This window comes from Krasilnikovia sp. M28-CT-15, assembly GCF_047159595.1.
Taxonomy (GTDB): Bacteria; Actinomycetota; Actinomycetes; order Mycobacteriales; family Micromonosporaceae; genus Actinoplanes.
On record NZ_BAAGAK010000001.1, the window covers coordinates 6392346 to 6449282 of the forward strand.

A 56937-nucleotide genomic window follows, 5' to 3' on the forward strand; every position below is an offset into this window, starting at 1 on the left:
TGGTGTGCCGCGCCCACGGGCGCGACCCGCAGGACGCCGGGGTGGACGATGCTCTGGAACGGTTCGGGCTGGCCGGGCACGCCGACGCGATCCCGCCGTCGATGTCGTCCGGGCAGCAGCAGCGGCTGACCCTGGCGGTGACGCTGCTGCGGCCCAGTTCCCTGCTGATCCTCGACGAGCCGGAGCAGCGCCTCGACCCGGACGCGAAGGTGATGGTGGCCGGGCTGCTGGCCGACTACCTGGCCGACGGCGGAACTCTGCTGATGGCCAGCCACGACGAGGCGTTCGCCGCCGCGGCGGGCGCGCAGCCGACCACGATGGCCGAGCTCGGCGAAGCCGGGACGGCCACCTCGTGACCGTGCAGGTCACCGACGTCGCGGCGCTGCGCCGGTGGGTGCGGCGGCGCCAGTCGTCGCACCGTGAGCGCGGCGCCACCGCCGGGAACATCTACTTCGCGGTGCTGTTCATCGCGGTCGTCGGCGGCATGCTGCACCGCCAGCTCGCGGTGGTGTTCTGGCCGCAGCGCCCGAACCTCTCGCTGCTGGCGGGCGCCGCCCTGGTCACCGTCGGGTCGGCCGTGCTGTTCCTGGCGATGCGCCGCCTCGGCCCGCTCGGGCTGACCCGCCCCGCCGCGTCGTGGCTGCTGACCGCGCCGGTCAGCCGCCGCCGCCTGTTGGCGCCCTCGCTGCGCCAGGCCGTGGTCCTGGCCGCCGTTTCCGGCGGGCTGTACGGCGTCGCCGTGCTCGGGCACGTGGCGGCGCGACCCATGCCCGGCGCGGTCGCCGGGCTGCTGGCGGCGGTGGGCGCGCTGGCCGGGGTGCTGCTGCTGCTCGTCGCGCTGGCCGCGCAGGGCGGCGACTGGGGCGGGTACGCCGACGGGCTCGCCGGCCTGCTGCTGGCCGCCGGACTGGCCGGGCTGGTGGTGGATTCCGTGGTCGACGCACCCCTGGCCGCTGCCGCCGCGCCGACGGTACCGGTCGCGGCGATCGTCGCCGGGCTGACCGCGCTGAACGCCGTGCTGCTGGCGGTGGCCGTCGCGCGCCTCGCGGCCACCCCGAACGAGCGGATCCTGGCCGCCGCGAAGACCGCCGGGACGCTGCTCGACTCGGTGTTCGGGGTGGAGCCGTCGTTCGTCGCCGACATGGTGGAGCGCCGGTACTGGGCCCGGCGGCGACTGCGGTCCGTGCGGTTGTGGGCGCGAGTGCCCGTACTGGTGGCTCAGGACCTCCTGCTGGCCCGGCGCCGACCCGCCCGCCTGGCCTGGCTGGCCGGGGCGACGGCGTTGCCGGTTCTGCTGGCGTCGGGCCCGCGGTGGCTGCCGGCCGCCGCGGTCCTGATCGGCGGCATGATCGCGGGCGGGGTCAGCACCGCCACCGTGCGCACCGACGCCGCCAACCCGGTGCTGCTGCGGATGCTCGGCCTGGACTCCCGGCGGGCGGTCGGTCAGCGGATGATCGTGCCGGGGCTGCTGTCCGGTGCCTGGTACGCGGCATCCCTCGCGCTCCTGGACGGCCTCGGCGACCTGCCGTCCGGGCCGTGGTGGGCGCTGGGTCTCGCGCTCGCTCCGGTGGGCGCGGTGGCGGCGGTCCGCCGCGCGCGGGTGGGCCTGGTCCGTAACGAACTGCTGCCGCTGGACACCCCGATGGGTACGGTCTCCCCCGGCCCGCTGGTGAACTCGGTCGTCGGGGCGGACGCCCTGCTGCTCGGGCTGCCCACGCTCGTCCAGATCGCCCAGGGGCATCCGCTGACCTGGTCGACCGTGCTGGTTCAGGCGATCGTGGCGGGCATCGGGGCACGCGCCTACCTCTCCGGCACGACAGCCCGCGACCGGGTCGAACTCACCGGCCGGTGATCCGTTCCGTTGCGGCCCGTGCCCGGCGAGGCCGATGGATCGTGCCTGGGGTCACATGCTCGCGGAACTGCTCAGCCAGGTTGCCGAGGCCCCGATAGGGCAGCGGTGGACCGGCGGCTGGGGGTGGGTTCGTTGGACGGCCGCGCGACCAGCGCCGAGGAGCTGTCGGCTGCCATGCTGGCGCTGGAGGACAAGCCTGTCGCGGATCCCGAGGCCCTGTACGTCGCCGCGGTTGAGATCGAAAAGAAGGCCGCCGCCCTGGGCGACGAGTGTCTCATCGCCCGCGCCCGCCTCATCCACGCCAACATGCTCCGACGGACCGGCGATCTCGCGGGCGCGGCCCGGGAGCTGCCGGAGATCGAACGCTGGGCCGTCGAACACGGCGACCGCCGCCTGCACGCCCGCACCCATGTGGCCTGGGCGAACATCGAACGGCTCGCCGGCGACACGGCCAAGTTCCTGGAGCACTCGCTGAGCGCGGTCGAACTGCTCGACGAGACCGCCACACCGCACATGCAGATCTGGTACCGCTCCACACTGGCCGATGCCCTGGCCGACAGCGGCCACATGGACGCGGCACGGCCGCGCTTCCGCCAGGCCGAGATCGTGGCCCGGGAACTGCGGCAGTGGGAGCAGCTCATGATGGTGCTGAACAACTGGGCCTGTTCCGAGCACGAGGCCGGCGACCTCTCGCGGGCCCGTGAGATCGCCGACCGGATGCAGGAGGTGTCCACAGCGCACGGTCTGGAGCTCAGCCCCGGGATGCTGGACACGATCAGCGCGATCCAGATCGACTGCGGCGAGTACGCCAGGGCCGAGCAGACGATGCTGGTCTGCATCGCCCGGCACGACGCCGGGCACAGCGACCACGCCGGCCAGCTGGCCGAATACCTGCTGAATCTGGCCCGCGCCCAACGCGGTCTCGGTGCCACCGATCGGGCCCAGGCGAGCCTGGACTCCGCCCGCGAGCTGTGCATCGCACGTGACCTGCACGCGTTCCTGATCCGCGTACACCAGGAGCAGGCCGAACTGCACGCCGCCCGCGGGGAGTTCGCCGAGGCGTTCGCCGCGCAGAAGGTCTTCTTCGCCGCCAGCGAGGAACTTCGGGCCCGGCAGGAGCAGGCGAAGGCGCTGACCAGGCACGCCATGTTCGAGACCGCGGAAGCCCGCGAGGAAGCCCAGCGCTTCCGGGAGCAGGCCCGCCGCGATCCGCTGACCGGGTTGCAGAACCGCCGCTACGTCGATGAGGAACTACCGGCCCTCATCGCCGCGGACCCGGATCTGAGTGTCGCGATCGCCGACATCGACCACTTCAAGCAGATCAACGACCAGCTCTCCCACGACACCGGGGACCAGGTCCTCGTGCAGGTCGCCAAGGTGCTGGCGACCGAGCTGGCCACGGTGGCCCCGGAAGGGTTCGTCGCGCGGCTCGGCGGCGAGGAGTTCCTGCTGGTGCTGCCCGCCACCCCCGTCGCCCTGGCGACCCGGCACCTCGACGGGATCCGGCGCGCAATCAGCGACCTCGACTGGCGCGACACCACGAACGGCCTGCCTGTCACGGTCAGCATCGGCGTCGCCGGAGTCAACGAGGCCACGCCACGCAGCCAGTCCGCGGCGCTCGCCACGGCCGACCGCAACCTCTACGCGGCGAAGCACGCTGGACGCAACCGGGTCGTGACCGGGACCGAGCCCGAGCGCCGCCGCCGTACGTACCGCGACCGCGGCGCTCCCTGACCTCCGAGCCTGGGCGCGGAACCACCGTGGCCCACCCGGCAAGCCGCGCCGCGCCCGTTGAGCCACGGTGTCACGATCACCCGGTGCCTGAACGCGATGACCTTGACGGCGAGTTGTCCGCCCGCAGCCGCGAGCTGTTCCTGACGAATCTGTGGAGCCTGCTGGTCGACGAGGACGAGTGGACCGATGGTTCCCCATCGTGGATCGAGCAATGGATGCGCGGCACCCCGCCCGGCTCGGTCCCGGCCTTCCCCACGGCCGCCGCCCTGCACCGGATCCTGGCCTGCGGGGTCGACCCTGACGACCTGACCGATGTGGTGCGGACGATGCAGCACGAGGTCGTCTACGACATCTGCCAATTGCTCGACGACCCGACGCTGCTGGGGCTCCCCGCAGAATCCAGCTGGGAACTGACGGCGGTGCGCACCGCGCCACCGGTGGGCCGCAGTCCGATGTACGGACTGCACTCCGGGCTCGATGAACTCGATCCGAGCGGCCGCGGCGGAGAGCCACGCCCCCGGCCCGTCCCGGCGCGGCTGCCCGGCCAGCCGCTGTACGCCCGGATCGCGGTTGCCCAGGCCCGCGCCGGAGACCGCCACACCGCGCTGAAGACCTGGCGTACGGCGACGGGAGCCACCCTCGCCGAGGCGAAGGCCGCCCTCGACGCTCTCCTCGAACAGCCGTAGTCCGTGCTACCGCCCGGCGGTTCGGGAGATCTGTTCCAGGGTCCGAATGCCGGTGGCCATCGTGTGGGTTTCGCCGGCGGTCTGGCTGACCGTACGGGTCACCTCGGCGACGGCGGCGGTCTGCTCCTCGATCGCGGCGGCCAGCGTGCTGTGGTGCGCCGACAGGGTGCTCATGCCGACGGCGATGTCGGTGACCTGGGTGACCGCGGCGTCGACCTGGGTACGCACGTCGGTCAGGGTCCGGTTGATGGAATCGGCGTTCTCACCGGACTGGCGGGCCAGTTCCTTGACCTCGTTGGCCACGACCGCGAACCCCTTGCCGCTCGCACCGGCACGGGCCGACTCGATCGTGGCATTCAGCGCCAGCAGGTTCGTCTGCTCGGCGATCGACTGGATGATGTCGCTGGCCGCCATGATCTGCGCACTCGACGCCGCCAGCGCCCTGATCACCGCGGCGGCGTCGTCCGCCTGCCGCACCACCGCGACCGTGACCTCCTCGGTGGACTGCGCCGTCCGCGACAGGTCCTGCAACGCCGTCGACATCTGCTCGGTCGCGGCCGCCGCCACCGCGGTGTTCTGACTGACCTCACCCGCCGACTGAGCCAGCACCGCCGCCTGCGCGGCGACCTGCTGCTGCAGGTCAGCCTGCGCGGCCATCTGGGCGGCGGCCAGCTCGGCCCGCTGCGCCTCGGCCCGCTGCTGCTCGGTCAGCGTACGCACCTGCAACTCACTGACCTCCGCCTGAGCCCGGGCGACCTGGGCGGCACTGTCATCGAGCAGTCGACGCAGCCAGTGCATCACGACGCAGAGCGTGGTCAGCAGCAGCCAGATCGCCACCGAGTGCCAGATCGCCCTCCACGGCGACGTCAACTGCCACTCCGTCACCACGATCAGGACGGCCGTGATGGCCGACAACGCCACCACGTCGCGGCGTTCGAGCGTGAACCCGGCCCAGACCAGAGCGAGGGCCGAGTTGAGCATGACCAGGTAATAGGCTCCGGGAGCGGTAATCGCGCCAAGACCGATCATGGTCACGGCGAGGTACGCCATGACCCGCAACGCCAGGGGCGACACCCGATCCCAGTTCACCCGCCAGGTCGCCGCCGCGATCACGCAGGCCAGCAGTCCCCGGATGAGCAGGGACCAGCGGGAGCCGTCGACATTGGCCACCCCGATGACGACTCCGGCCAGACCGGCTGGCAGGAACAGCCGCGGCAGCAACCTGCCGGAGATGGACCGGTCGTCCAGCGGGCTACGTCGCCCCGGGGTGATGGCGTGGCCAATTGTCATGCCCGATCCGTCGGCATCGCGCGACGCCGTGTTGAGACCTTCGCCGCACTGTCCCAAAGAATGGGTCGGCGCGCTGCGCAGGTGAGCCGTGGCGGGGTGGTCGATTCACGTCGGGCAGGTTCGGCGGGTAAGCATTGCCGTCAGCCGATTCCAGAATCATCTGAGTTTTAGGACCAGGCAGGAAGTGGGGCTGCTTGGTCCCCTGCCGCCGCGAACACCCCCTCTCGTGACGCGCCCTCCGTCTAGTAGGGGTCGTTGGGTTCCAGCTGGCCGCCGGGGCGTACCCACCAATTCAAGGCGTTGTGGCGGATGTGCAGACCCGGCGGGCCGGGTCGCGCACGATCGCGGATGACCGCAGCAGTAGCGTTGACTGCCATGAGTGTGGCAGGCACCGTCAGGGAATGGCATCAGAATGAAGGCTGGGGAGTTATTGATTCAGAGGAGACGCCTGGGGGATGTTGGGCACACTTCAGTGCAGCCGCCGTGCCCGGATACGTGTCCTTCAGTGCCGACCAAGCCGTCACACTAGAGTGGGAAAGTCCCGGGCAGGACGGATTTCAGTTCCGTGCTGTCCGCTTTGGCCAGTCGAATCACCACCATTCGACGAAGTTCCAGGCGAGGCTCCGACCGGAGCCTATCGAAGCACGTTATCTCTGTCGTGGGACGACTCGGACAAACAGCAGCACCAACAGTAGCTGCATCCTGTTCCAGGGTCAGAACAGCGTGAGTTCGTTGCGTTCGATGCCGCGCAGCTTGTCGTAGTCGACCACGACGCAGCGGATGCCGCGGTCCGTGGCCAGCACCCGCGCCTGCGGCTTGATCTCCTGCGCCGCGAACACCCCCTGCACCGGAGCGAGCAGCGGGTCCCGGTTCATCAGCTCCAGGTAGCGGGTGAGCTGCTCCACCCCGTCGATCTCGCCGCGGCGCTTGATCTCGACCGCCACCGCCCCGCCGTCGGCGTCGCGGCACAGCAGGTCCACCGGGCCGATCGCGGTCATGTACTCGCGGCGCACCAGGGTCCAGCCCTCGCCGAACGTCTCGGGATGGGCGGCCAGCAACTCCTGCAGGTGGGCCTCCACACCGTCCTTCACGAGGCCGGGATCCACGCCGAGTTCGTACGATGTGTCCTGGAAGATCTCCTCCAGGGTGATCCGCAGCTCCTCGCCCGCTTTGTTGACGACCTTCCACACCCCCGGCGCCTCCTGCAGCTTGCAGGGCGGGCTCATCCAGTTCAGCGGCTTGTAGGCCCGGTCGTCGGCGTGGATCGACACCGAGCCGTCCGCCTTGACCATGAGCAGCCGCACCGCCGGGGGCAGGTGGGCCGACAGGCGTCCAACGTAGTCGACAGAACACTTCGCGATGACCAGGCGCACCCGACGAGGGTAGCCGCCCGCGCCGCGGCCGCCGCACGGGCGGTGGCGCCGAAGCCGGGCACCACCGCGAGGTGCACATCGCGGCCACGGGGCACGTGCGCGGCAGTGTCATCCTGGGGCCGTGCTAGAAGCGTTGACCGGCACCGGCCTGGCCGCATCCGCCGGACTGAATGCCTACATCCCCCTGCTCACGATGGGCCTGCTGGCCCGGTTCACCGACGTGGTGGAGCTGCCCGCCGGGTGGCAGTGGCTGTCCGGCGGCTGGGCGCTGGTCATCCTGGCGGTACTGCTGGCGATCGAGGTCGTGGCGGACAAGGTGCCCGTCGTGGACCACGTCAACGACGTGGTGCAGACCGTGGTGCGGCCCGCCGCGGGCGGGCTGGCGTTCGGCGCGGGCGCGGGAGCGCAGACCGCGACGGTGTCCGATCCGGGCGCGCTGGGTTCGCGCCAGTGGATCGCGATCGCGGCGGGTGTCCTCATCGCCCTGTGCGTACACGGGGTGAAGGCCGCGTCGCGGCCCGTGGTGAACGCCACCACGGGCGGGCTGGGCGCGCCCGTGGTGAGCACGGTCGAAGACGTCGGCAGCGCCGTGATGTCGGTGCTGGCGATCCTGATGCCGATCCTGGTGCTGCTCGCGCTCGTGCTGCTGGCGGCCGGCGGGACCTGGGTCGTGCGGCGGCGCCGCAGACGTCGCCGGCAACGGCGGGCCGTGGAGGGTGTCGAGACGGTACGTCTGTTTGGTTGACTGCTCCCGTGCCCGCGATCGCCGTACCCGCCTTCGCCCTGACGTGGTGGCTGGCGTGTTATCTGCTGGGTCGCGACGCGCGGCGGCCGGTGTTGTGGCGGGCCGCGGTGGCGCTGTTGACGTACGCGTCGGCGGTCGCCGCGTGGACGGTGGCGCCGGGCGGTACCGCGGCGAAGGTGCTGCTGTGCCTGCCCGCGCTGGCGTGGGCGGGTGCGGCGCTCGGGCTGCTCCCGGACGACCTGCCGGAGCGGCGCCAGGTCGACCGGGGCTGGCTGGCGGTGTCCGCCGTGTTCGTCGTGGTGATCGTCGCGTTGCCGGGGGCCGGGCGGCTGGTGGCACTCGCCCCGCTGGTCGGGGGCCTGGTGCTGGTGTGGCGTTCCGCGGACACGGTGCGCCCGCGGGCCCTGACGCCCGCGGTGACGGCAGCCGCCGCCCTGTACGGCCTCGGCCTGCTGGTCCTGCTCCTCGGCGTCGACCTGGGCTCCCCCGATCTGGTGCTGGCCGCCGTGGGGCTGGACCTGCTGCTGCTCGGCTTCCTCGCCGCGGTGGCCGACGCGGTGGACACCGGCGAACGGCTGCTCCCTGATCTGCGCCGTTCGGTGGTCGGCGCCCTGGCCGCGACGCTGGTGGTGGCGGGCCCGGCCGCGCTGACCATGCTGGCGGCGCCGGAGCGGCCGATCGTGGCGGTGCTGCAGTACGTGCTGCTGGCCGTCGTGATGACGGTGTTCGCGCTGAGCGGGCCGGCGCGCCGGGGCCTGGACCGGGTCGCGTTCCTGCACGACGAGCGGCTGCGGCTGGACCGGGCCGCGCTGCTCATGCTGGCCGACGCCCTGCCGCGGCGGCGGGAGCGGCACACGCTGATCGCGCTGAGCCAGGACGAGTTCGTCCGGCTCACCCGGCGCGCCCTGGACGACTTCGCCGACGTGGCCCGGCTGGTGCGCAGCCCGCTCATCGACCTGCCCACGGTGGACCGCCGGTTGACCGGCCGGGTGGTGGATCAGCCGCTGGCCCGGGCGGTCGAGTTGCAGGCGGTGCTGCGCGACGGCGTGGCCCGGCTCAAGCCCCCCGGGCTGCCCGGCACGGGCGAGCAGTGGCGCCACTACAACGCCCTGTACTACGTCTGTGTGCTCGGGCTGCGGCCGTACGAGCGGCGGCTGCGGACCGAGGGGTTGGATCGGGACGCCCGGCAGGTGCTGGAGTGGATGCGCCGGTACGTGCCGCGCCGCATGCTGCGGGAATGGCAGACCGAGGGGGCCGGGCTGGTCGCGGCCGAGTTGTGGCGCGAGCTGGTGAGCACCGACCCCCGTTGGCTGACCCGCGCGACGGCAAACGCGACACGCAGCTCATAGCAGCATGATATCGGACTAAATGGTTAAAATCCCCCAACGTGAATCCCGGGGGGTGCTGTGGGTAACCACCGCAACGCGCTGGTCGCCGCGGTCCGGCAGGAGCTGGCCGAGGCGCGCGGGACCGCCCGGGCCGTACTCGCCGCGGCGGAGTCGGCGCGCGCCGAGGCACAGCGCCGTCGCCAGCTGGTCCGCGAGGCGTACGCGACGTGCCTCACCCAGCTGGCGGAGGCGCGCGATGCCGCCCGCCGCGACGTCCTCGGCCGGTTCCGGTCCGAGGCCCGGCGGCTGACCGGCAGCGTCGAGGCCGTCGCGGCGCTGTGCGCCGCGGGCGCCGCCGGGGCGCCGTGGCGCACCTGGGCCCCGAGCTGGATCAGCGCGGGCCCCGAGCGCGGCGGCCCGGCGGGACTGCTGCGGATCGGCACGATCGCGTACGACCCGGACGGCACGGATCGCACCCGGATCACGCTGCCCGCCCTGCTGCCGCTGCTGGACGGCGCCCACCTGGAACTCGACGGCGATCAGAGCACTGTGGACGGGATCGTCTCGACCGTGCTGCTGCGCGCACTGGGCACCACCCGGCCCGGCGAGGTGCACGTCACCGTGTTCGATCCGGAACAGCTCGGCGGCACTCTCGCCGCGTTCGGCCCGCTGGCCAACGCGGGCCTGCTCGCCCTGGTCGGCCCCGGCGGCCTCGGCGCGCTGCTCGACGGCCTGGTGGAGCACATCTGCCGGGTCAACGAGAGCGTGCTGGCCGGCGAGTACGCCTGCCTGGCTGCGCTCACCGCCGCCACCCCGGGGCCCCGGCCCGAGCCGTGGCGGCTGATCGTCCTGCTGGCCGACCCGGCCACCGCCGCCGAGCTGACCGCCGCGCAGCGGGCACAGCTCGACCGGATCGTGCGCACCGGTGTCGGCTGCGGCGTCCACCTTGTCGTCCGCGGGCTGGAGCTGGGCGCGCACCCGGCGGTGACCCGGGTCGCGGTCCACGACGGTACGGCCGTCAGCACCAGCATCGGCGAGCTGCCCATCCGGGTTGACGCCCCGCCCCCGGCCGAGCGGATCGCCGGGTTCTGCCGGGCCGCCGCCGAACACCTGCGCGCCGGGCCCCCCACCGCCCGCCTCAGCGACCTGGAACCCGAGAAGCTGTGGACCGAGTCCTCCGCGTACGGGCTGCTGGCCCCGATCGGCACGGGCCCGGACGGCGCCCTGGTCGAGGTGGCGCTCGACGACCACCGGCCGCATGCCCTGATCGGCGGCCCGCCCGGCTCCGGCCGGACCAACCTGGTGTACGCCTGGCTGGCCTCGCTGGCCGCCCGGTACGGCCCCGACGAACTGGCCGTCTACCTGCTCGACGGCACGAGCAGCGGGTCGTTCGCGCAGTGCGTCCCCGGCCCCGGCGCGCCGGACTGGCTGCCGCAGCTCCACCTGGCCGGGATCAACCTCACCGGCGACCCGGAGTTCGGCCTGGCCGTGCTGCGCCACCTCGCCGAGGAACTGCGGCACCGGGCACAGGCCGGGAAACGGTACGGAGTCGCCTCCCTGGCCGACCTGCGCGCCGAGGATCCGGGCGGCCGGTGGCCCCGGATCGTGGCGGTCGTCGACGAGTTCCCGGCGCTGCTGGCGCCGGGGCGACGGGCGGGCACGACCGCATCGCCGCCGTTGACCGGCCGGGCCGAGCCACCGCCGGAGCCGGCCGCCGCAGAGACCGCCGCCCTGCTGGCCGACCTCGCCCGCCGCGGCCCGGCCCAGGGTGTACATCTGGTGCTGGCCACGGCGGATCCGGCGGGGGCGGAGGTCCTGCACGACGCGGGGCTCCCCGGCTTCGGGCTGCGCATCGCGCTGCCCAAGGCCGAGGGGATCCTCGCCGACGGCAACCTCGCCGCCGCGGTCATCCCCCACTTCCACGCGGTGGTCAACACCGACGCGGGCGGCGCCAGCGCCAACCGGATCGTCCGCCTGCCGGACGCGGGCGCCCAGGTCGCGGCGGTCCGTGCCGCTGCACACCCGGGCGGGCCTGGATCGCCCCCGGCACCGGGCCCCACGCTCGGCCGCACGGCACCGGGCCCCACGCTCGGCCGCACGGCACCGGGCGCGACGCGGTCCGCGTGGCGGGCGCTGCAACAACGGCTGTGGCGGGAACGCCCGGACGGCGCCGTCCCGCCACGCTGGTTCGACGGCCACGCCGTTCCCCGGCTGCCGGATGCGTACCGGCCTGCGGGCCGGGCACCGGATGCCACCGCGCGGGTGGGCTGCTCCCCCGGCGCGGTCCTCGGCGAGCGGCTCGACGTCCTGCCCGGTCCGGCCCGCTTGCGGCTGGGCCGGATGCCGGGCCGCAACCTGGCCGTGCTGGGCGGCCGCACCGACGAGGCATGCGATGTGCTGGCGGCCGCCGCCCTCTCGCTGGCCGCGCAGGGACCGGCCCGGTTCAGCCTGGCCTGCCTCGACCCGGCCGCCGAGCGGGCGGCCACCCGGCTGGCCGCCGAGCTGCCGCAAGCCGACTGGTACGACTCCAGCACCGTGGCCGGGCTCTTCGACATCCTGGGCGCCGCGGACATCCCGCACTACGTGCTCGGGTACGGCGTCGGCGCCGACCCGGCGTACCGGGACCGGCTGCGCGCCCTGCTGACCGACGGTCCGGAACGCCGTGTCCATGTGCTGGCCTGGTGGCGATCGGTGGCGCGGCTGCGCGAGACGCTGGGCGGGGCGGGGGGCCGGCTGGACCCGGTCGGCGCGTGGGTCGCCCTGGACGTGCCCGGCCTGGAACTCAGCCCCCTGTTTCCGCAGCCGGGTGGCCCCGCCTGGAGTCCACGGCCGCGGCGGGCACTGTTCTTCGACCGTTCGGTACACCGGTTCCCCGAAGTGATCATCCCCTATGAGGTGCACAGTGACCCCACGTGAGCGCGACTACCAGCTCATGATGAGCGCCCTGGCCGAGGCGGCCCGGCGCCGCGATACCGAACTGGACGGCGCCGAACAGGCGTACCAGGACAGTGCCGCGCAGGCCGCCGGCGAGCTCGCCCGCGCCGAGGGGGAAGCCGCGGCGGCCGACCGCTGGGCCGGGGCCGCCGCCGCCCAGGTGCTGGACGTGGACCGGGAGGCCGCCCGGCTCTGGGACCAGCTGCGCCGCGCGCGGGGGATGCGGATCCGGGCACTCGGCGAGCTGCCCGACCCGGCTGCGGTCGAGGCCCTGCCCCGGGTGGCGTTGCAGCGCGCCCCGGAGCCGGACGCGGGGGCGGCGCCGCAGCCGCCCCGGCAGTCCGCCCGTACGCTGCTGGCCCGCGCCGCGGAACGGATCGACGACACCGTACGCCCGACCGCGCGCGAGCCGCTGCCACGCTGGGCGCTGGCACTGCTGCCGCTGGTGGGCGCGCTGGTCGCGGGCGCCACCGGGCTGCTGGCCGCGGGCCTGGTGACGTTCGGGGGTACGGCGGTGCCCGGGGGCGTCGTCGTGCGCGCCCTGGGCTGGCTGGCGTTCCTGCTGGCGCCGTCCGCCGGGGTGCCCGTGGCCGCGGCGTACGCCCACCGGCACGGTCACCGGCTGGATGTCGGGGGCATCGGGTTCACCCTGCTCGGCGGCATGATCGCCGCCGCTCTGCTGTCCCTGTCGTTCGCCTCCTCCCGCTGAACGGTGCGCCCGCGGTGCGGTCGGTCGTCGCTGGCTGAGCACCCGTATGGTGGGCGTCCATGGGAGACGGTGAACCGGCGATCAGCGTCCGTGGCCTGCGCAAGGTCTACGGGGCGACCGTCGCCGTGGACGGCATCGACCTGACCGTGGCGCGCGGCGAGATCTTCGCGCTGCTCGGCCCGAACGGCGCGGGCAAGACGACGACCGTGGAGATCCTGGAGGGCTTCCGGCGGCGCGACGCGGGTGAGGTCACCGTGCTCGGCGTCGACCCGGCGGTGGCGAACGGGGGCCGCGGCACCGCCGTCGGCGCGCAGGCCCGACGGTGGCGGCAGCGGGTCGGCATCGTGCTGCAGGGCACGGGCGAGTTCGACGACCTGACGGTCGGCGAGGTGGTCGGCCACTTCGCCCGCTACTACCCGAACCCGGACGACCCGGCGCAGGTGATCGCGCGGGTCGGACTGACCGACAAGACCGGCGCGCGCACCCACACCCTGTCCGGCGGCCAGAAGCGGCGCCTCGACGTGGCCCTGGGCATCATCGGCCGCCCCGAGCTGCTCTTCCTCGACGAGCCGACCACCGGTTTCGACCCGGAGGCGCGCCGCGAGTTCTGGGCGCTGATCCACGACCTCAAGGCGAGTGGCACGACGATCGTGCTGACCACGCACTACCTGGACGAGGCGGAGGAACTGGCCGACCGGGTGGGGGTGATCGCCCGGGGCAGACTGATCGCGGTGGACACTCCACGGCAGCTCGGGGACCGCGAGTCGGCCCTGGCAACCGTCTCCTGGCGTACCGCTGACGGGGCCTGGGAACGCACGCGGAGCGCGACGCCGACGGCCGTGGTGGCCGACCTGGCCGCGCGGTTCTCGGGCGAGGTGCCGGGCCTGACGGTCACCCGCCCCACCCTGGAGGACGTCTACCTGCAGATGATCGGAGCATGATGGGCGCGGCACGGCTCGGCCTCCGCCAGGGGGTCCTGGAGATCAAGCAGTTCCTGCGCAGCCGCGAGCAGGTGATGTTCACGCTGGCCTTCCCCGCCATCCTGGTCGTGATCTTCGGCTCGATCTTCAAGGGCACCATCGGTGACGGGGTGAAGTTCACCCAGTACTTCGTGACCGGGATGATCGCCTCCGGTCTGATGACGGTCGGTTTTCAGGCGCTGGCCATCCAGATCCCGATGGAGCGCGACCGCGGGGTGCTCAAGCGGTTGCTCGGCACGCCCATGCCCAAATGGGTGTACTTCGCGGGCAAGGTGGTGATGGTGGCGTTCATCGCGGTGCTGGAGACCGTCATCCTGCTGGCCGTGGCCACCCTGCTGTTCGACCTGCGGCTGCCGGACACGGCCGGGCGCTGGCTGACGTTCGGTTGGGTGGCGGTGCTCGGCATCACCGCCTGCACGCTGTCCGGTGTGGCGTTCTCGTCGCTGGCCCGGACCGGGCGCAGCGCTCCCGCCGTGGTCACCCCGGTCGCGCTGATCCTGCAGTTCACGTCCGGGGTCTTCTTCGTCTACACCCAACTGCCGGTGTGGATGCAGCAGACCGCCGCGGTGTTCCCGCTCAAATGGATGTGCCAGGGGCTGCGGGCGGTGTTCCTGCCCGCGTCGTTCGGCGCCCGGGAGCCGGCGGGCTCGTTCGAGCTGGGCCGGGTGGCGGCGGTGCTGGGGCTGTGGTGCGTGGTGGCGCTGGTGCTGTGCCTGACGACGTTCCGCTGGACGACGAAGCGCGACGGGTGAGACCCGCCGCGCTCCGCGTTGTCGTGCCGGCGGCTCCGCTCAGTACGAGTAGAAGCCCTTGCCGGTCTTCCGGCCCAGGTCGCCCGCGGTGACCATGCGCTGCAGCAGCTCCGGCGGGAAGAACTTCTCGTCGGCGGTGTCGCGGTAGATGTTGTTCGCCGCGTTCAGCATCACGTCGAGCCCGGTCAGGTCGACCGTGGCCAGTGGGCCCATCGCGTGCCCGAAGCCCAGCTTCATGACGGTGTCCAGGTCGGCGGCCGAGACCACGCCGCTCTCGACCAGCTTGATCGCCTCGACCAGCAGGGCCGAGAAGAGCCGGTTGGAAACGAATCCGGCCACGTCCCGCTTGACCTCGACGCAGGTCTTGCCGACCTCCTCGGCGAAGTTGCGGGCGTTCGCGAGCGTCTCGTCCGAGGTCTGGTAACCGCGCACCAGCTCGACCAGCTTCATCATCGGTACGGGCGAGAAGAAGTGGATGCCCACCACCGATTCGGGCCGTGACGTGACCGCGGCGATCTGGGTGATCGGGATGGCCGAGGTGTTCGTGCCCAGCACGGCACCCGGCTTGCAGATCTTGTCGAGGGTACGGAAGACGTCGTGCTTGGCCTCGATGCGCTCGAAGATGGCCTCGACCACGACGTCGGCCTCGGCCGCCGCGTCCAGGTCGGTCGTGGTGGTGATCCGGCCGACCGTGGCCTCGGCGTCCGCCTCGGAGATCTTGCCCTTCGTGGCGAAGCGCCCGAGCGACTCCCGGATCGCGTTCACACCGCGGGTCAGCGACGCGTCGTCGACGTCCCGCATGGTGACCGTCCATCCGGCCTGCGCCGCCACCTGGGCAATGCCCGAACCCATCAGGCCGGAACCGATGACCGCGAGTCGACCCGCCATGTGTGACCCTCCTTCGTGAGTGCGTTTCCGAGTCTCACCCTAGCCGCCCCGCCTTAACGGGGGCTCAGCCCGGGTCTTTGTCCCTATCGGGGCATTTCCCCGGAAAATGGCGATCGCCGGTGCCAGACTGTGCTCATGGCCACGAGCGACGGCTGGTACCTCATCGGACCGCTCGTAGCCGTCGTCCTGGTCGGCTTCCTCGGCACCGTCTTCTGGCGGATGGGCCTGCAATGGACCGGCGACGAGGAGCCCGAACGGCCGCGCGGCCGTGGCTGGGGCCGCCGCGCCGCCCTCGACAAAGGCGACGACTACGGCCTGCTCGGCCCCGCGGCGATCGCGGACGACCCGGAACTCGCCGACGACATCCGGGGACTGCTGGCCGACGCGGGCATCCGCGCCACGTACGCGCACCGCCGCGACGGCCGGGTCCTCATCCTGGTCTTCGCCGAGGAGCTGGAGGAGGCCCGCCGCCTGGTCGGCGGCAGCCCAGCCGTGTGAGGTGTCAGAAGCCGTACCGGGGCTCCGCGACCTGGGCCCGCTCCACGTCCACCCCGAGCTTCGCGAGGTCCGCCACGAAATCGGGGTAGCCCCGGTCGATGTGGTGCACCTCACCCACCTCGGTCATGCCCTCCGCGCACAGCCCGGCGATGACCAGTCCCGCACCGGCCCGGATGTCCGTGGCCCGCACCGGCGCCCCCGACAGCCGCTCCCGGCCACGCACGACCGCGTGGTGGCCATCGGTACGGATGTCGGCGCCCAGCCGCACCATCTCGTTCACGAACATGAAGCGGCCGTCGAAGATGTTCTCCGTGATCAGCGAGGAGCCCTGGCTCACCGCGCCCAGCCCGAGCGCCATGGGCAACAGGTCCGTCGCGAACCCCGGGAACGGCAGCGTCACCACGTCCACGGCCGTGGGCCGGTCGGCCATCCGTACCCGGAAGCTGTTCTCCCCCGGATCGACCACCGCGCCCGCCGAGACCAGCTTGTCCAGCGCGATGTCGAGGAACTCCGGCCGCACCCCGTGCACGGTCACGTCGCCGCGGGTCATCGCGGCCCCGAACGCCCAGGTGCCGCCCACGATCCGGTCGCCGATGGTGGTGTGCCGCACCGGGCGCAGCGCGTCCACCCCCTCGATCTGCAGGGTCGAGGTGCCCGCGCCCGTGATGTGCGCGCCCATCGCGGTGAGCATCTCGCAGATGTCGACGATCTCCGGCTCCCGGGCCGCGTTGTCGATCTCCGTGCCGCCCCGGGCCAGCACCGCGGCCATGAGCAGGTTCTCGGTCGCACCCACGCTGGGGAAGTCGAGCCAGATCTTCGCGCCGCGCAGCCCGCCGGGGGCCGACGCGATGACGAAGCCGTGCTCGCCGGAGATCTCCGCACCCATCCGGGCCAGCCCCGAGAAGTGCATGTCCAGCCCGCGGGACCCGATCATGTCGCCGCCGGGCAGCGCGACACGGACGTCGCCGCGGCGGGCCAGCAGCGGTCCGAGTACGCAGATCGACGCGCGCAGCCGGCGCACCAGGTCGTAGTCCGCCTCGCAGCCCGGCACGGCCGGTACGTCGATCGTGGCGACCCCGCCCTCCAGCTCCACCTGGCAGCCCAGCCGGCGCAGCACCTCACCCATGATCGCGATGTCGGTGATGCGCGGCACGTTCTCCACCACGCTGCGGCCCTCGGCCAGCAGGGTGACCGCCATGAGCTTGAGCGCGGAGTTCTTCGCGCCGTCGACCGTGACGTCCCCGGCGAGGCGCGCCCCGCCCTTGACCCTGATCACATCCACGCGGGCCATGGTAGGGCTTGCGAGCCCGCCGATACCTACAGCGGGGCCTTCGGCGTGACCTGGGCGGCGGCCCGTAGGGTGGGCGCATGGCCGTCCACCTGACCCGCATCTATACCCGCACCGGCGACGCCGGGCAGACCCGCCTGGGCAACAACGAGGTCGCCGCGAAGACCGATCCGCGGATCTCGGCGTACGCGGACGCCGACGAGTGCAACGCCGCGCTCGGTGTCGCGCTCGCGCTCGGCGGGCTGGCCGAGGACGTCCGCGAGGTGCTCACCGCGGTGCAGAACGACCTGTTCGACGTCGGCGCCGACCTGTGCAACCCGATGACCGAGGACCCGCCGTACCCGCCGCTGCGGATCACCGAGGCGTACGTGACCCGCCTCGAGGGCTGGTGCGACGAGTACAACGAGCGGCTGACCGCGCTCGACTCCTTCATCCTGCCCGGCGGCACTCCCGGCGCCGCCCTGCTGCACGTGGCCCGCACCGTGGCCCGCCGCGCGGAGCGCTCGGCGTGGGCCCTGATCGCCACGGACCCGCAACGGACCGGCGAGCTGCCCGCCAAGTACCTGAACCGCCTGTCGGACCTGCTGTTCATCCTCGCGCGCATCGCGAACCCCGAGGGCGACGTGAAGTGGGTCCCGGGCGGCGCCCGGGCCTGACCCTCAGTACTCGGCCTGACCCTCAGTACTCGGCGGGGCGCGGGGCGGCCACCGGGCGGCGTGCGGCGCTGCCGGGAGGGCCGGCCTCGAGCCACGACAGGAAGCCCGTCACGGTGGAATCCGCCATGGCGATCTCCACGCGTGAGTCCGGGGTGGCGCAGCTCAGGACGACCCAGTGGTCCGGAATCGGACGGCACTCCGGGCCCTCGGGGAGCCGGGGGCGATCCACGATGAGCTCGCGGCGGTTGAGGACGCGCTTCGGCCGGACCGCGAAGCTGAACATGCGGTGGAAGCGCAGTTCGTCGCCGACGAACTGGCCGATCCCGGCGGACCAGCCGCGACCCGGGACAAGCTTGTGAACGCGGACCTGAAGCGCGATCGTGCCGCCGCCGCGAATCAACAGGCGACGGCGCAGGAACAGGGCCAGGAGCAGGACGAGCAGCGCGACGACGCAGATTCCGAGGAATTCCAGAATCCGCATCCCGGGCTCAGCGCGCGTCGGGGAGGGCGGCGGTCGCGCTTTCGGCGAGTACGGTCACGCCGTCCTCGCGTACGGACAGAAAGCCGCCGGCCACGTCGTACGTCAGCTGCTCACCGCCCGCGAGCTTCACGCGGACCTGGGAGGGCTCCTTCAGCTGGCCCAGCAGCGGGATGTGACCAGGCATGACCCCGAGCTCGCCCTCGGTGGTGCGGGCGACGAGCATTTCCGCCTCGCCGGACCAGATCTTCTCCTCGACGGCGACGACCTGGACGTGCAGCTGGTTGGCCACGCTGTCTCCTCGTTGGGCCCGGTGGAACCGATGGGGTGAATTCTAAACACGGCGTTGACGCGAAAGAACTCCGGGTGGCGACCGCCACGTTCGCAGCTCAGGAGTTGCGGTTGATGAATTCGGGATGGCTGACCATGAACGACGTGATCGTGTCGTCCCTGACCGAGGCGAAGAACTCCTGTGCGGTCGGATCCAGGGCCTCGCCCTGGTAATCCCGGTCCTTGCCGCTGCCACTGAAGACCGAGTGCCCCGGCAGCTTGACCAGCGTCATGTTCTCGGAATTGATGCCGTGCAGCGCGAGGCCCCAGTCGACGACGTTGTGCCCCTGGCCATCGAAGATCAGCGACTGACCGGCAGCGCGCAGGATGGCGTCCAGCTTGCCCGGGTTCGTGACGACGTTCTTGCTGAGCGCCTGCTTCGCCATCGCCTTGATGAACTGCTGCTGGTGCCGCTGGCGGTCGTAGTCGCTGTTCTTCAGGCCGTACCGCTGGCGGACGTAGTCGAGGGCCTGCCAGCCCTCCAGGTGGTACGTGCCCTTCTTGTACTCCGCCTGCGGGCCGTAGTACGGGTGGGCGCACTGGTTGTCGGCACACCTGGCCAGCCGCGGCCGGGGCTTGCCGTCGGGCTGCAGGTGCTCGGACTTCACGTCCTGGTCGATCGTCATGGTGACGCCGCCCATCGCCTCCACGATCTTCTTGAAGCCGCCGAAGTTGATGATCGCCCCGGCGTCGAACTCCTGGATGCCGGTGAGCCGGCTGACCGTCTTGGCCAGCAGGTCGAACCCCTGTGCGACGTCGTGCCTGCCGTTGCCCACGGAGCTGCCGTACGACATCGCGGCGTTGATCTTGGCGGTGCCGCCGTTGAACCCGGTCTTGGCGAACGGGGGGATCTCCACCAGCAGATCCCGCGGGATGGAGAAGAGGTAGGCCTCCTTGAGGCCCGGCGGGACGTGCACCACGATGATCGAGTCGGAGAGCGGGGCGGTGTTGGCGTCACGCGGGTCGATGCCCACGAGCAGAATGTTCAGCGGGCCCTTGATGTCGCTGACCTTCTTCGGCGCCGCACCGGGCGGCCGGTTACCGAACAGCGACTGCTGGTTCACCGCCCCCGCGTACCGGGCGTAGAGCACCTGACCGCTCACCAGCAGGCCACCGCTGACCACCATCAGGACAGCCCCGACGATCGCGCACAGACGCGCCCACAACGGAGTGCGTCGCCCACGCTTCGGCGATCCACCGAGGTTGCCGCTCTTCGCCACTCGATCCCCAACCATGCCGATCGATCCCCGCGACCCCGACATGGTCGCAGGCCCGCGCAAGACTGACATCCAGAGTACCGATCACCAGGGCCGGCATCGGCCTCCGGATTCCCGCCCAGCCCCTGATCAAACGCGCCACAGGCGGCGGGAGAAACGCGTGAGCCGCGCCGAAACCTCGGCGCGGCTCACGGAGAATACCGGACTGATCAGCCCTTCATCAGTTCGTGCGCGTTGCGCTCGAGGTCCTCGAGGCCACCGCACATGAAGAACGCCTGCTCGGGGAAGGTGTCGTACTCCCCCTCGCTGATCTTCTTGAAGGCCTCGATGGTCTCCTTCAGCGGGACCGTCGAGCCCGCGACGCCGGTGAACTGCTCGGCCGCGTACGTGTTCTGCGACAGGAAGCGCTCGATGCGGCGGGCCCGCTGCACCGTGACCTTGTCCTCTTCGCTGAGCTCGTCCATACCGAGGATGGCGATGATGTCCTGCAGGTCCTTGTACTTCTGCAGGATCCGCTGCACCTCACGGGCGACCGCGTAGTGCTCGGCACCGACGTACTCCGGCGCCAGGATCCGCGAGCTGGAGGCCAGCGGGTCCACGGCCGGGTAGATGCCCTTGTCGGAGATGGACCGCTCCAGGTTGGTGGTCGCGTCCAGGTGGGCGAACGTGGTGGCCGGCGCCGGGTCGGTGTAGTCGTCGGCGGGCACGTAGATCGCCTGCAGCGAGGTGATCGCCTTTCCCCGGACCGAGGTGATGCGCTCCTGCAGCTCGCCCATCTCGTCGGCCAGGGTGGGCTGGTAACCCACCGCGGACGGCATACGGCCGAGCAGCGTGGACACCTCGGAACCGGCCTGGGTGAACCGGAAGATGTTGTCGATGAAGAGCAGCACCTCCTGGTTCTGGACGTCCCGGAAGTACTCCGCCATGGTCAGGGCGGAGAGGGCGACCCGCAGGCGGGTGCCCGGCGGCTCGTCCATCTGCCCGAAGACCAGCGAGGTCTTGTCGAGCACGTTGCTCTCGCCCATCTCCAGGATGAGGTCGTTGCCCTCACGGGTGCGCTCACCGACGCCCGCGAACACCGAGGTACCGCCGAAGTTGCGGGCCACCCGGATGATCATCTCCTGGATGAGCACCGTCTTGCCCACGCCCGCGCCGCCGAACAGGCCGATCTTGCCACCGCGCACGTACGGCGCCAGCAGGTCGAGCACCTTGATGCCGGTCTCCAGCATCTCGGTCTTCGGCTCCAGCTCGGCGAACGCCGGGGGCTTGCGGTGGATCGGCCAGCGCTCGGTGATCTTCAGCGTCTTCGGGTCGGCGTTGAGCACCTCGCCGAGGGCGTTGAAGACGTGGCCCTTGGTCACGTCGCCGACCGGCACCGAGATCGGGGCGCCGGTGTCGGACACCTCGGCGCCACGGACCAGGCCGTCGGTCGGCTGCATCGAGATCGCGCGGACCAGGTTGTCGCCCAGGTGCTGGGCGACCTCCAGGGTCAGCTTCTTCGTGCCCTCGGAGAGGGTCACCTCGACGTGCAGGGCGTTGAAGATGGCCGGCATGGCGTCGCGGGGGAATTCGGCGTCGACGACCGGGCCGATGACCCGGACGACGCGGCCGACGCCCGTCTCTGCCTTGGTGGGCTCAGCTACAGCAGTCATCACACATCACTTCCCGCCGCGGCCAGCGCGTTGGCGCCGCCGACAATCTCACTGATTTCCTGGGTGATCGCGGCCTGCCGCGCGGAGTTCATCTCGCGCGTGTACCGCTTGAGCAGGTCGTCCGCGTTGTCGGACGCGCTTTTCATCGCCCGGCGCCGCGAGGCCGACTCGCTGGCCGCCGAGTCCAGCAACGCCGCGTAGATCCGCGTGTTGAGGTACTTCGGCAGCAGCGCGTCGAGCAGTTCCTCGGCCTCGGGCTCGAACTCGTACGCCGCCCGGTGCCCGGGCTCGCGATCGCGGTCCTCGACCTGCATCGGCGCGAGGAAATGCGCCTCGGACGACTGGGTCATGAGCGACTGGAACCGGGTGCTGACGATGTGCAGCTCGTCGACGCCCTGGATGCCGTCCGGACCGTGATGCTCGTGCGTGTCGTCCGCACCGGCGACGAACGCCTCCAGCAGCGACTCGCCGACCCGCCGGGCGTCCTCGAACGTCGGACGCTCGGAGAACCCGGTCCAGCTCGCCGCGACAGCCCGGTTGCGGAACCGGTAGTAGCCGACACCCTTGCGGCCGATCACGTACAGCGCGACGTCCTTGTCGTCCGCGCGCAGCCGCGCGATCAACTGCTCGCACGTACGGATCGCGTTCGCGTTGTACGCCCCGGCCAGGCCGCGGTCACTCGTGATGAGCAGGACACCGGCCCGGCGTACCCGCTCGCGCGGGACGAGCAGCGGGTTGTCGACGGACGCGTTCGACGCGAGTGCGGTCAGCACCCCGGTGATCGCCTCCGCGTACGGCTTGGCCGCCGCCACCCGCTCCTGCGCCCGGGCGATGCGGCTGGTGGCCACCAGCTCCTGCGCCTTGGCGATCTTCTTGGTCGACTTGACGGTGCGGATGCGCCGTCGGAGGGCCTGTACCTGACCGGCCATGGCTAGCTCTCGCCCTGGGCGCCGCGCACCTCGCGGGTCACGGTCTCGCGCGTCTCGGTCCCCTCAGCGAGCGCCTCGGCCGGGGCCTCGTGCAGCTTCAGGCCGGTGTCGCCCTGCTTGAACAGCGGCTTGAACTCGGCCACACCCGACTGCAGGCTCTCGACCTGCTCGTCGGTGAGGTTGTTCGAGGACTCGATCGCGGTGTACGTCTCCTTGCGGTGCCGCTTGAGCCACTGGAGCAGCTCGCCCTCGAAGCGCCGCACGTCGCCGACCGGGATGTCGTCGAGCTGGCCCGTGGTGCCCGCCCAGATGACGATGGTCTGGTCGGTCACCGAGTACGGCGAGTACTGCGGCTGCTTGAGCAGCTCGACCAGGCGTACGCCCTTCTCCAGCTGCGCCCGCGACGCCTTGTCCAGGTCGGACGCGAACGCGGAGAACGCCTCCAGCTCACGGAACTGGGCCAGGTCGAGGCGGAGCCGGCCGGAGACCCGCTTCATGCCCTTGACCTGCGCCGAACCGCCGACCCGGGACACCGAGGTGCCGACGTTGATGGCCGGGCGCACACCCGAGGCGAACAGGTCCGACTCCAGGAAGATCTGGCCGTCGGTGATGGAGATGACGTTGGTCGGGATGTAGGCCGAGATGTCGTTGGCCTTCGTCTCGATGATCGGCAGACCGGTCATCGAGCCCGCGCCCAGCTCGTCGGAGAGCTTCGCGCAGCGCTCCAGCAGCCGGGAGTGCAGGTAGAAGACGTCACCCGGGTACGCCTCGCGGCCCGGCGGGCGGCGCAGCAGCAGTGACACCGCGCGGTACGCCTCGGCCTGCTTGGTCAGGTCGTCGAAGACGATGAGGACGTGCTTGCCGTTGTACATCCAGTGCTGGCCGATGGCCGAGCCGGTGTACGGGGCGATGTACTTGAAGCCGGCCGGGTCGCTGGCCGGGGCGGCGACGATGGTGGTGTACTCCATCGCGCCGTTCTCCTCCAGCGTGCCCTTCACGGACGCGATGGTGGTGGCCTTCTGGCCGATCGCCACGTAGATGCAGCGGACCTGCTTCTTCGGGTCGCCGGACTCCCAGTTGGCGCGCTGGTTGATGATCGTGTCGAGCGCGACCGTGGTCTTGCCGGTCTTGCGGTCGCCGATGATCAGCTGGCGCTGGCCCCGGCCGATCGGCGTCATGGCGTCGATCGCCTTGATGCCGGTCTGCATCGGCTCCTTCACGGGCTGGCGGGCCATGACGTTCGGCGCCTGCAGCTCCAGCTCGCGGAAGCTCTCGTTGGCGATCTCGCCACGGTCGTCGATCGGGTTGCCCAGCGCGTCGACGACGCGGCCCAGGAACGCGTCACCGACCGGGACGGAGAGGACGCGACCGGTCCGCTTGACCTGCTGTCCCTCCTCGATGCCCGCGAAGTCACCCAGGACCACGGCGCCGATCTCGCGGACGTCGAGGTTCAGGGCGACACCCAGCGTGCCGTCCTCGAATTCGAGCAGTTCGTTCGCCATGGTCGAGGGCAGGCCCTCGACGTGCGCGATGCCGTCGCCCGCATCCGAAACGATGCCGACCTCCTCACGGGAGACCTCGGGCGTGTAGGACGAGACGTAGCGCTCTAGCGCCCCCCGGATCTCGTCCGAGGAGATGGTCAGCTCGGCCATCCTCTGCCTTCTCTGTTGTGCTCGGGACGTCACCGCCGCCGAGGGGCCTGTGCTCGCGGCCGTCCCCGGCGCGCGATGCGGGAAGAACTATTTAGCGAACGCCTGCCGCGCCGCGTTGAGCCGCCGCAGGATCGTGCCGTCGTAGAGGTCGGAGCCGACCCGGACGCTGACGCCGCCGATGACGGACGGATCCACATCGACCTTCAGTGAGACCTGCCGGCCGTACTTGTCAGACAGGGTGCCGGCCAGTCGCTGCTCCTCGGCGTCGCTGAGGACCTTCGCGACCGTCACGTACGCGACCTCCCGGTCCCGCTTGCCCGCGGTCAGCTCGACCAGCCGGCTCAGTGACGCTTCGAAGCTGCGGCCGCCGAATCCTTCGAGGGCCACCTCGACCAGCTTGGCCGTGGCCACGCGGACCTTGCCCTTGAGCAGGTCCTGGACCAGCTTAACCCGGCGTTCGACCGGCGCTCCGGGGTCACTGAGAGTAACCGCCAGCGCGGGGTTGGCCGCCACGACCTGCCCGAAGCGGAACAGTTCGTCCTCCACCTCGGCCAGCTCGTCTGCCCGCTGCGCAGAACTGAGCACCGCGTCGACGCCGAGCCGCTCCGTGGCGTCCCACAACTCGCTCGGCGTCGACCAGCGACCCCGGACGAGCGTGGCGAGGACGTCCGCCGTGATGGCGTCGACCTTGCCCGTGAGCAGCGAGCGCAGCAGATCCGCCCGATCGCCCGCACTACGCGACGGGTCCGTCAGGGCCCGCCGCAGCCGGGGCTCGGCCCGCAGCAGCCGGGCCACCGACAGGATCTCGTCGGCGGTCGTGGCGAGCTGCGCGGCCGTGGCCTTGGCCGTGGTGGTGGCCAGCTTGTCGGTCGCGTCCGCGTACGACTCGCGGGTCACGCTCGACATCAGCGCCCGCCCGCGGAGCCGGCCGCGTCGAGCTCGGCGATGAACCGGTCCACCGTGCCGCGCGCCCGGGCCTCGTCGGCGAGGGACTCGCCCACGATCCGGCCGGCCAGGTCGACCGCCAGCGTGCCGACCTCGGAACGCAGGTCCCGCACAATGGCCTCGCGCTGCGCCGCGAGCTGCTCGCGGCCCGCCGCGATGATCCGCTCGGACTCCTCCCGCGCCTTGGCCAGGACGTCCTGACGGATCGCCTCGGCGTCGGCCCGGGCCTCGTCGCGGATGCGAGCGGCCTCCGTGCGCGCCTCACCGAGCTGGGCCCGGTACTGCTCGAGCAGCGCGTTCGCCTCGGCCTGAGCGACCTCGGCACGCTTGATCCCGCCCTCGATCGCGTCCACCCGCGCCGCGAACGTCTTCTCCATCTGCGGGAAGACGAACTTCATCAGCACGAAGCAGAGCAGCCCGAAGGCGATCGTCCCGATGACGACTTCCTGCCAGAACGGAATGATCGGGTTGTGCGCAGGCTCTTCAGCCAGCACCTTCAACGAAGTGATCAAAGGACACCTCCCGTCGAGGCTGGGATCAGCCGGCCCAGATGAAGCCGAACGCGATGCCCAGCAGCGCCAGCGCCTCGACCACGGCGAAGCCGATCCAGACGTACGGCAGGGTCAGACGCGACGACTCCGGCTGGCGGGCGGTCGACTGGATGTAGGCCGAGAAGACCAGGCCGACACCGATGCCGGGGCCGATGGCCGCGAGGCCGTAACCGATGGCCGCGGTGCTACCAACAACTTCGGCGAGAACCATTTTTCAGTTCCTCCTGAGATCTCGCGTGACTCTCACGCGGGACGACAACGGGATGTTGCGGGATACAGCTCAGTGCTCGTCGGCGAGTGCGCCCTGCACATAGCTCGCGGTCAGCACCGTGAACACATAGGCCTGGAGCACGATGACCAGGAACTCCAGGAAGGTCAGGGCGATCGACATCACCCAGGACACGACCGAGAACGGTGCGAACCAGACGTTCGCGTTGATCATCGCAAAGCCGCCGAGCGTGAACACCAACAGCAGCATGTGACCCGCGAACATGTTCGCGAAGAGTCGGACCGCCAGCGAGAACGGGCGCACCAGGAATGTCGAGAAGAACTCGATCGGAATCAGCAGCGGCAGGATGAACCACGGCGCGGGCGGCATCAGGGCCGTCTTGAAGTACTTCACGAAGCCGTGGTGCCGGATGCCCACCCAGATGAACATCACGTAGCTCAGCACCGCGAGCACCGCCGGGAAGGCGATGTGCGAGTTCGGGGAGATCTGAACGAAGGGGACGATGCCCCAGAGGTTGTTCAGCAGGATGAAGCAGAACAGCGTCGTCAGGTACGGCGCGAAGTTCACCCCACGCGGGCCGATCATGTCGACCGAGATGTTGTTCCGCACGAAGCCGTAGATGCTCTCGGCGAGCCACTGCTTCTTTGTCGGCACGAGCTTGGGCTTCCGGTTGGCGACCAGGAAGAACACGATGATCGCAGCGGTGGAGACCCATACCAGGAACGTGATCTTCGTGAACCAGACCGAATGCTGTCCCCACGGCAGGATGCTCGGCGGGTAGAAGTCCTCCACGCTCGGCGGGAACGGAACCTCGCCCGCGAGGACGATCGACTGACCGATCACCGTAGCCCTTTCCTGTCAGGCGCCCAGGCGGCGCACGATGAGGTAGACACCGCCGCCGATACCAACGACACAGCCGATGCCGGCGAAAATGCCCCTGGTCCCGACCCAGTGGTCGACCAGCCAACCGATCCCGCCCCACACCAACATGCCCGTCAGGAGGTAACTGAGCGCCGTCATCCCCATGCCCGAGTCGGGTGGGGGTGGACCGTCGTCACCGCGGGGATCGTGTTTGGGGCCTTGACCGGTCATGACGGCCGAACCTTATCAGCCGCTCAGGCCAGGCTAAGCGGGACCCCCCGCACAACCGCAGTTGTCCAGGCGATAGGGGTCTCGCAACTGGAGGGACACGGTACTCCCCTCGCGCCAGAACTGGACAACTCCGCGCGGCACGCATCACCAATTCGGGGAACCGGGCAGGATCCCCGAGTCGTCAAGTGGTCCGGCAATGCAGAAGATCACTTCCGGCGGGACAACTTGTGCACCCACCACACCTGCGCGGCGGTCCACACCACGACTCCGGCCACCACCCCCCATCCCAGCGCGACACCGCCGCGCCAGCCCGAGCCGACGAGAGCCGCCAGGATCACGCCGAGCAGGGAGTACTTCACCACGTACGCGCCCAGCCCGACCGGCATGACCAGGGCGGGACGCACCGTGTCCGCCCAGGCCAGGGCCAGGGTCGTCAGGGTGTAGCTCACGGTCACGATCGCCACCCCGGCCGCCGCGCCCAGCGCCACCACGGGACCTCCGGCGAGGAAGCCGACCGAGGCGGCGCACAGCAGCAGGGCCACCGATATCGCGGTCAGCAGTGGCAGGTGCTCGACCTTCCACCGCGGATCGGCGGGCAACGGCGGCAGGTCCGGCAACGGCGTGTCGTCCGGGTCCGCACCCTGCCGTGGCACCCCGGCCACGCGGGTCTGCTCCTCCGTCACGCCTCTACCCCTTCCGGATACGCCGGGAATTCCGCCGCCATCTCCGCCACCTCGTCGCCCAGGTCGCGCAGCCGGACCGCCCCACCGGCCGTCGCCGGGTCCGTGGTCACCGCGGCGGCGATCAGGCCCGCGATCCGGCGCATCTGCCCCTCGCGCATCCCCTGGGTGGTCACGCACGGGCTGCCCACCCGGATACCGGACGCCACCGCCGGCGGCTCTGGATCGTACGGGACCGCGTTCTTGTTCAGCGTGATCCGCGCCAGTTCGCAGCGCGCCTCGGCATCCCGCCCGCTCACCCCGCAGTCCCGCAGGTCGACCAGGGCCAGGTGGGTGTCGGTGCCCCCGGAGACCGGGCGCATTCCCTCGGCCGCCAGCCCGGCCGCCAGCGCCTGGCTGTTCGTGACGACCTGGCGCGCGTACGTCTGGAATTCCGGCAGTGCCGCCTCCCGCAGGGCGACCGCCTTCGCGGCGACGGCCTGCATCAACGGCCCGCCCTGGGTGAACGGGAAGACCGCCTTGTCGATGCGCTGCGCAAGCTCCTCACGGCAGAGAATCATGCCGCCCCGGGGCCCCCGCAGCACCTTGTGGGTCGTGCAGGTCACCACGTCGGCGTACGGCACGGGCGAGGGGACGGCCCGCCCGGCCACCAGGCCGATGAAGTGCGCGGCGTCCACCAGCAGGTATGCGCCCACCTCGTCGGCGATCTCCCGGAACGCCGCGAAGTCGATCAGCCGCGGGTACGCGGTCGCCCCACAGATGATCATCTTCGGCTGGTGCGCCCGGGCCAGGTCCCGCACCTCGTCGTAGTCGATCAGCTCGGTGTCGCGGCGTACCGAATATCCGACCGTGTGGAACCACTTGCCGCTGAAGTTCGCCTTACTGCCGTGCGTGAGGTGGCCGCCGTGCGGCAGTCCCATCGCCAGCACGGTGTCGCCGGGCTGCACCAGCGCCGCGAACGCCGCCAGGTTGGCCGACGCCCCGGAGTGCGGCTGCAGGTTCGCGTGGGCCGCACCGAACAGGTCCTTGGCGCGGTCGATGCCGAGCTGCTCAGCCCGGTCCACCTCGGCGCACCCGCTGTAGTACCGGCGCCCCGGATAGCCCTCCGCGTACTTGTTGGTCAGCGTGGAGCCGAGCACGGCCAGCACCGCGGGCGAGGTCAGGTTCTCGCTGGCGATCAGCTGCAGGCCGCCGCGCAGCCGCTCCAGCTCCCCGACCACCACCTCGGCGATCTCGGGGTCTTCGCGTTCGAGCGCGTCGAAGTCCGGGCCCCAGAAGGTGACCCGACCCCGACCAAGAACCGCTGTCATGGCGCGCTCCCCCACGTCGGCGACGCTGCCCCCGCGAACCGAGCATATGGCCTGATGACCCCGCATGCTGAGCCAAACGGGCATGTGCTCGCGGCCCTCGCTGCCCGCGGTGCACTCGCAAATGCGCCACAGTGGGGACATGCGCTGTCTGGTCACGGGGGCCACCGGGTACATCGGGGGTCGGCTCGCGCCGCGGCTGGTGGAGGCCGGGCACACCGTCCGGTGCCTGGCACGCGACCCGCGACGGCTGCGCGACGTGCCGTGGGCGGGCGCGGTGGAGATCGTCCAGGGCGACCTGGTGCGCCCGGAGACGCTGCCCGCCGCGTTCGCGGACGTCGACGTCGCGTACTTCCTGGTGCACTCGCTCGGGCAGCGGGACTTCGAGCGCCGGGACCGGCAGGCGGCCGCGCACTTCGCGGAGGCGGCCCGCGCGGCGGGGGTGCGCCGGATCGTCTACCTCGGCGGCCCGGAGCCGACCGCCGCCGCCCCCGACCGGTCGCCGAACACCGACACGGGCAGGACCGCCGGGCGCGGCTCGTCCGCGCACCTTCGCTCGCGCGCAGAGGTCGCCGGGATCCTGCTGTCCAGCGGCGTGCCGACCGTGGTGCTGCGCGCGGCCGTCATCATCGGCTCCGGCTCGGCGTCGTTCGAGATGCTGCGCTACCTGACCGAACGGCTGCCGGCCATGGTCACCCCACGCTGGGTGGGCAACCGGGTGCAGCCGATCGCGGTCCGTGACGTGCTGCGCTACCTGGCCGCGGTGGCGGATCTGCCGCCCGAGGTCCACCGCGGCTTCGACATCGGCGGCGCGGACGTGCTCACGTACGCCGAGATGATGCGGCGCTACGCGCGGGTGGCGGGCCTGCGCCCCCGGATCATCCTCCCGGTGCGCGCTCTCACCCCGACCTTGTCCGCGTACTGGGTCGGGCTGGTCACCCCGGTACCCAACGCCATCGCCCGCCCGCTGGTGGCCAGCCTGATCCACGAGGCGGTCAGCCACGAACACGACATCACCGGCTACGTGCCCGGCGAGGTGCTGGGCTTCGACGAGGCTGTCCGGCTGGCCCTCGTCAAGATCAAAGACGCGGACGTGGAGACCCGGTGGTCCGGCGCCTCCGGGCGGGACGCGGCGGCCGAGCCGCTACCCAGCGACCCGGAGTGGTCCGGCGGGGACAACTACGTCGATCACCGCAGCCGTGCGGTGCATGCCCCCGTGGCCGCGCTGTGGCGGGTCATCGAGAGCGTGGGCGGCGAACACGGCTGGTACTCGTTCCCGCTGGCCTGGTCCGTGCGGGGCTGGCTGGACCGGCTGGCGGGCGGGGTCGGTCTGCGCCGGGGCCGCCGCGACCGGCACCGGTTGCGGGTGGGCGAGGCGCTGGACTGGTGGCGGGTCGAGGAGATCGAGCCGGGACGGCTGCTGCGGCTGCGCGCCGAGTTGAAGGTCCCCGGCCGGGCGTGGCTGGAGATGACCGCGGCACCCGATCCGGCTGATCCGGACCGTAGCGTCTACCGGCAGCGGGCGGTGTTCCTGCCGCGCGGGCTCGCCGGGCACGCGTACTGGGCGGGGGTGCTGCCGTTCCACGGCGTCGTGTTCAGCGGCATGGCCCGCAACATCGCCCGCGGCGCCGAACAGCTGCACGCCCGCGAACGCGGCTAGGGCAACAGCAGGCGGGTGAACGGCACCACGGCGTCCTCGATCTCGTCGCCGATGCGCGCGAAGGTCTGGTCGCCGCGTCCCCACGGGTCGTCCAGGTCGTCCGTGGGCTGCGGCGGCCGTCCCCCGCGCTGCGCATGTACGGCCTCGACGATGGCGACGCCGCGGGCGTACACCGCGTCGGGATCGGCCGCCGCCGCGGGCAGCGCCGCCGGGTCCACCCCCGCCAGCAACCGGCCGAACTCGCCCAGCACGAACGTCCGGTCGGCCGCGTCGGGCCGCAGCGCCACGACGTAGTCCACCTGGTCGGCCGTCGCGGTCAGCACCAGATCGGCCTCATCGAGGTGCTCACCGAGCAACTTGCGGGCCGCGAACCCGGTGTCGACGCCGCCCCGGGCGCGGACCTGGCGCGCGGCGGGCGGGTTCATCTCCTCGCCCTCGTGCCAGCCGCCCGTGCCCGCGCTGACGCTGCGCACCAGCCGCGCGGCGGGGTCGTCGGCCGCCGGTCGGACCCCGGTGGCGGGTACGGCCACCCGGTCGCGGACGCTGCGCGCCAGCAGCCGTTCCGCCATCGGCGAGCGGCAGATGTTGCCCATGCAGACATGCAGCACGGTGAACGGGTGCATCACGCCGAGAAGTCTGCCATGCGATGTCTCGCCACTCCGGACACCTCAGGCCGCCGCCCGCCCAGCGGACACCTCAGGCTGCCGCCCGTCCCAGCCGGTCCCGGATCGCCAGCCAGTCCTCGGTGTCCGGCGGGGCCTGCACCAGAATCGTTCCGGCCCGCGCGTCATCGAGGCGGTGCAGCGCGGCGTACAGGTCCGCCGCGTATTCGCCGGGGTCGGCCGACAGCACCTCGTCGCCGGAACCGCGCCCCTCATACGTGAGCACCGCGACCGGTCCGGCGAGCCCGGCGCGCGGCACCGCACTCACGTCCTCGGCGAGGATCAGCCGGGCGCGCGGCGCGTAGTGTCTCCGGCTCATCCCGGGCGACGGCCGCGCCACCCCGTCCGCCACCACCGTCCCGTCGTCGGGCCGGGCGTCGTCCTGGCCCGCGACGGCGCCGGAAACGACGCCGCCAGGCAGCGTCAGCGGCCCAGTCACCTCGCGCAGCGCTCGCAGGCCCAGGGCACCCGGGCGCAGCAGCCGCGGCGGGGACACCGTCAGGTCGACGACCGTGGACTCGATGCCGCAGGCGGCCGGGCCGCCGTCCAGCACCAGCGGCACCTCCGGCAGGCTGGCCAGTACATGCTGGGCGGTGGTCGGGGAGATGCTCTCCGACCGGTTCGCGCTGGGCGCGGCCAGGGCCAGCCCGGACTCCCGCAGCAGCCGCAGCGCCACCGGGTGGGCGGGGATCCGCAGCGCGACCGTGTCCAGATCGCCGGGCAGCCCGGCGGCCCGCTCCACCACCACGGTCAGCGGCCCCGGCCAGAACCGGTCGGCCAGCTCCTCCGCCACCGCGGGCCAGCGTCGCGCCAGTGCCCGGGCCTGGGCCACGTCGGCGACGTGCACGATCAGCGGGTTCCACGAGGGCCGCTGCTTGAGGCGGTAGATCTCGGCGATCGCGTCGGCGGAGGTGGCGTCGGCGCCCAGCCCGTACACGGTCTCGGTGGGGAAGGCGACCACGGAACCCGCGCGCAGCAGCCGCACGGCGCGCCGGATCCCGGCGTCGTCCGGTGCGACGATCATGCGGGCTCCGACGCCTCCGCCGGCAGGATGTCCGGCACGACGTCGCGGAGCTTGCCGAACGGCACCGCACCCTCGCGCAGTACCCGCGGCACGTCGCCGGTGACGTCGACGATCGTGCTCGGCGCCGGGTCGTGCGGCGGGCCCGCTTCCAGATAGATCCGTACGGCGTACTCCAGCTGCTCGCGGGCCTCCTGGGCGGTCCGCGGCGCCGGGCCGCCGACCCGGTTCGCGGTGGTCACCGCCATCGGGCCGACCTCGCGCAGCACCTCCAGGGCCACCGGGTGCAGCGGCATCCGCACCCCGACCACGCCGCCGGTGTCACCCAGATCCCACTGCAGGCTGGGCGAGTGCTCCACCAGGATGGTCAGCGCGCCGGGCCAGAACGCGTCGGCCAGCTCCCGCGCCGCCTTCGGCACCGAGTAGACCAGGCCCTCGAGGGTGTGCCGGGAGCCGACCAGCACGGGCGGCGGCACGCGGCGCTCCGCGTGGCGGGCGGTGTGCAGCGCCTCGACGGCGTGGGTGGTGAACGCGTCCGCGCCGATGCCGTACACGGTGTCGGTGGGCAGCACGACCAGTTCCCCGCTGCGGGCCGCCTCGATGGCCGCGGCGACCCCCCGGTCGCGTTCCGCGACCGTGCGGCAGTCGTAGAGCATCACGGGGAGCAGTCTGCCATGCCGCCCGGACCGTCCTCACCGCGCTCCGCGGTGGTGTAGCGGGGCCGCCCCGCCAGGTCACGGTGGGCCTGGACGCCGGCGAACCTGCCGTCCGCGCGCAGCAGCCCCGGCACCGCGTCCCCGTGCACGTCGTCGTGCTCGATGCCGAGCGCCCCGCCCGGCCGCAGCAGCCGCGCGGCCAGGTCCACCACCGGGCGGATCACCGCCAGCCCGTCGGCGCCGCCGAACACCGCCTCCTCCGGGTCGTGTTCGGCCACCTCGGGGGGCACGGCCGTGCCGAGCGGAACGTACGGCGGGTTGCACAGCACCACGTCCACGGTCCCGCTCAACTCCGCCAGCAGCCCCGGATCGGTGACGTCCCCCTCGACCACCTCGACCACCGAAGACCCCGCCGCGTTGCGCCGCAGGTAGGTCAGCGCCTGCGGCGACCGCTCCACCGCCAGCACCCGCCCGGGACGCGCCTCGTCCGCCACCGACAACGCGATCGCGCCCGTGCCGCTGCACAGGTCCACCACGACGGCCCCCGGCGCGGCGCGGGCGACCCCCCAGCCCGCCAGCAGCTCCGTCTCGGGCCGGGGCACGAACACCCCCGGGCCCACGGCCAGCTCCAGGTGCCGGAAGGCGGCCGTGCCCAGCAGGTGCTGCAACGGTTCCCGCCGGGTACGCCGGGCCACCAGTTCCCGGAAACGGTCCAGCTCCTCGGCGCGGACCGTGTCGATCAGCACCAGGCGACCCCGGCCCACCCCGAGCACGTGGGCGGCCAGCAGCTCCGCATCGACCCGCGGCGATTCCACCCCGGCGGCGGCCAGCTCAGCGGTGGCCGCGGCCAGGGCTGGAACGAGCCGCACCCGTTCTGTCGCCACCGAGGGGTGTTCGTGGGCGGGCGTCACGGCATAATCATTCAACGTCGAATGTGACGGTGGCCGGCCGGGTCGCCGATTCGGCACTGTATGCCGGGGAGGGCCGCCGGTGAGTTGGTTGGACCGGCTCGCAGACAACGTCGAGGAGCTTCGCAAGGCGGGGCAGTTGCAGCAGGGTGGCCGGTCGGCCGAGGCCCTGCCACTGCTCGACCGGGTCCTCGACGCATCGGCCGACCCCACGACACGGGCGTACGCGCTGGTACAGCGCTTCGGCGCGCTCATCAACCTGGGGCGGGTCGCTGAACTGGGCCCGGCGATGACCGCCGCGTCCAGTGCGGTACGCGAGGCCCCCGACCCGTACCTGCGCGGCCTGATGCACGCGTACGCGGCACTCGGCGCATACCTGCAGGGCAACCTGGACCGGGGGGTCACCCACCTGGTGCAGGCGTCCCGGTCGCTGGCGGCCGTGCCGGAAGGGGACGCGGAGACCGCGTGGGGCTGGCACGACCTGGCCATGGCGTACTCGTATCTGGGTTTTCACGGCCATGCGCTGACCGCCATCGAGCAGGCCCGGCAGGTGGGCGCGGCGTCCGGCATGGCCAGCGAGCTGTTCGCCGCGCCCGGCATCCGGCTGCGCAACGCGGTCTCCCTCGACCACCAGGGCGACACCGACGGCTGCCTGCGGGTGCTGCGCGACATCGACGCGGAGCTGGCCCGCTACGTGGCCACGGGCGCGGACGCCCGGCTGCGGCCCAGCAGCAAAACCGTCTACGGGTACGCGCTGGCCCGCCGCGCCGCGCTCGGCGAGTCCACCGAGGCGGACGTCACCGCCCTGCTGGCCGACGGCGGCGACAGCGTCCGCTCCCGGGACCTGCAGCACCTCGGCGGGGTGTGCCTGCACATCGCGGCGCAACGTCCGGCCGAGGCGCTGCGCCGGCTCGACGCCGTGCCGGTCTCCCCGGAGATCCTCGGGCCCGCCGAACCCGCCCGGCTGCGCAGCATCTGCCACGCCTCGGCCGGGGACCACGCCGCCGCCCACCACGCCGACCGGTACGCGTTCCGCCTCGCCGCCCAGCGCATCGACCGGCTCCGCGACGGCTTCCTGGACGGGGTCGCCACCCGCCTGGACGCCCAGGAGACCCAGCGTGACATCGGCCGGTACGGCGACGAGACGCTCACCGACCCGCTCACCGGCCTGCCGAACCGCCGCCAGCTGGAACGCTACGTCGCCGCGATGCTGGCCCGCGGCGAACGTGCCGCGGTCGGCGTCTGCGACCTGATCGGCTTCACCGAGGTCAACGCGCGGCACGGCCGGCACACCGGCGACCTGGTGCTGCAACGCATCGCGGCGGTGCTGATCCGAGTGATGCGCCGGGGCGACTTCGTGGCCCGGTTCGCGGGCGACGAGTTCGTGATCGTGCTGCCGGGCGCGGGGCACACCCAGGCCTCCGAGGTGTCCCGGCGGATCGCCAGCGCCGCCGCCGCCGAGAACTGGCAGGCACTGGTGCCGGGCACCCCGATCGGGGTGGCCGCGGGCTGGTCCGAGGTCGGCACGCACGGCCGTACCCTGACCGCCGCGCTGGCCGCCGCGGCCGGACACCGGAAGCCGGCCTGAGCGCATGGCAGTCATCGAGCTCGGATACGTGGGCTCCGGCGGCGACGAGCTGCCGGAGCAGCCGCTGCGTCCGGCGCAGTGGGGCCGACGCCATCTGCGCCGCCTGACCGCGGCGCTGCTGGCCGCGTTGTGCCTGGTCACCACGACGGCGTCGGACCACCTGCCCGCGCCCCGTGGCCTGCGGGCGCAGTGGGACACCCTCTTCTTCCAGGGCGACATGTTCGCGGTGGCCCGGGACACCGTGGTGGTGCTGAGCGGCGGCGCGACCCAACGGCTCACCGGGTACGACCTCGCCCGAGGTACGCAACGCTGGTCCCGCGAGCTGGCTCACCCGGTGCCGTACCTGATCGCGACGCCCGGGTCCACCGTCGTGCTGCTGCCCAGCGAGGAGCACAGCGTGACCGCGCCGGACGGCGGGTTCACGCAGAGCTTCTTCACGCAGACCGAGGCGGTCGACGCGATCACCGGCGCGCGGCTGTGGCGGGCGCCGGGTGACGTCGCCGCGGCCAGCCTCGCCTATCTGCCGGCCGGAGGCGACCAGGTGCTGCTGGCGGACCATGCCGACGGCTCCGCCGAGGTGTCCCGGGTGCGTCTGGTCGGCACCCGCGACGGCCGGGAGCTGTGGCGCCGGGACACCCCGGGCGCCCAGCAGGTCACCACGATCGGCTCCGACCCGCAGCGGCCCGACCGGGTCGCCACGGTCACCAACGCCGGGCAGGTGCGCCTGCTGCGGCTCAGCGACGGCGCGGAGCTGGGCGGCGGGACGATCGCGGAACGCCCTTCCGGCTCACCCGGCGACAGGTACGTCAACCTGGAGTGGCATGGCCAGCAGCTGACCGTCCTGCAGGCCACCAACACCGGCGTGACCGTCACCGGGTACGGCGGGCAGCCGCTGGCGCAGCGGTGGCACGTCGACCAGCCCGATGCCGGGTACGCGTACGGCTGCGGGCCGGTGTGGTGCATGAGCACCGGCGACGCCCTCGTCGCCCGCGACTGGGACACCGGGCTCGAACGCTGGCGCGCACCGTTCAGCAACGCCACCCGTCCGATCGGCGACGACATGCTGGAGCTGGAAAACATCGACGGCGCGAGGTACACGATCCTGGACGCGGCCACCGGCCGGAGGATCGCGCGCCTTGACGACCAACCCGTGGCGGACGCTTCGGGCACGCAGATGCTGACGACTCGCCCCGCGGTGACCGTCGGCGGCCGGACCACGGTGGGCCGGGTGGACCTGCGTACCGGGGAGACGTTCATTCTCGGCACGATGGACGGGGTCTCCGACTACGGCTGCGTGGCGGTGCCGGATCTGCTCGTCTGCCACACGACCCATGATCGACTAACGGTCACTGCCGTCGGCTGAGTTCCGACTCCCCCGCGAGGCGGGCGGCCCGGTCGGCCTCGGCCAGCGCGTCCAGCACCCCGTCCAGTTCCCCGCCCAGAGCCAGGTCCAGGTTGTACGCGGTGTAGCCGATCCGGTGGTCCGTGATCCGGTTCTGCGGAAAGTTGTACGTGCGGATGCGCTCCGAGCGGTCCACCGTGCGCACCTGCGCCTTGCGCGCGTCCGAGGCGGCCGCGTCGGCCTCCTCCTGCGCCGCGGCCAGCAGTCGGGCGCGCAGGATCCGCATGGCCTGCTCGCGGTTCTGTAGCTGGCTCTTCTCGTTCTGGCAGCTCACCACGATGCCGGTGGGCAGGTGGGTGATGCGTACGGCCGAGTCGGTGGTGTTGACGGACTGCCCGCCGGGCCCGGAGGAACGGAACACGTCGACCCGGATGTCGCCCGCGTCGATCTGCACGTCGACGTCCTCGGCCTCGGGCAGCACGAGCACCCCGGCGGCGGAGGTGTGGATGCGCCCCTGCGACTCGGTGACCGGCACCCGCTGGACCCGGTGCACCCCGCCCTCCCACTTCAGGCGGGCCCAGACCCCGTGGCCGCCCTCGGGCATCCCCTTGGTCTTCACCGCCACGGAGACGTCCTTGACACCGCCCAGGTCGGACTCCTGGGCGTCGATGACCTCGACGACCCAGCCGCGGCGCTCGGCGTACCGGGTGTACATGCGCAGCAGGTCGCCCGCGAACAGGGCGGACTCCTGACCGCCCTCGCCCGCTTTGATCTCCAGGATGACGTCCTTGGCGTCGTGCGGGTCGCGCGGGATGAGCATCTCGCCGAGCCGCTCCTCCAGGGCGGGCAGCGTCGCCGCCACCGCGTCGGCCTCCCCGGCGAACGTGGGGTCCTCGGCGGCGAGTTCCCGGGCAGCCACGAGGTCGGCGCGGGCCGCCTCCAGCTCGGTGTGGGCGGCGTGCAGCGGGGCCAGTTCGGCGAAGCGGCGCCCGACCCGGCGCACCAGGGCCTGGTCGGCGTGGATGGCGGGGTCCTCCATCCGCTTCTCCAGCTCGGCGTACTCCTCGAGCAGGGTGGTCAGCCGGTCGTTGCTCACGCGTTCTCTCCCCACGCAGGTCCGCACACATGCGAACGGCGCCCGGCCCCGGATCCCCCGGGGCGGGCGCCGTCGGCGAAGCTACTTCTTCTTGCCCGCGTTGACCTTGGCGTACTTGGCCTGGAACTTCGCGACCCGGCCCGCGGTGTCCAGCACACGCTGCTTGCCCGTGTAGAACGGGTGGCAGGCGCTGCAGGTCTCGACGCGGATCTCGCCGCTCTTGACGGTGCTGCCGGTCGTGAAGGTGTTACCGCAGGAGCAGACGACCTCGGTCGCCTTGTACTCCGGGTGGATGCCGCTCTTCATGTCTGTCGGTCCCTCTCGATGGTGAGGTCGCCGGGTCGCCGTCGGCACCGCCCGCCCCGATGGGCGACGCGGCTCGGGCGTGAACCGGAACCTACTGCTGGCCGATGAACCAGTGTGCCATGCCGCCCGGGTTGATCAGAAATCAGGAGGCATCCGCCGGTCCGCCCTGCGCAACGCCGCACTCCCCCTCGCCATTCCCGATCAGCTGTCCGGGATCGCGGCGTCCCGGAGCACCGCCGCCACCTCCGGCACGTCCACTTCACCCTTGGCAACGGCCATGACGAGTTCGTACGCCTGTTCGTTCGTCAGGTCGGGTTGGCGTCCGGAGTTGAGACCGCAGAAGACCCAGCCCGCCGCCAGGGCCAGCCGCTTGTTGCCGTCCTGAAGCGGGTGGTTCTGGCAGACCGACACCAGCAGCGCCGCCGCCTTCTGCGCAAGGGTCGGGTACGGCTCGTGGCCGAACACTTCGGTCCGGGGCCGGTGGGCTGCCATGGACAGCAGTCCGATATCGCGGATCACGACCGGATCCGGTTGGAGCACCGCGGCCGCAATGTCGGCCAGGTCCTCCTCGTCGAGGTAGATCATGCACCCTCGCCGAGGCGCCGCAGTGCGTCGGCGAAGTTGGTCTTGACCAGCTCCACCTCACGCTTGATCATCGCCTTCTTGGTGTTCCGGGCCAGGTATTCCTCGGCGGCCTTCACCAGAAGGTTCTGCACGCTGGTCTGCTCGGTCGCGGCCTGGGTTCGCAGCCGCTCAGCCAGATCCTCGCTGGGCCGGAAGTTCATCGCCATGGCCACCACGGTACCAATCCAGTACCACGCGGTCGGGGAAACTTCTTGATCGAAAACCGGAGGCGTAAGCCCGGTGGCCGCCGCTAACGTGAGCGGCCCTCACCGCACCCCCTGCGGTGACCTCCCCGGAAGGACCCCCGTCATGACGCTGCTCGGTGACGTTCTCGACCTGGCCGAACTGGCCACCGCGGTCGGTAACGGACACGTGCGGATGCAGCGCCACCCGGAGCGTCCGTACGTGATCTACAACTACACCGAGGTCTGCCAGTACTCCGGCGCCTGGACCCCGGTGACCCTGGCCTGCCGCGGCCTGGTGGTGGACGAGTCGACCGGGCGGGTGCTGGCCCGGCCGTTCCCGAAGTTCTTCAACCACACCGAGTCGCACGCCCCGGCGCTGCGCGCGGACGCCCCGGTGGCCGTGACGGACAAGGCCGACGGAAGCCTCGGCGTGATCTTCCGCGACGGCGATTCGCTGGCGGTCGCCACCCGTGGCTCGTTCGCCTCGGACCAGGCGAAGCACGCCACCACGCTGCTGCGCAGCCGGTACCCGGGCTTCACGCCGCCGGACGGCCTGACCGTACTGGTCGAGATCGTGTACCCGGAGAACCGGATCGTGATCGACTACGGCGGCCTGAACGACCTGATCCTGCTCGGCGCGGTCGAGATCGCGACCGGCCGCACCCGCGGCCCGGCCGCGGTGCCGGGCTGGCCCGGCCCGGTGGTGGACACGTTCGGCTACGCGACCCTGGCGGAGGCCCTGGCGGCGCCGCCGCGGGCGGGCCGCGAGGGCCTGGTCGTGCACCTCACGGACACCGACGAGCGCGTGAAGATCAAGTACGACGAGTACGTCCGGCTGCACCGCCTGGTCACCGGCCTGACCCCGCGTACCGTCTGGGAGGTGCTGGCGGCGGGCGACGGCCTCGACGCGCTGACCGAGCCGCTGCCGGACGAGTTCCACGCGTGGGTGCGCGACGTGGCGGCCGAGCTGACCGCCGCGGTGGACGCGCTCATCGCCGAGGTCGAGGCCGAGTACGCGCGGATCGTCGCGGACCTGCCGCCGGGCTGGTCGCGGCGCGAGTTCGCGGCGCAGGCGGTGCGCAGCCCGCACCGCGGCGCCCTGTTCCTGCGCCTCGACGGCAAGGACTACCGTCCGGGCCTGTGGCAGGCGGTCCGCCCGGCCGGCGACCGGACTCCGCACGACGCGAGTGAGTGAGAAATGACGAGGCTGCTGATCACCCGGGGGCTGCCCGCCTCCGGCAAGACCACGTTCGCGCGCAAGCTGCAGCCGCAGGTCGTCCGGGTGAACCGGGACGACCTGCGGCGGATGCTGCACGGCGCGCGGCTGTTCACCCAGACCGCGGAGGCGCAGGTCACCCACGCCCAGCGCGCGGCCGTGGAGGCACTGTTGCGCGCCCGGGCCGACGTGGTCGTCGACGACACGAACCTGCGGGGCAAGACCGTGAAGGAGTGGGCGGAACTGGCCGCCCGCTTCAACGCGTCGTTCGAGGTGCACGACTTCACCGATGTGCCGCTGGACGAGTGCATCCGCCGCGACGGGGTCCGTGACGAGCAGGACCGGGTGGGCGAGGACGCCATCCGCCGGATGCACAAGCGCTACCTGGCCGGGCGCAACCTGCCGCTTCCGGTGCCCTTCGTGGAGCGCGGCGGCCCCGGCGTCGTGTACGAGCCGGACGGCACCCTGCCACCGGTGGTGCTGGTCGACATCGACGGCACGGTCGCGCTGATGGACGGGCGCAGCCCGTTCGACTGGAGCCGGGTCGGTGAGGACATGCCGAACGAGGCGGTCATCGCGGCCGTCCGGGCGATGCATGCCGCGGGCAACGCGATCGTCTTCTGCTCCGGCCGCGACGCGGTGTGCCGGGCGGAGACCGAGGCGTGGCTGGCGCTGTACGTGGGAGTGCCGTACGAGGCGCTGTTCATGCGGCCGGAAGGCGACAACCGCAAGGACTCGCTCGTCAAGCGCGAGATCTTCGACACCGAGATCCGGGACCGCTGGCGGGTGGTCGGCGTCTTCGACGACCGGCAGCAGGTGGTCCGCATGTGGCGGGAGCTGGGCCTGACGGTGTTCCAGGTGGCCGAGGGAGACTTCTGAGTTGTGAAGTACCCGCGGACCTTCCACCTGCCCGATTCCCCGGGTGCCACCACCGACGACCGGATCCAGGAGGATCTGTCCTGGTTGGACGGTGAGCTGGTGGTGACGGAGAAGCTGGACGGGGGAAACCTCACCTTCACGCGCGACGCCATGTACGCCCGCTCACCGGACTCCGGCACCCATCCGTGGGACCGGCCCGCGAAGGCGTTGTGGGCGATGACCTCGCACCGCATTCCGGACCACTGGCGGGTGTGCGGGGAGTCGATGTGGGCGCGGCGCAGCATTGCGTACACGGATCTGCCGGGGGTGTTCATCGTCTTCGGCATCTGGGACGAGACGGACACGCTGCTGGGCTGGGACGACACTGTGGACTGGGCGCAGCGCCTGGAACTGCCCGTGGTGCCGGTGCTGTACCGCGGGGGCAGCCTGCGCGAGGCCCGGGCAGCGTGGGCGGGCATGCGCGACCCCGACACCTCGGAGGGCTTCGTGGTGCGCAGCGCGGGCCGCATCCCCGCCGCCGAGTTCGACGTCAAGGTCCTCAAATGGGTACGGGCGGACCACGTGCGCACCGAGGCGTCGTGGCGGCACCGCGACGACTTCGCGGTCAACGGCTTCGCCTGACCCGATCCCGCTCAGCTCGCGTGCGGGCAGCCGCGGGTGCCGTCGCGGGCCAGCGACGCCGCCTCCTCGTCGAGATAGAACGCGGGTCGCAGATCCATCTCGGCGTAGTAGCGGTGGAAGACCGGGGTGAGCGCGCCGGACATGGGCGGCACGATCCACGTCCAGTCCGCGGGCACCGCCCTGCCGGCCTTTTCCTCGTTGCGCAGATGCGCCACGAATCGGGCCGACTCGGTGTGGTGGTCACTCATCTTGACCCCGGCCCGCTCGAACGAGAACAGCACGGCCCGGTTGAGTTCCACCAGCGCCCGGTCGCGCCACAGCGTCGACTCCCGGCTGACGTCGAGGCCGATCCGGTCCGCCACCGTGGGCAGCAGGTCGTACCGGTCCGCGTCGGCGAGGTTGCGGGCGCCGACCTCCGTGCTCATGTACCAGCCGTTGAACGGGGCCAGCGGGTACTGCACCCCGCCGACGGTGAGCCGCATGTTGGCGATCGCGGGGACGGCGTGCCAGCGCAGCCCCAGCTCCGCGAACCAGCCGTACTCGGGGTGGGACAGCGGCACTTCCAGCACGGCACGATCGGGCAGCTCGTACAGGCGGACCCCCTCGGCGGGGGTCTCGATCGCCAGCGGCAGCACGTCGAACGCCTCACCCTTGCCGTGCCAGCCGAAGCCCTGCATCGCGGCGGTGAAGCCGGCCTGCCGCGGGTCGCCGACGCAGCCGCCGTCCCGCTGGCGGTATCCGGCGTACCGGATGAGCTGTTCGTTCCACACCCGGGCGTACGGCTGGCCCGGCTGTGCGGCGGCGAAGACGCTGATCACCGGCCGGATCGCGCCGGGCACCTTCTGCGGTTCCGTGCCTCGCCCGGCGCCTCCGGCGAACTGGAGATGAGCCACCAGCAGGGAGAAGATCTCGTCGGCGGTACGGGCGCGACGGCGGTCCAGCACGGCCAGGCTGCGCCAGTACAGCCGTCCGATGCACCGGCTGGCGTTGCGCCACGCCATCTTCGCCCCGTACGTCAGCTCGTCCGTGGTGTGCACGTAGCTGCCGGTGGCCGCGATCTGGGCGCGCACGACGGCCAGGCGGGGTTCCACCGGGCCCAGTCGCGGGTTCTCGGTGTAGCAGCGGCGCAGGAAGTCCTCGGCCTCGCTCGGGTCGACGGGCGCGATCCGGTCCCACGCATCGGTTGGTTGGTCCCGGTAGCCGGGCACGTTCATCGGCGCCTCCCACGAATCAACTCCGGGAGGTTCGCACGTAGGACGGACCGCTGAACAGGACAGGATTCCATCCTTTTGCCGCGAACGGGACGTGCAACTTGCAGCAGGGGCGACGGCGTCAGACAGCCTGTGCGACGTTGATGTGTCACGCAATCGACAAGCCTGTTACGCGAAGGGAGCGGCCACCCCGTCGGGGTGACCGCTCCCTTGTGTCCAGCCCGGCTACTCGCCCGGGGTCGACTTCGCGATCTGCATGAGGAACTCGATGTTCGTCCGGGTCTGCTTGAGCCGGTCGAGCAACAGGTCCAGAGCGGCCGAGGATTCCAGCGAGGAGAAGACCTTGCGGAGCTTGTGCACGATGGCCAGCTCCTCCTTGCCCAGCAGGATCTCCTCCTTGCGGGTGCCCGAGGCCGACACGTCGACCGCCGGGAACGTCCGCTTGTCCGCGATCTTGCGGTCGAGCTTCAGCTCGGCGTTACCCGTGCCCTTGAACTCCTCGAAGATCACCGTGTCCATCATCGAGCCGGTCTCGACCAGCGCGGTCGCCAGGATGGTCAGCGAGCCGCCGTTCTCGATGTTGCGGGCCGCGCCGAGGAACCGCTTCGGCGGGTACAACGCGGTCGAGTCGATACCACCGGACATGATCCGGCCGCTGGCCGGCGCCGCCAGGTTGTACGACCGCCCGAGACGGGTCACCGAGTCGAGCAGCACGACCACGTCGTGGCCCAGCTCCACCAGGCGCTTGGCCCGCTCGATGGCCAGCTCCGCGACCGTGGTGTGGTCGGACGGCGGCCGGTCGAACGTCGCGGCGATGACCTCGCCCTTGACCGAGCGCTGCATGTCCGTGACCTCTTCGGGCCGCTCGTCGACCAGCACAACCATGAGGTGGCACTCGGGGTTGTTGCGGGTGATCGCGTTCGCGAGCGCCTGCAGCACCATCGTCTTACCGGCCTTCGGCGGCGAGACGATCAGCGCGCGCTGACCCTTGCCGATCGGCATGACCAGGTCGATGACCCGGGTGGTGAGGATGTGCGGCTCGGTCTCGAGGCGCAGGCGTTCCTGCGGGTACAGCGGCGTGAGCTTGTAGAACTCGGGCCGCCGCCGGGCCTCCTCCGGCTCCATGCCGTTGATGGTGTCCAGCCGCACGAGCGGGTTGTACTTGTCCCGGCGTTGCGCGTCGCCCTCGCGGGCGGTCGCGCGCACCGCGCCGGTCACCGCGTCGCCGCGGCGCAGCCCGTGCTTCTTGACCTGCGACATCGACACGTACACGTCGTTCGGGCCGGACAGGTATCCGGTGGTGCGGACGAACGCGTAGTTGTCCAGCACGTCGAGGATGCCCGCCACCGGCACGAGGACGTCGTCCTCGGCGACGTGCGGCTCGCGGCCGCCGTCACGCTGGCCCTCGCCGGAGTCCCGGTCGCCGCGACCCCGCCGCCGGTCGCGGAAGCGGCTGCGGCGGCTACGCCGTCCGCCCTCGCCACCCTCGTTATCCTCGTCGGAGTCGTGGGACTCGTTGCGCGGGCCACGCTCGCCCCGCTCGTTACCCTCGCCCCGCTGGTTGCGCTGGCGGTCACGGTTGCGCGGCTCGCGCTCGGGCCGGTCGCCCCGGTCCCCACGCTCGCCCTCGGCACGGCCGTCGGTCTGCGCGGGCTCGCGGCCGCCCTGGTCGCCGCCGGAGCCGGACTCGCGGCGCCGCCGGCCCCCGTCACCCTCGGTGGCGGGCTCCGCCGTCGCGGGCTGGGCGGTCGCGGACTGAGCGGTCGCGGACTGAGCAGTCGCAGACTGAGCGGTCGCAGACTGGGCGGACGCAGACTGGGCGGTCGCGGTCTTGGCAGCGGCGGCGGCCGGCTGGGACTCGGCCTGCCGGGTCGCCGCGGTGGCCGCAGGCTCAGCGCCGCCGGAAGCGGCCGGGCGCTGCTCGGAACGCTCCGCCGGGGCCTCGGCGGTCTTGGCCCCGTTCGTGGCCCGCTGGCGGGGCGTGGCACCGCCCTGGGTGCCCGCGGCCGCGGTGCCCCCAGTCTGGGCGGCCCCAGTCTGGGCGGCCCCAGTCTGGGCGGCCCCACTCTGGGCGGCCCCGCTCTGGGCGGCCCCACTCTGGGCGGCCCCGCTGCCCTGGCGCTCCGTGATGGCAGCGATCAGCTCGCCTTTGCGCATGCGGGCGGTGCCGGAGATGCCGAGGGAGGCGGCGAGGCTCTGCAGCTCGGGCAGCAGCATCGCGGACAGCCCCGTGCCGCCGCGGCGGCGACGAGCGGTGACCGTGGTGCTGGTGGCGTCGTCAGCGACGTCAGAAACACCCGACGTCACGTCGGTGGTGTCGCTCAATGGATTCCTTCCGTCGAAAAAAGCCAAGACCACCCGGGTCTGCAGCCTGGTGGCCGGGTGCCCTCGGAACCCGCTTCGCGTGAGCGGCGCGGGAGTTTTGCAGCACGGCAGCTCGACGGTGTCCCGACCCGTCGAACGGTGACGGGTAGGTCTCGGCGAGTGCACCGATCTGGAGACTGCTGCTCGACGTGTGCCTTGATGAGAAATGAGACCGGCAAGATCGCCGACAGCCTCGGGGGTGCGCGCCGAACCGCAGAGATCGCTTGCTTCGCGGCTGTGCTAGGTCTTGAGCGTAGTCAACTCGTGCGACCTGCGGCAACAGGGCCCCGCTCGGCGTGTTCCACCATACCCCCTCTGGCAAGAGCACCGCCGCCATCCACGCCCAGCGTCTCGGCGCGCCACGCCGAGCCGGGATGGAAGTCCTCCGGCACCGGGGTCAGCGCCAGCACGCTGGGCCCGGCGCCGCTCACCACCGCCGCCACCCCGGCGGCCCGCAGCCCGGCGACCAGCGACGCCGTACCCGGCATCGCCGGTGCACGAAAGCCCTGGTGAAGCCGGTCCTCGGTGGCCGGGAAGAGCAGCTCCGGCGCCGCGGTCAGCGCGTGCACCAGCAGCGCCGAGCGGGCGGCGTTGAACGCGGCGTCCGCGTGCGGAACCTGCGGCGGCAGCGCGGCCCGCGCCGTCGCGGTCAGCCCGCGTTCGGCCGGCACGAAAACCGTCGGACATACGCCCTCGGCGGTCTCCAGCCGCACCGCCCGGGCTCCGGCCGCCTCTGTCCAGGCGATCGTGAAACCGCCGAGCAGGCAGGGCGCCACGTTGTCCGGGTGGCCCTCCAGCCGCGCCGCCACCCGCAGCGCCGCTGCGTCGTCCAGCCGGTCGGCACCGTCCGTGACCAGGGCGCGAGCCAGCAGCACACCGCCCACGATCGCGGCGGACGACGAGCCCAGGCCGCGCGCCTGGGGAATGCGGTTGACGCAGTGCACCGCCACCCCGGCGGGGCGCGCACCCAGCTCGTCGAACGCGGCCAGCATCGCGCGGACCACCAGGTGCCGTTCGTCGGTGGGCAGCTCGCCCGCGCCTTCGCCGGTGACCGTGACCGTGAATGTGTCGCCGGTCACGGTTGCGCTCAGATCGTCGTGCAGACCGAGCGCGAGACCCAGCGCGTCGAAGCCCGGGCCCAGGTTGGCGCTGGTCGCCGGCGTGCGTACCCGCACCGGCTCGGAGACGAAGGTCGGTACCATCGCTCCAGCCTAGGTGGTGATCATCGACGCCGATGACCCGCACGCGCCGGAATGTCGCCGCCACCCACTACGGTCGGGCGCCATGAACGCCATGTTCCTCTTCAACGTCGTCGTCGGACACGTGCCGCTGCTGGCCGTTCTGGTGTTCGGGTTCGCCCGACTGGCGGCGCACCGTGCCCGTTTGGGCCACCGCACCACCACGCTGGCCCGGGCCGGTCTCGGGGTGCTGGCGCTCGTCATGGCGCTGGAGATGGTCTGGTCCGCCTTGTTCCCCGTCCTGCTGGGGCAGTCCTACCTGACCCCCACGCAGTACGGCGTGGCCTCATTCGGTGTCGGGATGGTGCTGAGCGTGGCCGGGGCGACCGGCATCGGCCTGCTGGTGGCCGCGGTGATCGCCCGAAGCGGCCAGGGTGGCGCGGAGGCCGCCGGGGACGGGCTCGGCAGGCCCGTCGCCGAGCCGCCACCGGACCCCTACACCCGGGTCAGCTGACCGGCCAGGAGGAACGGTCCATCACCTGCGCCGTGGAAACAGGCCCGGCCGTCAGCTGCCCGTCCTGCCCGGCCCGTCCGTCAGTTCCGCCGTCGGGGCCGGGCTCAGCGAGAGCCGGCGGGTGGCGACGCGCCAGCCGAGCGCGTACGTCAGGGTGATCAGGCCGCAACCGGCGAGGATCGCCTGCTCGCTGACCTGGTCGACCACCACGGCCGCGCCCAGCTGGCTCACCGCGATGGCCAGCGTCGCCAGCATCATGTCCGTGGCGAATACCCGGCCGCGCAGCCGGTCCGGCACCTCGCCCTGCAGCGCGTAGTTGGACAGCACCCAGTTCGTGCCGCCCGCGAAGTGCGCGACGAACACCAACACCAGCACCAGCCAGAACCACGGCGCCACGGACACGCCGAGGTAGCCGAGTCCGTACAGGCTCATCGACAGGGCCAGGCCGGGCAGCAGCCAGCTGCGGTGGCCCAGCACCCGGCGCATCAGCAGCGGACCGACCAGCGCGCCCGCGCCGCGTACCGCGAACAGCAGGCCGGTGCCCAGCGGGCCGGCGCCGTACAGCACGGCCAGCAGCGGAAACACCGTGAGGACCCCGTTTCCGAGGCCCACCGCGGACTTCACCGTGACCAGGGCCCGGATCCGCGGCCGGGCGCCGATGTAGCGCAGTGCCTCGACCAGCGCGGGCCAGGCCCGCGGCGGCGGCCCGGCCGCGCGCGCGGCCTGCAGCGGGCGGCGGATCAGCGCGGTCAGCAACGCCGCCAGCGCCAGGCTCACGACGGCCACGGCGAAGCTCACGTACGGGCCGAACAGGGTGCTGAACACACCCCCGAGCGAGGCACCGACGATGGTCATCGTGCCCCAGGCGGATCCGGCGACCGCGTTGGCGGCGGCCAGGTCGTCAGGGTCGACGACGTTGGGCAGCGCCGCGGACGCCGCGGGCGAGTAGAACGCCTTGGCGACCGCCACCGCCCCCACGGCGACCAGGGCCAGCGGGGCGGTCGCCGCGGAGCGGACCGCGAACAGCAGCAGGGTCGCGGCGAGCGCGGCCAGGTTGGCGGCCACCAGGATGACCCGCCGGTCGATCCGGTCGGCGACGGTCCCGGTGTACGGCAGCAACAGCGCGTTGATCCCCGTGTCGGCGGCCAGCACGAGCGCGCCCCACACCCCGCTGCCCGTGAGCTGCGGGAGCAGCACGAGCAGGGGCACCATGACGAACCAGTCGGAGCCGAACACGACAAGCTCGGCGCCGAACAGGCGGCGGAAGTCCCGGTTGCGGGTAAGGACCGACAGCGAACTGGCCACGTTCGCGAACCTACCGGCCGCGCCCCGGAAGGAGCGCGGCCGGTGGGTACGGTCAGGCGGGCGGCGCCTCCGGGCGGCGCGGCATCTTCAGCACCTCGAACTGGTCCGTGTACCCGCGCAGCGCACCCCCGGGCTGGGGGGCGTCCGCCGGCCGGGCCGCTTCGGACGGGGTCGCCTCGGAGTGCACCGGCTCGGGGGCCTCGTGCGCCCCACCGCGGGAGTCCGGCGTCTGCGCACCCCGGTCCGGGGCGGATTCGTCGGCGGCGTGCCGCGGAGCGTCTCCGCCCGCCTTGCGCAGCCGCCGCTGTTCCCGCTTGGCCCGCGACCGCTCCTTGCGGTTCTCGACCATCGTGTACAGCGTCGGCACCAGCACCAGCGTCAGCAACGTGGAGCTGACCAGGCCACCGATGACCACGATGGCCAGCGGCTGGGAGATGAACGCACCCTCCCCGGTCAGGCCCAGCGCCATCGGCAGCAGCGCGAAGATGGTGGCGATGGCGGTCATCAGGATCGGCCGCAGCCGGTGCCGGCCACCCTCGATCACCGCTTCCTGCACTCCCATGCCCGCGTGGCGGTAATGGTTGACGAGGTCCATCAGCACGATGGCGTTGGTGACCACGATGCCCACGAGCATGAGTACGCCGATCAGGGCGGGCACGCCCAGCGGCGTACCGGTGATCAGCAGCAGGATGATGGCGCCGGTGGCCGCGAACGGGATCGACACCAGCAGGATCAACGGCTGCACGAGGCTGCGCAGCGTCGCCACCATGATGATGAAGACGATCGCGATGGCCGCCAGCACGGCGAGGCCGAGGTCGGCGAACGCGTCCGCCTGCTGCTCGCTGACACCGCCGATCTCCTTCGACGCACCCGAAGGCAGGGTCAGCGCGTCCAGCTTCTTGGTCAGCTCCCGGGTCGTCGCACCGACGTCGGAGCCGGTGGCCGTGCCGGTGACCGTGGCACTGCGGTTCCCGTCGATCCGGGTGACCTCCTCGGGACCGGAGGCCTCCTTGACGTCCGCGACGCTGTCCAGCTGCACGACGCCCTTGGCGGTGGGCAGCGGCAGCTTGCGCAGCGCGTCGGCGCTCGTGGGCGGCGTACCCAGGGAGATCACGACGTTCTGGGTCGCGCTGTCGACCGTGATCTGCCCGGCGGGCGCCGGGCGGAACGCACCGGCCACGGTACGGGCGATCTCGGCCTCGGTGAGCCCGGCCCGGGCGGCGGCCGCCCGGTCGACCGTGACGTCGAGCCGCGGCACGCTGGCCGCGAGGTTGGTGCCGACGTCGGTGACCCCCGGGGTGGCCGCCATCGCCTGCCGCACCTGCTCGGTCGCGGTGGCCAGCACGGCCGGGTCGGTGGCCTTGACGATCACGGACAGCTGATTGGCGTTGAAGCCGGAGCCGCTGTCGCCGCCGACGGTGATCTCCCCGATGCCGGACATGCCGTCGAGCTTCGTCCGCAGCTCATCGGAGACCACCTCGGCGTCGGCGTCCGGGTCGAGTCGCACGATGAAGTTCGCACCGCTGGCGTCGGAGGCACCCGCGAACGGGTTGAAGGTCCCGTTGCCGACCGTCACCTGGTAGGTCTCGACGTCCGCGCGCTGCTCCAGCACGGCCTCGACCTGCCGGGCCGCCGCGTCGGTGGCCGCCAGGCTGGTGCCCGCGGGCAGCTGCTGGCTGATCATGATGGTGTCCTGGCCGGACTCGTCGATGAAGTTCGTCTCCAGCTTCGAGCCCAGCCCCAGCGTGCCCACGAGGATCAGCACGCCGATGAGGACGGTGGTCCACCGCCGGTGGGTGGCGAAGCGGATCACCGGCAGGTACGTGCGCTGCAGCGGGCTGCGCTTCTCCTTCTCCTCGGCGGCCTGGCGCACCTCGGGGGACTCGTTGCCGCCCCCCGCCGGGCGCAGGAACCAGTACGCGAACACCGGGATGATGGTCAGCGACACCAGCAGCGAGGCCAGCAGCGCGACCGTGACCGTGATGGCGAACGGCGCGAACAGCTGCCCCACGAACCCGCCGACCAGGGCGATCGGCGCGAACACCGCGACCGTGGTCAACGTGGAGGCGGTCACCGCCCCGGCGACCTCCTTCACCGCCGTGGTGATGGCGTGCACCTTCTGCTCGCCGTACCCCAGATGTCGTTTGATGTTCTCCAGTACGACGATCGAGTCGTCCACGACCCGGCCCACCGCGATGGTCAGCGCCCCGAGGGTGAGCAGGTTGAGCGAGTAGTCGCCGACCCACAGTGCGATCAGCGCGACCAGCACGGACAGCGGGATGGAGACCGCGGTGACCAGCGTGGAACGCACGGAGAGCAGGAAGACCAGGATGACGATGACCGCCATGAACAGGCCGAGCAGGCCCTCGGTGGTGAGGCTCTTGATGGACTTCTCGACGAACGGGGCCTGGTCGCTGATGACGGTGAGCTTCGCCCCGGAGTTCTTCTCCAGGTCGTCGAGTTTGGCCCGGACCTCGTCGGAGATCAGCACGGGGTTGCCGTCGGGCGCCGCGGTGACCTCGATGCCGAGGCTGTCGACCCCGTCGGTGCGGGTGTACGAGGTGGCCGTGGCCAGCGTGCTCTCGACCGTGGCGACGTCACCGAGCTTGACCGGGCCACGGCTGCCGGTGAGGTAGAGGTTGCGGAGCTGGTCCACCGACGTGATCGGGGTGCCGACCTGGACGCTCAGCGAGCGGCTGGCGTCGGTGACCGCACCGGCCGGCACGGAGACGCCGTTGGCCTGCAGGATCGTGACCAGCGACGCCGGGTTGACTCCGGCGGCGGCCATCTTGGCCTGGTTCGGGGTGATGACGACCTGCTGCTGGCGGCCGCCGGTGACATTCACCGTACGGACGCCCTCGATGGCATTGAGCTCCGGGACGACGTCGGAGTTCAGGCGGTTCGCCAGGGCGGCCTGGTTCGTGCCGCCGGAGGCGGCCAGCACGATCGCGGGAATGTCGTCCGTGCTGCCCGCGAAGATGGTCGGTTCGACGCCGGCGGGCAGCGTGGGCTGGATCCGGTTGACAGACGTCGTGAGCTGGTTGATCGCGCTGTCCAGGTCGGTGCCGAACGCGAACATGACCTGGATGGTGGCCGAGCCCTGGCGGGTGGTGGAGGTGAGACTCTCCAGACCGTCGGCGCCCTTGACGGCGTCCTCGATGGGCCGGGTGACCTGCTCCTCGATGATCTCCGGGCTGGCGCCGGGCAGGGTGGCGCCGATGAACGCGCCCGGAAACTCCAGCGAGGGCAGCAGCTGCTGCTTGAGCGACGGGATGGCGTACACACCGAAGCCGGTGACCACGAGGGCGACCAGCGCTACGAGGACGCGGTTGGCAAGGCTGAGCCGGGTCAGCAAGGACATGGTTCCCCCGAAAAGGTTCGGCCAATGCATATAGTTTGCCCGACGCGAACAAACGATTTTCGGCGGGGAGGTGGCGTGGCGGACAACGAGCAGCTCATAGCCGAAATCATGGCGGCCGAGCAGCGGATGCAGCACCTGTTCGCGTATGACCGGTCGGATCCGCTGTTCGCGTCCCAGCTGACCCTGCCCCAACTGAAGATCATGATGCTGCTGCGGCGCCTCGGCGAGACGTCCGGGCGGGAACTGGCCGGACTGCTCGGCGTGAGCCTGGCCACGCTGAGCGGCATGATGGACCGGCTCGTGATGCACGACCTGGCGGCCCGCCACGAGGATCCGCACGACCGCCGGGTCCGCCGGATCAGCCTCACCCCGGGCGGCACCGAACTGATCGAGAGCATCATCACCGCGGGCGCCGAGCGCCTGCGCCGCCTGCTGCGCCGCCTCGACACCACGGAACTGCGCCTGGTCCGCGACGCGATGAGCGTCCTGGTCCGGGCGGCCGCCGAGGAGTCCGACGCGCCCCCGTCCCCCTGACGGGAAGGTCAGGCCAGGTCGAGGGCGCGGGCGGCCGCCACGACGTCGTTGCCGATCGTGGTGGGCTTGGGGGCGGTGCTGATCGCCCACTCCGGGTCCTTGAGGCCGTGGCCGGTGACCGTGCACACGATCGTGGCGCCCGCGGGCACCCGGCCCGCCTCGGCCTGCTGCAGCAGCCCCGCCACGCTGGCCGCGCTGGCCAGCTCCACGAACACCCCGACCTCACGGGCCAGCAGCCGGTACGCGTTGAGGATCTCCCGGTCGGTGACGGCCTCGATCAGGCCGCCGGAGGCGTCCCGGGCGTCGAGCGCCTTCGTCCAGCTCGCGGGATTGCCGATCCGGATCGCGGTGGCGATGGTCGACGGCTCCGGCACCACCTGCCCGGTGACGATCGGGGCGGCACCGGAGGCCTGGAAGCCGTACATCCTGGGCAGCCGCTTGGCGTTGCCGGCGTCGTGGTCCTCGGAGTAGCCCATCCAGTACGCGGAGATGTTGCCCGCGTTGCCCACCGGCAGGCAGTGGATGTCCGGGGCGTCGCCGAGCGCCTCGACGATCTCGAAGGCAGCCGTCTTCTGCCCGTGCAGGCGGAAGATGTTCACCGAGTTGACCAGGGAGACCGGGTAATCCTGGGACAGCTTGGAAGCCAGCGCGAGACAGTCGTCGAAGTTGCCGTCGACCTGCAGCAGCTTGGCGCCGTGCACCAGCGCCTGGGCCAGCTTGCCCAGCGCGATCTTGCCCTGCGGCACGAGCACCGCGCAGGTCAGCCCGGCCCGCGCGGCGTACGCGGCGGCGGACGCGCTGGTGTTGCCCGTGGAGGCGCAGATGATCGCCTTCGAGCCGTCCTCGACCGCCTTGGAGACCGCCATCGTCATGCCACGGTCCTTGAAGGACCCGGTCGGGTTGGCACCCTCCACCTTCAGGTACACGTCGGCGCCGACGCGCCGCGACAGCACCGGCGCGGGCACGAGCGGGGTGTTTCCCTCGTGCAGCGTGACGACCGGCGTGGCATCGGTGACCGGCAGCCGGTCGCGATACGCCTCGATCAGTCCCCGCCAGCTCATCTCGTACCCCTTCACTGCGCCTGCGACCGTTCGATGATGCCGTACTTTGGGATTCTGGGACGGTCGGTGACCACCTGGCGGGACTCTGCACCCGGGATCAGGCGCCGCCCTCGACCCGCAGCACGCTCGCGATCGACCTGACGATGTCGAGCCGCTCCAACTCCGCGACCGTGGCGGCCAGGTGCGAATCCGGGGCACCGTGCGTGACGATCACCAGGGTGGCGTCGGCGTCGCGGCCGGACTGGCGCACCGTGGCGATGGAGACCTCGTGCTTGGCGAACACCCCGGCCACGGTGGCGAGCACGCCCTGGCGATCGGCCACGTCGAGGCTGATGTGGTAGCGGGTGACCGCCTCGCCGATGGGCCGGATCGGCAGGTGGGCGTACACGCTCTCGCTCGGGGCGCGGGTGCCCGCGAGGCGGTTGCGGGCTGCCGCGACCACGTCGCCCAGCACGGCGCTGGCGGTCGGCGTACCCCCGGCCCCCCGGCCGTAGAACATGAGCTGGCCCGCAGCCTCGGCCTCGACGAACACCGCGTTGAACGCGTCACCCACGCCGGCCAGCGGATGGCTGCGCGGGATCATCGCCGGGTGCACCCGCACACTGACCGACTCGGTGCCACTCGAGTCGGGCCCGCGTTCGGCCAGGCAGAGCAGCTTGATGGTGCAGCCCATCTCGTTGGCGCTGGCCACATCACCCGCGGTCACCCCGGTCATGCCCTCGCGGAACACGTCGGCCGCGGTGACCCGGGTGTGGAACGCCAGGGACGCGAGGATGGCGGCCTTGGCGGCGGCGTCGAAGCCCTCCACGTCGGCGGTGGGGTCGGCCTCGGCGTACCCCAGCTCGGTGGCCTCCTCCAGGGCTTCCGTGAAGCCCGCCCCGGTGGCGTCCATGGAGGACAGGATGTAGTTGGTGGTGCCGTTGACGATGCCGGTGACCCGGGTGATCCGGTCGCCGTGCAGCGACTCGCGCAACGGGCGCAGCAGCGGGATCGCCCCGGCCACGGACGCCTCGTAGTACAGGTCCGCGCCGCCCTCGGCCGCCGCGTCGTGCAGGGTGCCGCCGTCCTCGGCCAGCAACGCCTTGTTCGCGGTGATCACGCTCTTGCCGGCGCGCAGCGCCTCGACGATCCAGCTGCGGGCGGGCTCGATGCCGCCGACCACCTCGATCACCACGTCCACGTCGTCGCGCTTGATCAGGCCCATCGCGTCCGTGGTGAACAGGGCCGGGTCGATCGGCACGTCGCCGCGCTGGCGCCCCGGGCGGCGGACCGCGATCCCGACCAGTTCCAGCGGCGCCCCGATCCGCGCCGTCAGGTCGCCGGCCTGGTCGTGCAGCAGCCGGACCACCTCGGCGCCGACGGTGCCGCAGCCCAGCAGCGCCAGTCGTACCGGTTTGCGCTCAGAACTCATCCCACATCCAGACTCAGCAGGTCGGCCTCGGTCTCCCGCCGGACGATCACCCGCGACTCCCCGTCACGCACCGCGATCACCGGGGGCCGGGGCACGTGGTTGTAGTTGCTGGCCATGCTCCGGCAGTACGCCCCGGTGCCGGGTACCGCGAGAAGATCTCCGGGCTGCACGTCGGCGGGCAGGAATTCATCCTTCACGAGGATGTCCCCGCTTTCACAATGCTTTCCCACGACGCGGGCCAGCAACGGTTCGGCCGCCGACACGCGCCCGGCCACCGTGGCGGAGTACGACGCGTCGTACAGCGCGGTGCGGATGTTGTCGCTCATCCCGCCGTCGACGCTCACGTACGTGCGGATCCCGTCGACGTCCTTGACCGTGCCCACCTCGTACAGGGTGAAGACGGCCGGGCCCACGATGGCCCGGCCGGGCTCGACGGACAGTTTCGGCACGCGCAGCCCGGCCAGCTCGCACTCCGACTCGACGATCTTGTTGATCCGCTTCGCCAGGTCCGACGCGGGCGACGGGTCGTCCTGCGTGGTGTACGCGATGCCGAAGCCCCCGCCGAGGTCCAGCTCCTCCAGCTCGACCCCGCGCGCGTCGCGGATCTGCGCCTGCAGCTCCAGCACCCGCCGCGCCGCCACCTCGAACCCGGACGTGTCGAAGATCTGCGAGCCGATGTGCGAGTGCAGCCCGCGCAGGTCCAGCACGCCCTCGTCCAGCACCCGCACCGCGGCCTCGAACGCGGCCCCACCGGCCAGCGAGAAGCCGAACTTCTGGTCCTCGTGCGCGGTGGCGATGAACTCGTGGGTGTGCGCCTCCACCCCCACGGTGACCCGGATCAGCACCGCGGGCCGCACCCCGCGCTCGCGGGCCAGCGCGGTGAGCCGGTCGATCTCATGGAACGAGTCGAGCACGATGCGTCCCACGCCCGCGTCCAGCGCCCGGGTCAGCTCCGCGACGGACTTGTTGTTGCCGTGCAGGCCCAGCCGCTCGGGCGGGAATCCCGCGGCCAGCGCCACGGCCAGCTCACCGCCGGTGCACACGTCGAGGAACAGCCCCTCCTGCGCGACGATCCGCACGACCGCCTTGCAGAGGAAGGACTTGCCCGCGTAGTAGACGTCCGCCCCGGCGAACGCCGCCGCGAAGTCCCGGCAGCGGGCCCGCAGGTCCGCCTCGTCCAGCACGTACGCCGGGGTGCCGTACTCGGCCGCCAGGTCGCGCACGCTGCGCCCGCCGACGGTCAGGGCCCCGTCGTCCGCACGGGTCACCGTCCGTGCCCACAGCTGCGGGACGAGGGCGTTGACGTCCTCCGGGGTCCGCAGCCAAGCCGGCCCCCGGCTGCCCAGGTCACCGTGCAGCGCACCAGCCTCATGAGCCCTCACGGGTCACATCCTTTCCGGTGCGGAGACGCCGAGCAGGCTCAACCCGTTGGCGATCACCGTACGGGTGGCGTCGTTGAGCCACAGCCGCGCGCGCTGCAGGTCGGAGATGGGTTCGTCACCCATCGGCAGCACCCGGCACTTGTCGTAGAACCGGTGGTACGCGCCCGCGACCTCCTCCAGGTACCGGGCGACCCGGTGCGGCTCGCGCAGCTCGGCCGCGCTGGCCACCACGGCCGGGTACTCCCCCAGCGCCTTGAGCAGGTCGTTCTCCTTCTCGTGGCTGAGCAGCCCGGGCTGGAAGGCGTCCGGCTCGCCGCGGGTCAGGCCGACCTCGGCGGCGTTGCGGGCCACCGCGGCGGTGCGGGCGGCAACGTACTGGACGTAGTAGACCGGGTTGTCGCGGGTGGCCCGGGTCCACAGGTCGATGTCGATGTCGATGGACGAGTCGGAGGAGTACCGGGCCAGCGCGTACCGGGCCGCGTCCACACCGAGCGCGTCGACGAAGTCCTCCAGGGTGATCACCGTGCCGGCCCGCTTGCTCATCCGCAGCGGCTCGCCGTCGCGCACGAGGTTGACCATCTGGCCGATGAGGATCTCCAGGTTGGTCGCCGGATCGTCGCCGAAGCACGCGGCCATGGCCTTCATCCGGCCGATGTAGCCGTGGTGATCCGCCCCCAGCATGATCACGACCCGGTCGAAGCCGCGCTTGCGCTTGTCCAGGTAGTACGCGCAGTCCGCGGCGAAGTACGTCCAGTCGCCGTCCGACTTGCGCAGCACCCGGTCCTTGTCGTCACCGAAGTCCGTGGTGCGCAGCCAGGTCGCCCCGTCCGCCTCGAAGATGTGGCCCTGCTCACGCAGCCGCACCAGGGCCTCGTCCAATTCACCCCGGTCGTGCAGGTCCTTCTCGTTGAAGTACGTGTCGAAGTGCACGCCGAACTGGCTCAGCGACGCCTTGATCTCGGCGAACATCAGCTGCACGCCCTCGACCCGGAACACCTCCAGCGCCTCGGCCTCCGGCCGCAGAAGCGCGTCCGGCACCGCCGCCAGCACCGCGGCCGCGATGTCGGCGATGTACTC

General features: G+C 71.8%; 54 protein-coding genes (2 of these 54 running past the window's edge). 20 read left to right on the forward strand and 34 right to left on the reverse strand.

What is annotated here, in order from left to right; genetic code table 11:
* The 4 genes from ACMCNO_RS29230 to ACMCNO_RS29245 form a co-directional block, all read left to right on the forward strand.
* Nucleotides 1-356: the 3' portion of an ATP-binding cassette domain-containing protein gene (locus tag ACMCNO_RS29230; RefSeq protein WP_412752651.1), read on the forward strand. Its footprint begins 298 nt before the window's first position; only the last 356 of its 654 coding nucleotides appear in the window; its start codon lies off the left edge, out of view; the stop codon is at nt 354-356.
* Nucleotides 353-1852, forward strand: a complete 1500-nt coding sequence (locus ACMCNO_RS29235; RefSeq protein WP_412752652.1) for a DUF6297 family protein — start codon at nt 353-355, stop codon at nt 1850-1852. The genes ACMCNO_RS29230 and ACMCNO_RS29235 overlap by 4 nt, the downstream gene beginning before the upstream one ends.
* A gap of 132 nt (nt 1853-1984) precedes the next feature.
* Nucleotides 1985-3586 carry a diguanylate cyclase gene (locus ACMCNO_RS29240; RefSeq protein ID WP_412752653.1) on the forward strand — a complete coding sequence of 534 codons (1602 nt, stop codon included), beginning with the start codon at nt 1985-1987 and terminating at the stop codon, nt 3584-3586.
* Nucleotides 3587-3669: 83 nt separating this feature from the next.
* Nucleotides 3670-4272, forward strand: a complete 603-nt coding sequence (locus ACMCNO_RS29245; protein ID WP_412752654.1) for a hypothetical protein — start codon at nt 3670-3672, stop codon at nt 4270-4272.
* Between the two features lie 6 nt (nt 4273-4278).
* On the opposite strand, the gene ACMCNO_RS29250 is transcribed toward ACMCNO_RS29245, so the two are convergent.
* Complete coding sequence (locus ACMCNO_RS29250; protein WP_412752655.1) at nt 4279-5562, reverse strand: methyl-accepting chemotaxis protein; 1284 nt, start codon at nt 5560-5562, stop codon at nt 4279-4281.
* Between the two features lie 713 nt (nt 5563-6275).
* A complete protein-coding gene (gene nucS, locus ACMCNO_RS29255) occupies nt 6276-6935 on the reverse strand; it encodes an endonuclease NucS (RefSeq protein ID WP_412752656.1) in 660 nt (219 codons plus the stop codon).
* A gap of 121 nt (nt 6936-7056) precedes the next feature.
* Between nucS and ACMCNO_RS29260 the strand changes: the two genes are divergently transcribed.
* The 6 genes from ACMCNO_RS29260 to ACMCNO_RS29285 are packed head-to-tail and all read left to right on the forward strand — an operon-like array spanning nt 7057 to nt 14383.
* The gene (locus ACMCNO_RS29260) at nt 7057-7680 is read left to right on the forward strand and encodes a DUF4126 domain-containing protein (protein ID WP_412752657.1); all 624 of its coding nucleotides are present in this window, start codon (nt 7057-7059) and stop codon (nt 7678-7680) included.
* The gene (locus ACMCNO_RS29265; protein WP_412752658.1) at nt 7677-9029 is read left to right on the forward strand and encodes a hypothetical protein; all 1353 of its coding nucleotides are present in this window, start codon (nt 7677-7679) and stop codon (nt 9027-9029) included. The genes ACMCNO_RS29260 and ACMCNO_RS29265 overlap by 4 nt, the downstream gene beginning before the upstream one ends.
* Before the next feature lie 57 nt (nt 9030-9086).
* Nucleotides 9087-11924, forward strand: coding sequence for an FtsK/SpoIIIE domain-containing protein (locus ACMCNO_RS29270; protein WP_412752659.1), 2838 nt, complete (start codon nt 9087-9089; stop codon nt 11922-11924).
* Complete coding sequence (locus ACMCNO_RS29275; protein ID WP_412752660.1) at nt 11911-12651, forward strand: hypothetical protein; 741 nt, start codon at nt 11911-11913, stop codon at nt 12649-12651. The genes ACMCNO_RS29270 and ACMCNO_RS29275 overlap by 14 nt, the downstream gene beginning before the upstream one ends.
* A 59-nt stretch (nt 12652-12710) precedes the next feature.
* Nucleotides 12711-13592, forward strand: a complete 882-nt coding sequence (locus ACMCNO_RS29280) for an ABC transporter ATP-binding protein (RefSeq protein WP_412752661.1) — start codon at nt 12711-12713, stop codon at nt 13590-13592.
* Entirely contained in the window at nt 13592-14383 is a 792-nt protein-coding gene (locus ACMCNO_RS29285) for an ABC transporter permease (protein WP_412753848.1), read from the forward strand. The genes ACMCNO_RS29280 and ACMCNO_RS29285 overlap by 1 nt, the downstream gene beginning before the upstream one ends.
* A 39-nt stretch (nt 14384-14422) precedes the next feature.
* Here ACMCNO_RS29285 and ACMCNO_RS29290 read toward each other — a convergent pair whose 3' ends face one another.
* A complete protein-coding gene (locus ACMCNO_RS29290; protein WP_412752662.1) occupies nt 14423-15271 on the reverse strand; it encodes a 3-hydroxyacyl-CoA dehydrogenase family protein in 849 nt (282 codons plus the stop codon).
* A 135-nt stretch (nt 15272-15406) separates the two neighbouring features.
* Here ACMCNO_RS29290 and ACMCNO_RS29295 point away from each other — a divergent pair, with 135 nt between their 5' ends.
* Nucleotides 15407-15769, forward strand: a complete 363-nt coding sequence (locus ACMCNO_RS29295) for a hypothetical protein (protein WP_412752663.1) — start codon at nt 15407-15409, stop codon at nt 15767-15769.
* Between the two features lie 4 nt (nt 15770-15773).
* Here the strand turns inward: ACMCNO_RS29295 and murA are convergent, their stop codons facing one another.
* Nucleotides 15774-17060 (reverse strand): UDP-N-acetylglucosamine 1-carboxyvinyltransferase, encoded by a 1287-nt coding sequence (gene murA, locus ACMCNO_RS29300; protein ID WP_412752664.1) that lies wholly within the window; start codon nt 17058-17060, stop codon nt 15774-15776.
* Between the two features lie 77 nt (nt 17061-17137).
* Between murA and ACMCNO_RS29305 the strand changes: the two genes are divergently transcribed.
* Entirely contained in the window at nt 17138-17713 is a 576-nt protein-coding gene (locus tag ACMCNO_RS29305) for a cob(I)yrinic acid a,c-diamide adenosyltransferase (RefSeq protein WP_412752665.1), read from the forward strand.
* A gap of 22 nt (nt 17714-17735) precedes the next feature.
* On the opposite strand, the gene ACMCNO_RS29310 is transcribed toward ACMCNO_RS29305, so the two are convergent.
* The 13 genes from ACMCNO_RS29310 to glyA all read right to left on the reverse strand — a co-directional run bounded on the left by ACMCNO_RS29310 (nt 17736) and on the right by glyA (nt 28778).
* Entirely contained in the window at nt 17736-18194 is a 459-nt protein-coding gene (locus tag ACMCNO_RS29310) for a DUF2550 domain-containing protein (RefSeq protein ID WP_412752666.1), read from the reverse strand.
* 7 nt (nt 18195-18201) lie between these two features.
* The gene (locus ACMCNO_RS29315) at nt 18202-18483 is read right to left on the reverse strand and encodes a F0F1 ATP synthase subunit epsilon (protein WP_412752667.1); all 282 of its coding nucleotides are present in this window, start codon (nt 18481-18483) and stop codon (nt 18202-18204) included.
* Between the two features lie 97 nt (nt 18484-18580).
* Entirely contained in the window at nt 18581-19756 is a 1176-nt protein-coding gene (locus ACMCNO_RS29320) for an LCP family protein (RefSeq protein ID WP_412752668.1), read from the reverse strand.
* Between the two features lie 191 nt (nt 19757-19947).
* Nucleotides 19948-21390, reverse strand: coding sequence for a F0F1 ATP synthase subunit beta (atpD, locus tag ACMCNO_RS29325; RefSeq protein WP_412752669.1), 1443 nt, complete (start codon nt 21388-21390; stop codon nt 19948-19950).
* Nucleotides 21390-22319: a F0F1 ATP synthase subunit gamma gene (locus ACMCNO_RS29330; protein ID WP_412752670.1), complete on the reverse strand. Its 930-nt coding sequence runs from the start codon at nt 22317-22319 to the stop codon at nt 21390-21392. The genes atpD and ACMCNO_RS29330 overlap by 1 nt, the downstream gene beginning before the upstream one ends.
* A gap of 2 nt (nt 22320-22321) precedes the next feature.
* Nucleotides 22322-23971, reverse strand: coding sequence for a F0F1 ATP synthase subunit alpha (gene atpA, locus ACMCNO_RS29335; RefSeq protein WP_412752671.1), 1650 nt, complete (start codon nt 23969-23971; stop codon nt 22322-22324).
* A gap of 87 nt (nt 23972-24058) precedes the next feature.
* Nucleotides 24059-24880 carry a F0F1 ATP synthase subunit delta gene (locus tag ACMCNO_RS29340; RefSeq protein ID WP_412753849.1) on the reverse strand — a complete coding sequence of 274 codons (822 nt, stop codon included), beginning with the start codon at nt 24878-24880 and terminating at the stop codon, nt 24059-24061.
* Complete coding sequence (locus ACMCNO_RS29345; RefSeq protein ID WP_412753850.1) at nt 24877-25425, reverse strand: F0F1 ATP synthase subunit B; 549 nt, start codon at nt 25423-25425, stop codon at nt 24877-24879. Before ACMCNO_RS29345 ends, ACMCNO_RS29340 begins: the two co-directional genes overlap by 4 nt.
* Nucleotides 25426-25453: 28 nt before the next feature.
* A complete protein-coding gene (locus tag ACMCNO_RS29350) occupies nt 25454-25678 on the reverse strand; it encodes a F0F1 ATP synthase subunit C (RefSeq protein ID WP_412752672.1) in 225 nt (74 codons plus the stop codon).
* Between the two features lie 69 nt (nt 25679-25747).
* The gene (gene atpB, locus ACMCNO_RS29355) at nt 25748-26539 is read right to left on the reverse strand and encodes a F0F1 ATP synthase subunit A (RefSeq protein WP_412752673.1); all 792 of its coding nucleotides are present in this window, start codon (nt 26537-26539) and stop codon (nt 25748-25750) included.
* Between the two features lie 15 nt (nt 26540-26554).
* Nucleotides 26555-26788 (reverse strand): hypothetical protein, encoded by a 234-nt coding sequence (locus ACMCNO_RS29360; protein WP_412752674.1) that lies wholly within the window; start codon nt 26786-26788, stop codon nt 26555-26557.
* Between the two features lie 206 nt (nt 26789-26994).
* Nucleotides 26995-27396 (reverse strand): hypothetical protein, encoded by a 402-nt coding sequence (locus ACMCNO_RS29365; RefSeq protein ID WP_412753851.1) that lies wholly within the window; start codon nt 27394-27396, stop codon nt 26995-26997.
* A gap of 71 nt (nt 27397-27467) precedes the next feature.
* Nucleotides 27468-28778 carry a serine hydroxymethyltransferase gene (glyA, locus tag ACMCNO_RS29370; protein ID WP_412752675.1) on the reverse strand — a complete coding sequence of 437 codons (1311 nt, stop codon included), beginning with the start codon at nt 28776-28778 and terminating at the stop codon, nt 27468-27470.
* Between the two features lie 139 nt (nt 28779-28917).
* Between glyA and ACMCNO_RS29375 the strand changes: the two genes are divergently transcribed.
* Entirely contained in the window at nt 28918-30435 is a 1518-nt protein-coding gene (locus ACMCNO_RS29375) for an SDR family oxidoreductase (protein WP_412752676.1), read from the forward strand.
* On the opposite strand, the gene ACMCNO_RS29380 is transcribed toward ACMCNO_RS29375, so the two are convergent.
* The 4 genes from ACMCNO_RS29380 to prmC form a co-directional block, all read right to left on the reverse strand.
* Nucleotides 30432-31058 (reverse strand): phosphotyrosine protein phosphatase, encoded by a 627-nt coding sequence (locus ACMCNO_RS29380; protein WP_412753852.1) that lies wholly within the window; start codon nt 31056-31058, stop codon nt 30432-30434. The genes ACMCNO_RS29375 and ACMCNO_RS29380 overlap by 4 nt on opposite strands.
* Before the next feature lie 73 nt (nt 31059-31131).
* Nucleotides 31132-32121 carry an L-threonylcarbamoyladenylate synthase gene (locus ACMCNO_RS29385; RefSeq protein WP_412752677.1) on the reverse strand — a complete coding sequence of 330 codons (990 nt, stop codon included), beginning with the start codon at nt 32119-32121 and terminating at the stop codon, nt 31132-31134.
* Nucleotides 32118-32774, reverse strand: a complete 657-nt coding sequence (locus tag ACMCNO_RS29390; RefSeq protein WP_412753853.1) for an L-threonylcarbamoyladenylate synthase — start codon at nt 32772-32774, stop codon at nt 32118-32120. The genes ACMCNO_RS29385 and ACMCNO_RS29390 overlap by 4 nt, the downstream gene beginning before the upstream one ends.
* Nucleotides 32774-33685 (reverse strand): peptide chain release factor N(5)-glutamine methyltransferase, encoded by a 912-nt coding sequence (prmC, locus tag ACMCNO_RS29395; protein ID WP_412752678.1) that lies wholly within the window; start codon nt 33683-33685, stop codon nt 32774-32776. The genes ACMCNO_RS29390 and prmC overlap by 1 nt, the downstream gene beginning before the upstream one ends.
* Before the next feature lie 79 nt (nt 33686-33764).
* Here prmC and ACMCNO_RS29400 point away from each other — a divergent pair, with 79 nt between their 5' ends.
* Together ACMCNO_RS29400 and ACMCNO_RS29405 are read left to right on the forward strand one after the other, a co-directional pair.
* Nucleotides 33765-35270: a diguanylate cyclase domain-containing protein gene (locus ACMCNO_RS29400; RefSeq protein ID WP_412752679.1), complete on the forward strand. Its 1506-nt coding sequence runs from the start codon at nt 33765-33767 to the stop codon at nt 35268-35270.
* 4 nt (nt 35271-35274) lie between these two features.
* Nucleotides 35275-36633: a PQQ-binding-like beta-propeller repeat protein gene (locus tag ACMCNO_RS29405; protein ID WP_412752680.1), complete on the forward strand. Its 1359-nt coding sequence runs from the start codon at nt 35275-35277 to the stop codon at nt 36631-36633.
* Here the strand turns inward: ACMCNO_RS29405 and prfA are convergent.
* From prfA to ACMCNO_RS29425, 4 genes are all read right to left on the reverse strand, one after another.
* Nucleotides 36617-37708, reverse strand: coding sequence for a peptide chain release factor 1 (gene prfA, locus ACMCNO_RS29410; protein WP_412752681.1), 1092 nt, complete (start codon nt 37706-37708; stop codon nt 36617-36619). The genes ACMCNO_RS29405 and prfA overlap by 17 nt on opposite strands.
* A gap of 81 nt (nt 37709-37789) precedes the next feature.
* On the reverse strand, nt 37790-38014 hold the full coding sequence (rpmE, locus tag ACMCNO_RS29415) for a 50S ribosomal protein L31 (RefSeq protein ID WP_412752682.1): 225 nt from the start codon (nt 38012-38014) through the stop codon (nt 37790-37792).
* 201 nt (nt 38015-38215) lie between these two features.
* Entirely contained in the window at nt 38216-38599 is a 384-nt protein-coding gene (locus ACMCNO_RS29420; RefSeq protein ID WP_412752683.1) for a type II toxin-antitoxin system death-on-curing family toxin, read from the reverse strand.
* Nucleotides 38596-38805 (reverse strand): hypothetical protein, encoded by a 210-nt coding sequence (locus ACMCNO_RS29425; protein WP_412752684.1) that lies wholly within the window; start codon nt 38803-38805, stop codon nt 38596-38598. The genes ACMCNO_RS29420 and ACMCNO_RS29425 overlap by 4 nt, the downstream gene beginning before the upstream one ends.
* Before the next feature lie 142 nt (nt 38806-38947).
* Here ACMCNO_RS29425 and ACMCNO_RS29430 point away from each other — a divergent pair, with 142 nt between their 5' ends.
* Genes ACMCNO_RS29430 through ACMCNO_RS29440 form a run of 3 tightly spaced genes read left to right on the forward strand, consistent with a single transcriptional unit; the run spans nt 38948 to nt 41539 of the window.
* Nucleotides 38948-40018: an RNA ligase gene (locus tag ACMCNO_RS29430; RefSeq protein WP_412752685.1), complete on the forward strand. Its 1071-nt coding sequence runs from the start codon at nt 38948-38950 to the stop codon at nt 40016-40018.
* 3 nt (nt 40019-40021) lie between these two features.
* Nucleotides 40022-40918, forward strand: coding sequence for an AAA family ATPase (locus tag ACMCNO_RS29435; RefSeq protein ID WP_412752686.1), 897 nt, complete (start codon nt 40022-40024; stop codon nt 40916-40918).
* A gap of 3 nt (nt 40919-40921) precedes the next feature.
* A complete protein-coding gene (locus ACMCNO_RS29440; protein ID WP_412752687.1) occupies nt 40922-41539 on the forward strand; it encodes an RNA ligase family protein in 618 nt (205 codons plus the stop codon).
* Nucleotides 41540-41550: 11 nt separating this feature from the next.
* Here ACMCNO_RS29440 and ACMCNO_RS29445 read toward each other — a convergent pair whose 3' ends face one another.
* The 3 genes from ACMCNO_RS29445 to thrB all read right to left on the reverse strand — a co-directional run bounded on the left by ACMCNO_RS29445 (nt 41551) and on the right by thrB (nt 46316).
* A complete protein-coding gene (locus tag ACMCNO_RS29445) occupies nt 41551-42753 on the reverse strand; it encodes a nitric oxide synthase oxygenase (RefSeq protein WP_412752688.1) in 1203 nt (400 codons plus the stop codon).
* 222 nt (nt 42754-42975) lie between these two features.
* A complete protein-coding gene (gene rho, locus ACMCNO_RS29450) occupies nt 42976-45075 on the reverse strand; it encodes a transcription termination factor Rho (protein ID WP_412752689.1) in 2100 nt (699 codons plus the stop codon).
* Nucleotides 45076-45371: 296 nt separating this feature from the next.
* Nucleotides 45372-46316 carry a homoserine kinase gene (gene thrB, locus ACMCNO_RS29455; protein WP_412752690.1) on the reverse strand — a complete coding sequence of 315 codons (945 nt, stop codon included), beginning with the start codon at nt 46314-46316 and terminating at the stop codon, nt 45372-45374.
* An 82-nt stretch (nt 46317-46398) separates the two neighbouring features.
* Between thrB and ACMCNO_RS29460 the strand changes: the two genes are divergently transcribed.
* Entirely contained in the window at nt 46399-46806 is a 408-nt protein-coding gene (locus ACMCNO_RS29460; protein ID WP_412752691.1) for a hypothetical protein, read from the forward strand.
* Nucleotides 46807-46857: 51 nt separating this feature from the next.
* On the opposite strand, the gene ACMCNO_RS29465 is transcribed toward ACMCNO_RS29460, so the two are convergent.
* Both ACMCNO_RS29465 and ACMCNO_RS29470 read right to left on the reverse strand, forming a co-directional pair.
* Nucleotides 46858-48111 (reverse strand): MFS transporter, encoded by a 1254-nt coding sequence (locus tag ACMCNO_RS29465; protein ID WP_412752692.1) that lies wholly within the window; start codon nt 48109-48111, stop codon nt 46858-46860.
* 52 nt (nt 48112-48163) lie between these two features.
* Nucleotides 48164-51472, reverse strand: a complete 3309-nt coding sequence (locus ACMCNO_RS29470) for an efflux RND transporter permease subunit (protein WP_412752693.1) — start codon at nt 51470-51472, stop codon at nt 48164-48166.
* Between the two features lie 75 nt (nt 51473-51547).
* Here ACMCNO_RS29470 and ACMCNO_RS29475 point away from each other — a divergent pair, with 75 nt between their 5' ends.
* Nucleotides 51548-52006, forward strand: a complete 459-nt coding sequence (locus tag ACMCNO_RS29475; RefSeq protein ID WP_412752694.1) for a MarR family winged helix-turn-helix transcriptional regulator — start codon at nt 51548-51550, stop codon at nt 52004-52006.
* Nucleotides 52007-52014: 8 nt separating this feature from the next.
* Here ACMCNO_RS29475 and thrC read toward each other — a convergent pair whose 3' ends face one another.
* The 4 genes from thrC to argS form a co-directional block, all read right to left on the reverse strand.
* Nucleotides 52015-53067 carry a threonine synthase gene (thrC, locus tag ACMCNO_RS29480; protein WP_412752695.1) on the reverse strand — a complete coding sequence of 351 codons (1053 nt, stop codon included), beginning with the start codon at nt 53065-53067 and terminating at the stop codon, nt 52015-52017.
* Nucleotides 53068-53164: 97 nt separating this feature from the next.
* Complete coding sequence (locus ACMCNO_RS29485) at nt 53165-54478, reverse strand: homoserine dehydrogenase (protein WP_412752696.1); 1314 nt, start codon at nt 54476-54478, stop codon at nt 53165-53167.
* On the reverse strand, nt 54475-55860 hold the full coding sequence (lysA, locus tag ACMCNO_RS29490; RefSeq protein WP_412752697.1) for a diaminopimelate decarboxylase: 1386 nt from the start codon (nt 55858-55860) through the stop codon (nt 54475-54477). Before lysA ends, ACMCNO_RS29485 begins: the two co-directional genes overlap by 4 nt.
* 3 nt (nt 55861-55863) lie before the next feature.
* On the reverse strand, nt 55864-56937 hold the 3' portion of the coding sequence (gene argS / locus ACMCNO_RS29495; RefSeq protein ID WP_412752698.1) for an arginine--tRNA ligase. It continues 591 nt past the right edge of the window; only the last 1074 of its 1665 coding nucleotides appear in the window; the start codon falls outside the window, past its right edge; it ends in the stop codon at nt 55864-55866.

Bases quoted from the DNA above. Each gene is read 5' to 3' on its own strand.
- ACMCNO_RS29250 (WP_412752655.1), bottom strand. From the start codon at position 5,562: ATGACAATTGGCCACGCCATCACCCCGGGGCGACGTAGCCCGCTGGAC.
- ACMCNO_RS29280 (WP_412752661.1), top strand. From the start codon at position 12,711: ATGGGAGACGGTGAACCGGCGATCAGCGTCCGTGGCCTGCGCAAGGTC.
- ACMCNO_RS29285 (WP_412753848.1), top strand. From the start codon at position 13,592: ATGGGCGCGGCACGGCTCGGCCTCCGCCAGGGGGTCCTGGAGATCAAG.
- ACMCNO_RS29290 (WP_412752662.1), bottom strand. From the start codon at position 15,271: ATGGCGGGTCGACTCGCGGTCATCGGTTCCGGCCTGATGGGTTCGGGC.
- ACMCNO_RS29295 (WP_412752663.1), top strand. From the start codon at position 15,407: ATGGCCACGAGCGACGGCTGGTACCTCATCGGACCGCTCGTAGCCGTC.
- murA (WP_412752664.1), bottom strand. From the start codon at position 17,060: ATGGCCCGCGTGGATGTGATCAGGGTCAAGGGCGGGGCGCGCCTCGCC.
- ACMCNO_RS29305 (WP_412752665.1), top strand. From the start codon at position 17,138: ATGGCCGTCCACCTGACCCGCATCTATACCCGCACCGGCGACGCCGGG.
- ACMCNO_RS29310 (WP_412752666.1), bottom strand. From the start codon at position 18,194: ATGCGGATTCTGGAATTCCTCGGAATCTGCGTCGTCGCGCTGCTCGTC.
- ACMCNO_RS29320 (WP_412752668.1), bottom strand. From the start codon at position 19,756: ATGGTTGGGGATCGAGTGGCGAAGAGCGGCAACCTCGGTGGATCGCCG.
- atpD (WP_412752669.1), bottom strand. From the start codon at position 21,390: ATGACTGCTGTAGCTGAGCCCACCAAGGCAGAGACGGGCGTCGGCCGC.
- ACMCNO_RS29330 (WP_412752670.1), bottom strand. From the start codon at position 22,319: ATGGCCGGTCAGGTACAGGCCCTCCGACGGCGCATCCGCACCGTCAAG.
- atpA (WP_412752671.1), bottom strand. From the start codon at position 23,971: ATGGCCGAGCTGACCATCTCCTCGGACGAGATCCGGGGGGCGCTAGAG.
- ACMCNO_RS29350 (WP_412752672.1), bottom strand. From the start codon at position 25,678: ATGGTTCTCGCCGAAGTTGTTGGTAGCACCGCGGCCATCGGTTACGGC.
- ACMCNO_RS29360 (WP_412752674.1), bottom strand. From the start codon at position 26,788: ATGACCGGTCAAGGCCCCAAACACGATCCCCGCGGTGACGACGGTCCA.
- glyA (WP_412752675.1), bottom strand. From the start codon at position 28,778: ATGACAGCGGTTCTTGGTCGGGGTCGGGTCACCTTCTGGGGCCCGGAC.
- ACMCNO_RS29375 (WP_412752676.1), top strand. From the start codon at position 28,918: ATGCGCTGTCTGGTCACGGGGGCCACCGGGTACATCGGGGGTCGGCTC.
- ACMCNO_RS29380 (WP_412753852.1), bottom strand. From the start codon at position 31,058: ATGCACCCGTTCACCGTGCTGCATGTCTGCATGGGCAACATCTGCCGC.
- ACMCNO_RS29385 (WP_412752677.1), bottom strand. From the start codon at position 32,121: ATGATCGTCGCACCGGACGACGCCGGGATCCGGCGCGCCGTGCGGCTG.
- ACMCNO_RS29390 (WP_412753853.1), bottom strand. From the start codon at position 32,774: ATGCTCTACGACTGCCGCACGGTCGCGGAACGCGACCGGGGGGTCGCC.
- ACMCNO_RS29405 (WP_412752680.1), top strand. From the start codon at position 35,275: ATGGCAGTCATCGAGCTCGGATACGTGGGCTCCGGCGGCGACGAGCTG.
- rpmE (WP_412752682.1), bottom strand. From the start codon at position 38,014: ATGAAGAGCGGCATCCACCCGGAGTACAAGGCGACCGAGGTCGTCTGC.
- ACMCNO_RS29420 (WP_412752683.1), bottom strand. From the start codon at position 38,599: ATGATCTACCTCGACGAGGAGGACCTGGCCGACATTGCGGCCGCGGTG.
- ACMCNO_RS29425 (WP_412752684.1), bottom strand. From the start codon at position 38,805: ATGGCGATGAACTTCCGGCCCAGCGAGGATCTGGCTGAGCGGCTGCGA.
- ACMCNO_RS29430 (WP_412752685.1), top strand. From the start codon at position 38,948: ATGACGCTGCTCGGTGACGTTCTCGACCTGGCCGAACTGGCCACCGCG.
- ACMCNO_RS29435 (WP_412752686.1), top strand. From the start codon at position 40,022: ATGACGAGGCTGCTGATCACCCGGGGGCTGCCCGCCTCCGGCAAGACC.
- ACMCNO_RS29445 (WP_412752688.1), bottom strand. From the start codon at position 42,753: ATGAACGTGCCCGGCTACCGGGACCAACCAACCGATGCGTGGGACCGG.
- thrB (WP_412752690.1), bottom strand. From the start codon at position 46,316: ATGGTACCGACCTTCGTCTCCGAGCCGGTGCGGGTACGCACGCCGGCG.
- ACMCNO_RS29460 (WP_412752691.1), top strand. From the start codon at position 46,399: ATGAACGCCATGTTCCTCTTCAACGTCGTCGTCGGACACGTGCCGCTG.
- ACMCNO_RS29470 (WP_412752693.1), bottom strand. From the start codon at position 51,472: ATGTCCTTGCTGACCCGGCTCAGCCTTGCCAACCGCGTCCTCGTAGCG.
- thrC (WP_412752695.1), bottom strand. From the start codon at position 53,067: ATGAGCTGGCGGGGACTGATCGAGGCGTATCGCGACCGGCTGCCGGTC.
- ACMCNO_RS29485 (WP_412752696.1), bottom strand. From the start codon at position 54,478: ATGAGTTCTGAGCGCAAACCGGTACGACTGGCGCTGCTGGGCTGCGGC.